Raw genomic sequence first — 57,301 nt, forward strand, 5'->3', positions numbered from 1 at the left:
TGTCGAGGTCCCAAAGTGCACCGCTGGGCCTCGACGCCCGAACTATGATGGAAACCCCGACCGCCTAACCGCCTAACCGACGACGCCACGGTCACTTCCCACCCATCGATCAGACGGAGGCAACGGAAGGAGTCAGTTCACGCAGGAAGACCCGTTAGGACTCGCGGGCGGGATGAATACGTACGGCTTTGCCAGCGGCGATCCTGTCAACTTTAGCGACCCGTTTGGACTCAGTTGTCTGGTCCGGGGCAACTGTACGCAGTCAAATGGGGGGGTCGAGGAAGCCGATGCGCATGAAAGGTGGGTCAGGAGCGCTCAGGGAGTAGTCGACGATGCTGGATTCGGCGATCCTATCGCTCTGTTATCTGGAGGCGAAGAGGTAGAAGAGGGTAAGGCTGCGGTCACTGCAGTAGAAGAGGGCACCGTAGTAATCGGTGAGAACATGAAAGACCGCGTTATACCATATGCCGAAAAGATCGGAGCCAAGTATTATAACGCGGTGGGGAAGCGTGCCGAAAACTGGATGGCGAACAACAGGCGCTGGATTGAGAGAGCGATGAAGGCGGGGAAGAAGGTCGTGGACATCGGCGAGGATGCGTCGCGCACAAAGCGCAGCGACGCCTACCAGATGGAAACGCGCACCCTGCAACGCAACAACTATCCGGTGACCAAGGATCCTCAACCGCCTTCTGAACCGTAGCGGTATGTGTACTCGGACCAAATATCCCACAATGAGCATCGACTTTCGATCTACCGTTGAAAAATCGTTTGCACCTGTCACTGCAGCTCATGCGCTTCGGCTCTTGAGAGAGGACTCTGATCGCTTTGGATCGGAAGTCGTTATGGGGAACATGACCACAGCGTTGAGGTTTCGCTTGGAGCCGCGCGAAGGGCTTTTTGTTTCCCTTCTCCGCCTTCACGACTCAGGGATTCCCAGTCGCGACCTTGACGACAGGATGCGCGATCCCATCAACGGCTTTGACGTAGATGACCTAATTCAGCTGCGGGCGCCGCGGTGCGCTGTTTCTTCCAAAGCGCCTTTAGGTGACGAAGCGCTCCAGGCAGCACTACGTGGCTATGCATTTTTCCTCAGCGAGAACGGGCAGGACGTCCTTTCCGGTGACTTCTCGGTCTTTTCTGACCTGGCACGGTGCGTCGCAATGAGAATCAGACACTCTCGGCGCGAGGGTTACAGTCTAGGTCCGGACTCCCTGCGTTTCCTCGAAGCCGCTGATCTTCTTGAGGGATCAGACTAACTGCAGTCGCCGCGTTGCAGCATGCGTCAATGCTTAGCGCAGATCCGATCGAGTGAATTTTGGTGCGAGCTGTTTCTCGAAGGCCTACGCGGGAAACTGCGATCGAGAAGCTTCGGAACCATTTCAACGATATGCCGAGCGAAGCATCAAGTGTGCGCGGGACTATCTCACGGCCTACCGACGTCCGGCGAGATTCACGTAGGTGATGTCCACGTGCCACTGCTCGTGCGTGCGGAGTGGCTGCACGAAGCCCGTGCCCTTGCGCGAGGGTCGGTGGTTCCAGCGATCGAGCACGCCCGCCGCGCGCAGCACGCGATACACGGTCGCCGGGCTCACTGCCACCACATCGGCATCGAGCATCATGAACGTCAGGCGGCGATAGCCTTCCGGCGCGTGCGTGTCGTGGTAGACGAGAATCGCCTGGCGCTCCGCCGGCGTGAGCCAGTGATTGCGCGGCGTCTGCCCGTTGTGCGTGTGTTCACGCGGCCGTAGCGCTCCGCCCAGCGATAGAACTGCGTGGGCCGAATGCCTAACTGCCCGAGGACCACCGCGTGAGAGACTCGGTTCGGGCGCTGAACTGGCGCAGGAAGTCGACGGGCGTATCGCGGAGATCGGGAGGCACCCATCGCTGTCTCAGCTCTCCCCAAGTTTTTTTTTCAACGCGAGATACTCTTCCGACACCTCGGCGATGACGGCGTCCTTCTTCGCGAGCTTGGCCTCGAGCGCGGCGATCCGCGCGCGCTCCCCGGCCGCCGTCTGCGCCTCGCCCCGCCGCGTCCGGCCATCCTGGAGCGCCGCGCTCAGGTGCTCGAGCGCCTGGCGCTGCCAGAGATAGAACAGCGTGGGCTGGATGCGGTACTCGTCGCAGAGGTCCGACACCGGGATCTTGTCCACCAGATCGCGGCGCAGGATCGTCGCCTTCTCCTCCGGCGTGAACGACCGGCGACGCGCTCCATTCTCTCCAGGCTCTCGACTCACCGACTCCTCCGTGGTCGCAGTGCATGGTGTGGGGCCGGTCGGAGTCACATTTCAGCTGAGGCCGGACGTGACAATGGAACAGATAACTCGCCTAACTACTGCGGTTAGGCGAGTTCCGAGGCGTCTGCGCAGCGCGGCCTGGCCCTACCTGGCAACCTCAACTATACAATAGTAGTTCGGTGTATGTTTGGCTCTACGGCGACGGACGTTTCCAATCGGCGAATGCCGCTACCGATCGCCCCGCCGCTCGGCCGCCTCGGGATTCGCGTCGCGCTTGGCTAAAGACGCAGGCGGTTTCCCCGCCCGACAGTCCACGCACATCGCGGCCGCTCCCAAATCCACCGCCATCCGCCGCAACCACGATCCATGAAGATGTTCGGGGCACAGGATGCGCTGACACCGCGCGCACACGCCGCCCGCGCCGGGCTCGAAACGAGCGCGGCATGCGTCGCAGTCGATCGTCCACATCGACTTATGAAAGATGCGAAGCCCAAGCATTGGCTGAACGATTGATCCGTCGCCCACACGGAGACAGGGGCCCCGCCGCCGTCAGTCGACGATACATGGCGAAAGATAACCCCGCAGCGCCCGCCGCAGAGTGAACCGGGCTGCCCCGCGTACCGATGCCTAACTCTGGGCCGACGACTGCACCGCCCCGCACTCCCGGCATTGGTCCGCCCCCACGTGCCGCAGCGCCTTTCCGCACTTCACACACGGCGCACCGTATTGCGACACCACGTGATGCCACACGAGGTTCGGGTCGGACTCCGCCACGCCCGTGAACATCTCGTAGCCCACCGCGAGATGCCGGAGCTTCCGTTGGGCAGGCGTCGCATCGGCGCGCAACGGCAGCGGCGCCGGCAGCCCGCGCCGCACGCGCTCACGCTCGATTACGGCCATCCGGTTCGCCTCACCGCCGCCCGACCGATGCGACTCGACCAGCACGGCCCACTCATCATCGTCCAGCATCGGGAGGTCGCGCCGACACCGCCAACACCAGAGCGTTTTCACGAGACGTGCACTCGGAAGAGGAAACCTGCGCTGCATCGGTCCGTCATCGCATCCGCCCGCTCCCTCCTAACGCCTCACGCGCGAGTCCGCAACCGCCGGCCGCCGGCCGTCGCCTCGCCGCCGACCTCGCTGCGCCGGAAGCACCCGACCAGATGGTCGTTCACCAACCCAACGGCCTGCATGAACGAGTAGCAGATCGTCGTGCCGACGAAGTTGAAGCCGCGGCGCTTGAGATCGGCGCTCAAGGCGTCGGACATGGCGGTGCGCGGCGGCACCTCGTTCTGCCGGCGCCACTGCCCAACGATCGGCGCACCTTCGACGACGCCCCACACGTACGCGTCGAAACTGCCGGCCTCGTTCTGCACGGCCAACATCGCCCGCGCGTTGCGCACCGCGCTCTCGATCTTGAGTCGATTGCGCACGAGACCGGGATCCTCGAGCAACCGGCGCTGCCTGGCCGGCGTGAACCGCGCCACACGCTCAGCCTCGAAGCCCTCGAACGCCTCGCGATACCGGTCCCGCTTGCGCAGGATGGTCTCCCAGCTCAACCCGGCCTGCGCACCCTCGAGCACCAGGAACTCGAGCAACGTCCGGTCCTCGTGCACCGGCACGCCCCATTCGGCGTCGTGATACGCGATGCCTAACGGCGTGGCGGCCCACGCGCATCGCGTCCGCTCGGTCATGGCGCGTTGCGGGGGCCGGCACGCATGGCGCGCCAGGCCGAGCGCACCAGGAAACCGCCCACGATCACGGCCGCGGCCGCGATGATGGCGGTCATGCGACAGCGCGTACAGGTCCCGCCGCCGATCTGTGCGACCAGGATGCAGATGCCGGCGACGATGAGCACCATGCCTAACGCACCGCCGAACACGCGCAGCGCGTGCGCTGTCGGATGCGGGTCGCCGCGCGGCTCAACAGGCATCGCGCCGCCGCGTCATCGTGTCGCGACCACGCCGATCAGTCCGCCGAGCGCGGCGCCGATCCAGAACACACCCTGCTTGTACCAGGGCACCACCGGCCGCTCGATGAGTGCCACGTGGTCGGTGGTCACGCGCGTCGTCTGCCCGGTGATGAGCGCCGTAGCCTCGCCGCTGTCCACGCGCACCACCTGGAATCGGGCCACCATCGAATCGTGGTCCCGCGGGTCGACGGCAATGCCGCGCGTGCCGCGCTTCACCCAGCCGGCGCTGTCGGTCGGGATCGTGATGGTGCTGTCGGTGGCGGTCACGATCTCGAAGCGATACGCGCCGCGCTGCGCCTGGGCGGGCCGGGCGATGCCTAACGCAGCGGCGAGAAGCGCGATGGTCAGCGCCCGCATCCTAGAGGCCGAGGAGATTTTTCACCAGCCGCGTGATGTCGTTGTACATGACGATCACGAACAGGAGCGCGATCACCGCCAACCCGAACCGCATGAGATATTCGCGCGTCCGCAGACTCAGCGCACTCCCCTTCACCGCTTCGGCTACGTTCACGAGAATCTGGCCCCCGTCCAGGATCGGCACCGGCAAGAGATTGAACACCGCGAGGTTGATGCTGATGATCGCGATCAGCCGGAGCACCATCGCCCAACCGGCCTGTGCAGCGACGTAGCTCGCGTGCCCGATCTCCACCGGTCCGCTGAGCGAGCGCACCGACAACGTCCCGTTGAGCAGCCGCCGCAGCGCCGTGACCACCGAGCCGGCGATGCCCCACGTCTCTTGCCAACCGGAGCCGAGCGCCTGCCCAACGGAAATCGGCAGATGCTCGATGTCCGACCGCTGGTAGGCACCGATGATCCCGGTCGGCGGACCGCCATCCTCCGCGGGCACCGAGTCCGGTCGCACCGTGATCGTCTTCCTCGCGCCCTGCCGGATCACAACGAACTCGACTTTCTTCCCCGGCGACTGCTGCACGTGCGACGTCATCTCGTACCACGTGTGCACCGTATCGCCCGCCACGGTGACCACGCTGTCGCCGGCCGCGAGCCCGCCGCGCGCCGCGGGCATGCCGCCCACGACCTTCCCGATCACCGGCGCCAGATAGGGCACGATGGCTGACGCCACCGAATCGCGTGTCGCGCTGTTCGGCGCGCCGACCGGAATCGAAACCGTGCCGCGATTGGTGGTGAGCGTAACCGTCGGCCCCGTGGCCGAGTCGAAGCGCCGATCGATGTCGTTCCAGGATGACACGGTCCGTCCATCGATCGCACGCACCGTGTCGCCGGCATGCAGCTGGGAGAGCGACGGTGCCGATGCCACCTCGCGCACGTCACCAATCACGTGCGTCCGTAGCAGAGGAATGCCCTCGCTGTACGCCATGGCGCAGTAGATCACAAACGCCAGCAGCATGTTCATCGTCACGCCGGCGAGCATGATGACGAGACGCGCCGGGAGCGTCTTCGACTCGAACAGCCGGTTCTCGGGAATCGGCTTGGGACCGAACGGCGCCATCGCCTCCGGGTCGTACCAGCGCGGCAGCGCCTCGCCCTCCGTCGGACTCTCGGGCGCCGGGTGCTCCGTCCCGCCCTCGAGAATCGCCATCGACGAGTCGTCCCGCGACGCCATCCGCACGTAGCCGCCTAACGGTACCGACGCGAGCACGTATTCCGTCTCGCCCCACTTGCGGCTCCAGATCGCCGGTCCGAACCCGATCGAGAAGCGCGGCGCGTACACGCCGGTCGCCTTGGCGGCCAGGAAATGCCCCAGCTCGTGCACGAAGATCACGACGCCGAAGACGAAGATGATCGCGAGCCAGGGCAGGATGCCGCTCAGCACGGGAACATCTCCCGCACGTGCGTGCGCGCCGCGAGGTCGGCGGCGACGAGGGCGTCGCGCGTGTCGCCGGCCGCTCCGCCCAACGCGTCGAGCGCCGAGGCGATGGCGCGCGGCACGTCGCCGAAGGCGATGCGGCCGTCCAGGAACAACGCCACCGCCTGCTCGTTGGCGGCGTTGAACACGGCCGGCGCGGCGCCGTCGCGGCGGCCCGCCGCCAGGCCTAACTGCAACGCCGGAAAGTCCGCCGCCCGCACGCGCTCGAACGTCAACGGCGACAGCTCCACCGGGTCGAACGGCGGCACGCCCGTGTCCGTTAGGCGCGCGGGATGCGTGAGCGCGTACAGCACCGGCAGCTCCATGCTCGGCACGCCGACCTGCGCCAGCACGCTGCCATCGACGAACTCGACGAACGAATGCACGACGCTCTGTGGATGCACGACCACCTCGATCTGATCGTACTCGAGCCCGAACAGGAAGTGTGCCTCGATCACCTCGAGCGCCTTGTTCGCCAACGTCGCGCTGTCGATCGTGATCTTGCGACCCATCCGCCAGGTTGGATGCTGCAGCGCATCGGCCACCGTCGCCCGCGCCACCCGTTCACCGGGCCACGCGCGGAACGGACCGCCCGATGCCGTAATGATGAGACGGCGAACGTCGCCTGCGTCCCGACCTGCCAAGCACTGCAAGATCGCGCTGTGCTCGCTGTCCACCGGCACCACCTCGCCGCCGCCCCGGCGGCAGGCCTCCTGCACTAACGAGCCGGCCATGACCAGGGTTTCTTTGTTGGCCAGCGCCACGCGCTTGCCTGCGCTCACCGCGGCCAATGTCGCATCCAGGCCGGCCGCGCCGACCACCGCGTTGATCACGATGTCGACGTCGCTCCGCTGCGCGGCCGTCACCAGGCAGTCGGCGCCGCACGCCCACTCGCTCTCGGGATCCACACCGTTGCAGACCAGCCCGACGAACGTCGGCCCGAACAACGCGACCTGCTCACGCAGCAGCGCGGCATTGCGGAAGGCCGTCAGGGCGCGCACGCGAAACCGCTCGGGATGACGCTGCAGCACACGCAGCGCCGTCGTCCCGATGGAACCGGTCGACCCCAAAATGGCGACGCCGAGCGGACCGGCTGCGGCAGTCATTGGATGGCGGGGAGCAGCACGTGCGGAAACGTGAACACAAGGTACGCGACGGGCAGCGCGAAGAGCAGGCCGTCGATCCGATCCAACACGCCGCCGTGGCCGGGGATCAGGTGCGAGCTGTCCTTCATGCCCGCTTCCCGTTTGATGAGCGACTCGGCGAGGTCGCCCAAGTGGACGGCCACGCTGATCACGATGCCGAACAGAACCGCGATCGATGGCCGCATGGCGAGCAGGGCGCCGTTAGGCAGCGCCCATTTCGCGTACGCCCAGCTCGCCACCGCGCACACCACCAAGGCGCCGAGCGCGCCTTCCACGGTTTTGCCCGGGCTCACCGATGCAATCAACTTGTGCCGTCCCATCGACCGCCCGACGACGAACCCCGCCGTGTCCGAGATCCAGGTGAGCACGAGCGGATAGACGAGCAGCACCGCGCCGGCCTCGCGGCCCACCGCGTAGTTGTGATAGCGCAGCCCGTAGGCGAAGCTCAGAAAGCCCGCGCCGTACACGAGGCCGAACATGGTGACGGCCGCCGCCCCGATGGGCCGGCCGCCCGGTCCGCGCGCGAAGATCGCGAGCGCGAACACCGCCAGCGTGATCACCGCGCCTAACGTGAGCACGGGAGGCGTGAACCGCCCGACGTGGTAGCCGAACACGCCGATGGGCAGCATGAACGCGAGCGGAACACCCACCACCTCCATCGGTTCGTACGACCCGGCGCGCGCCACCTGATAGTACTCGGCGGTGGCCAGGGCGCCGGCCACGGCGAGGAGCGATGCGAGCACGAATCCGCCGGCCCAGATGATCGCGAGCACCACGGGGATGGCGACGACCGCGAACACCACGCGGGCCGTCAGATTCGAGACCGCCACGTTCTGTCAGGCCGTGACGCGGCCGAATCGCCGGTCCCGGTTCTGGTACGCCATGATCGCTTCGTACAGGTGGCGCCGCGAGAAGTCAGGCCACAACACCGGCGACATGTACAGCTCCGCGTACGCGCACTGCCACAGGAGAAAGTTCGAAATCCGCTGTTCGCCCGACGTGCGGATGAGCAGGTCGGGATCCGGACAGTCGCTCGTGTACAGGCGGCTGCGCAGCGCCTCTTCGTCCACCGCCTCGAGGTCGAGCCGTCCGTCGCGCACGTCGCGTGCAATGAGCTTGGCGGCGCGCACGAGCTCGGCCCGGCTGCCGTACGAGATGAAGAGATTGAGCGTGAGGCGCGAGTTCTCCGCCGTCAACGCCACGAGTTGTTCGGCGGCGCTGGCCGCGCTCGGCGTTAGGCGGGAGAGGTCGCCCAACACGCGGACGCGCACGCCCTGCTCGTTCAGTTCCCGGGCTTCGCGGGCGATGTATTCCTGGAGCAGCGACATCAGCGCCTTGATCTCGGCCGGCGGGCGCTGCCAGTTCTCCTGCGAGAACGCGAACAGCGACAGCACCTCGACGCCCGCCGCCAGCGAGCCCTCGACCACCGCCCGCACCGATTTCATCCCCGACCTGTGGCCTAACGGACGCGGCAGGTTGCGCTCGCGCGCCCACCGCCCGTTGCCGTCCATGATGATCGCGACGTGCCGCGGCACCTGGCCGTTCACGCGGATCTGCGCCAGCAGATCGTCCGCTTTCATTGCGCCCGCGCGCCCAGCGATGCCACGGCCGTCAGACCTCCATGATCTCGGCTTCTTTCACCTTGAGCAGTTCTTCCAGCTTCGCCATGTGATCGTCGTGCAGCTTCTGGAGATCCTTGTCCGCGTGCTTCTTGTCGTCCTCCGACACGCCGTCGAGCTTCTTCGTCTGCTCGCGTGCGTGCGTGCGCGCGTGCCGGATTGCGATGCGCCCTTCTTCGGCGAGCTTGTGCACGACCTTCACCAGCTCCTTGCGCCGCTCCTCGTTGAGCGCCGGCAACGGCACGCGAATCACGCCGGTCTGCGTCGCCGGATTCAAGCCGAGGTCCGAGTCTCTGATCGCCTTCTCGATGGCCGACGTCAGACCTTTGTCCCACGGTGTCACCGTGAGCAACCGTGGTTCGGGCGCCGACACGTTGGCCACCTGCGTGATCGGCATCTGTTGTCCGTACGCTTCCACGCGCACGGTGTCGAGCAACGACACGGTCGCCTTGCCGCTGCGGATGGACCCGAACTCGCGCTTCGAGTTCTCGAGCACCTTGTCCATGCCCGCGCGCGTGTCTTTCAGAATTTGCGCAATGGAGCTCATTGGACGATGGTCCCGACGCGCGCGCCGCACACTGCATCCGCGACGGCGCCCCGGCGTTGAATGTTGAGCACGATGAGCGGCAGATGGTTCTCCGAGCACAGCGTGATCGCGGTCTGATCCATCACGCCCAGATTCTGGACGATGACATCGCGATAACTCAGCTTCTCGTACAGCGTCGCTGCGCGGTCCTTCTTCGGATCGGCCGTGTAGATGCCATCGACGCTCGTTGCTTTGATGATGACGTCGGCCTTCATCTGAATGGCGCGCAGCGCCGCGGCGGTGTCAGTGGAAAAATACGGGTTGCCCGTGCCGCCCGCAAAGATGACGGTCCTGCCCTTCTCGAAGTGGCGCAGCGCGCGCCGACGGATGTACGGCTCGGCAACTTCTTCCATGCGAATCGCCGTCATCACGCGCGTCACCACGCTTTTCTTCTCGAGCACATCCTGCATCGCGAGCGCGTTGATCACGGTGCCGAGCATACCCATGTAGTCGGCGCCGACCCGATCCATACCCATCTTCGAGAGCTGCGCCCCGCGGACGATGTTGCCGCCGCCGATCACGAGTCCGACGTTCACGCCCATGGCAACGACGGCTTTGACTTCGTCCGCCAACCGGTCGAGCACATCGAAATCGAATCCGATGCCCCGCTCTCCGGCGAGTGCTTCACCGGAGAGCTTGAGCAGGATTTTGGAGTAGCACGGTTTCGCGGTCGTCACCGCGTGCTACTCCTGGCCCATCTGGAAGCGCGCAAAGCGGCGCACGACGATGTTTTCGCCCATCTTCGCCGACACCTCCTTCACGAGATCGCCGATCGTCTTCTTCGGATCGCGGATCCACTCCTGCGACATGAGAACGACCTGCTTGTAGTACGCCTCGACCTTGCCATCCACGATCTTGCCGATCAAGTGCTCGGGCTTGCCGCTCTCGCGCACCTGCTGCTCGTAGATCCGTCGCTCTTTCTCGATCGCTTGGGCCGGAACACCGCTCTTGTCCACAGAGACCGGTGCGGCACTGGCGATGTGCAGCGCGATCTCTTTCACGAGCTCCTTAAACTCAGGATTTCGCGCGACGAAGTCGGTCTCGCAATTCACTTCGACGAGTACGCCGACCTTGCCGTTGTGGTGGATGTAGCTGCCGATCTGTCCTTCCGTCGCGGCGCGTCCGGCGCGCTTTTCGGCTTTTGCGATGCCCTTGGCGCGCAAGAATTCGGCGGCCTTGTCCATGTTGCCGGCGTTTTCCTCGAGGGCTTTCTTGCAATCCATCATGCCCGCACCGGTGCGCTGGCGGAGCTCCTGGACGTCCTTGGCCGTGAATGAAGTCGTGGTCATGAGTCAGTTCCTTCGAGCAAGTGATTCGCTGTCGTAAAAACGCCGCCGGCACCGGGCCGGCGGCGTATGAATTCTATCACGCCGTCTATCGACAGCGTTGGCCGAGTGGCCGGCTCGTCACTCGGGTTGCTCCTCGGCGCTCTCGCCGGCTTCTTCGGGCGCCTCTGCGGCTTCGCCCGGTGCTTCCTCGCCGCCAGTCTTGAGTCGGGCGGCAATTGCCTCAGGCTTGGCCCGGCGACGACGCGTGCGACGGCGGCGGCGGCGCTCGCCTTCATCGGCGGGCTCGGATCCGCGATCGCTGCTGTACGTGGTCATGCCGCCTTCGGTCTCCTCTTCTGCCTCCTGGCGTTTGGGCGCTTCGCGCCGGGCTTCGGCGATGGAATCGGCGACGGCCTGGGTGATGAGCTCGACCGAGCGAATTGCGTCGTCGTTGCCGGCGATGGGCACGGAGATGAGATCGGGATCGGCGTTGGTATCGACGATCGCGATGAGCGGAATGCCGAGTTTGTTCGCTTCGGTGACCGCGATGCGCTCTTTCTTGGAATCGATCACGAAGATGAGACCGGGCAGGCGCTTCATTTTCTTGATGCCCGCCAGGTATTTGTTCAGCTTGTCGCGCTCACGAGACATCATGAGCTGCTCTTTCTTCGTGTAGTCCTGGAACGCGCCGCCTTCTTCGGTGCCGGCTTCGAGGTCTTCGAGGCGCTTGATCTGGCGCTTCACCGTCTGGAAATTGGTGAGCAGTCCGCCTAACCAGCGTTCGGTGACGTACATCGCGCCGCAGCGCTCGGCCTCGCTCTGCACGATGGCCTTGAGCTGGCGCTTGGTGCAGACGAACAGGACGTTCTCGCCGCGCATGATGACATCGCGGGCGAGTTTCTGCGCGAGCTCGAGCTGGCGCAGCGTCTTCTGGAGGTCGATGATGTGGATCCCGTTCCGCTCGGCGAAGATGAAACGGCGCATCTTCGGATTCCAGCGGCGGGTTTGGTGTCCGAAGTGGACACCGGCTTCGAGGAGCTGCTCGAGATTCGGTTGTGTCATTCCCCTGTCCTGTTTGGTTGTGTCCACCGCGTCCGTCGTTGCCAGCGCACCACCGGGAGACCCGGCACCAGTGCCCGACTCGGGGCGCGTGAGAGATACCGGCCGCCCAACGGGGCAGCCGGTTGCCTAACAACTACCGCTTGCTGAACTGGAACCGCTTTCTCGCCTTCGGGCGGCCCGGCTTCTTGCGCTCCACGGCGCGCGCGTCGCGCGTGAGGAGTCCCAGGTCGCGGAGCTTCCGACGGTGCGCTTCATCCACTTTGACGAGGGCGCGGGCGACGGCGAGGCGCAGCGCGCCGGCCTGTCCGCTCTGTCCGCCGCCCTGCAAGCTGGCCTTCACATCGAAGCGGCCGAGCGTGTCGGTGGCGGTGAACGCCTGCTGAATGGACGACACGAGGGTCGCACGCGGGAAGTAGTCGCCCAACGTGCGGCCGTTGACGTCCCACTTGCCCGATCCCGGCTGCACGTAGACGCGGCAGACGCTTTCCTTGCGGCGTCCGATGGTGTGAATGGTGCCCTCGGCCATCACTCGGTCTCGCTCTTGAGGTTGAGCACGACCGGCTGTTGGGCGGCGTGCGGGTGTTGCGCATCGGGGTACACGCGCAGCTTGAGCCGGAGCTTCTGGCGGCCCAACGCATTTTTAGGCAGCATGCCGAACACGGCTTTCTCGACGACGCGCTCGGGGTGTTTGGCGAGCATGGCGGCGAAGGGCGTATAGCGTTCGTGGCCCATGTAGCCGGTGTGCCGGAAGTAGCGTTTCTGCTCGGCTTTGCGGCCGGTGACGCGCACCTTGGATGCGTTGATCACGATGACATTGTCGCCGGTGTCCATGTGCGGCGTGAACATCGGCTTGTGCTTGCCGCGGATGATTTTCGCGACTTCGGACGCCAGGCGTCCGAGCACGAGTCCGTCGGCGTCGACGACGAACCAGCGGTGCTCGATGTCGGACGGAGTTGCGGAGTACGTTTTCATGCGTGTCGGAATTGAGTGCGCCAGTCTGGGAAATACAGACTCGTAAGCTACGCAAGCACTTACGCTTTGTCAACGTAAAGCGGACCGAAGAACCGGGTCTGGCCGAGTGAGAGAAAGACTCGCGCGCGTGGTGGGCTTCCTCGCTTCTTGAAAGACGGATTAGACGGATAACAGCTCGGATTTAACGGATCGCTCGGCTGCGGGGGAGAAATCATCGCTCGACGTCAATAACAACAGAGTTTTTTTGTTTACAAGCAGCGGCTTGACGGCAGGCGAGACGAACCCGCTCCCGCAGCCGAGCGATCCGTTAAATCCGAGCTGTTATCCGTCTAATCCGTCTTTAAGAGCGAGGAAGCCAACCACGCGGGCGGGCGGGGCGGGCCCGTCTCTCAATGATCACGGACGCGATGCGCTCTAACTCAGCGCCCGGGGAAGCAACTCGAAGCGACGGCCACGTGGTGGGCGGTACGCGCGGAATCCGCGGCGGTCGGTGGTGAAGGCCGTGGTGATCAGCAACGCCTCGGCGAGCGCGACGAGGCAGGCGTCGGCGAAATCCATGGGCGTTCGCCGGTATTGCCGCATGAGCGACGACGCGCGCCGGTGGCCGCCGGTCTCGAGGCCGACGATCGGGATGCCGGCGGCCAGGAGGAAGTCCAACGGCGCATGCGGCGGCCCACCGCCCCGTGCGACCAGATGGCAGGCCTCGGTGACCACGGCTTCGACCGTTAGGCAACGCCGGATGACGGCGGGCAGCCCGGCCGCGCACTCGGCGTGCCATTGATCGCGACGGTCCAGCACCGCGACGAGCGGGCCCGTGTCCAACAGCACATCGCGTTCGACCGGACTCACGCGCGGACGGCTACGGGCGCCAATTGTGGCGGCGTACGCGGGCGGCGATCTCGTTGCGTTCGATCGACTGCGGGTCGAGGGCCAGCGAGCCAATGAGTGCCGACACGGCCTGCAATGGAGCCGCCGGGTCCGATTCGGCGGGCGCCGCAAGATAGGCCGCAAGCGCTTCGCGAACGACCTGGGCCTTGGGCACGCCGAGGGCTCGCGCACGACGGTCGATGTCGCGGAGCAGCTCGTGGGGCAGGCGCAGGGTCAACTGTTCGTCTCTCATGCAGTGCAATGTATTGCAAATGAACTGCAAGGGCAATACGCGTCGCCGCCGTCACTCCAGCTCGATGAGGATCGCGCCCTTTTCGACTGCCGCGCCGGGCGTCACCGCCACGCGCGTCACCCGGCCCGCGCCGCTCGAGCGCAGCTCGTTCTCCATCTTCATCGCTTCCATCACGACGAGCCCCTGCCCCTCCTGCACCGCGTCGCCCGGCCCGACCAGCACGCGCACGATGAGCCCCGGCATTGGCGCGACGAGCGGCCGCGGCCCCGTTGGGCCGGTGGCTTCGGCGGTCAGGTCGCGAATGGTGCGCGTGCGCTCATCGAGCGCTTCGACATCGTAGGTGTATCCGTCGATCCAGAGGACGTAGTGCCCCTTGGATTCGCGGCGTCGCACGACGACGCGGTGCACGCGGTCGCCGATCGTGACCATGCGGACCGGCGTCCCCTCGATGTCGGCTAACGATGCCGGAATGCGCCGGCCCGTGACCGTCACGGCATCCGGCTCGACGTCCACGGTGACGCGCGTCTCGCCCATGGCGACGATGTATTTCACTCAGCGCTCCGGGATCAGCTCGCACACGGTCTCGACGTGCGCGGTGTGCGGGAACATGTCGAACGATTCGAGCGACGCGACGCGCCAGCCGGCGAGCCGGCCCACATCGCGGGCGAGCGTCGCCGGGTCGCAGCTCACGTACATGATCGCCCGCGTGGACGCGCGCGCTGCCTCGAGTGCGGCCGTCACCCGCGCGTCGACGCCCGCGCGCGGCGGGTTGAGGATCACGACGTCGGCGGGTAGCGCCGCCGGGAGCGCATCCTCGACGGCCGCGGCCACGGCGCGCGATCCGTTAGGCAGCCGCGCCGCGCACCACGCCGAGGCGTCGGCATCGAGCTCGATGGCGGTGACGCGGCGCGCCGCCGATGCGAGCGCGAGCGCCGTGAGGCCTGTGCCGGCGTACGCATCGATCACGTGCGCCGGGTCGTAGGACGCGACGCGCTCGACCACCCACGCCTGGAGCGCCGTGGCCACCGCCGCGTTCACCTGGGCGAACGACGCGGCCGGGGACGCGCGGTCATCGCGCGACGCCGCGGGCAGCGCGCGCGGCGCGCCGGCGGGCTTCCACCAGATCGATCCCAGTGCCGGCGCCTGCTCGAGCAGACGCTGGGCGCCGGTCCAGCGGTCGCCGCCTTCGATCACCAGCGACGTCGCGTCCGCATCGTCGAACCGGACAGCCCCGCGCAGCTGGGCGGCGTTAGGCAGCGCGTCGGACGCCGCCAGCACCTCGCGCCACGCCGCGAGCACGCGATCTTCCGTAATCGGGCACTCGCGGAGCGGGAACACGCGGGCCGGTTGGTCGTAGGGGTGCAGGCCGGCCGTCCACCGTCGCCCGCGCGAGCGGAGCGCGAGCGTGAGCTTGCGCCGATAGCGCCACGGCGAGGGCGCAGGGCGCACCGCCGGAGGCGCGGTGTCGGCGCGCCGAGCGATGCGAACCATCGCGTCGCGGACGATGTCGGCTTTGGCGCGGCGTTGGGCATCGTAGGTCAGGTGCTGCAACTGGCACCCGCCACAGCGGTCGCCCTCGTAATGCGCGCACGCCGGTGCGACGCGATCGGGCGAGCCGCTCTCGAGCGCGATCAGCGTCCCGCGCGCAAACCGTCCCTTGGGCTCGTACGACACGCGCGCCACGTCGCCGGGCGCGGTGCGCGGCACGAACACCACCATCCCATCGGCGCGCGCAACGCCATCGCCGCCGGCGGCGATCGAGTCGATGCGCAGCGATGCGACCGGCATCAGCCTTCCACCAACCCCTCGCGGCGCGCCGCCAGGCGCCACGCCGCGCGGTCGTCGACTGCCGCTCCGTTAGGCGCACCCGCGTGCACCGATGGCGCGCGGCGCACCCGCTCCTGCTCGGCCAACAGCGCGGCGGCGATGATCGCCGCCATCTCGCCCTCGGCCGGCGGCCGGCCGTTGGTAAGCGACGCCAGCCGCCGCTCCAACCACTGGATGTCGATCGCGCCGCGGCGGAACTCGTCGTCTTCCATCACCCGCAGATGAAAGTCGCGCGACGTCTCCACACCCTGGATCGTGAGCTCGAGCAGCGCGCGGTGCATCCGGGCAATCGCCGCGTCGCGCGTCGGCGCGTGCACGATGAGCTTGGCGAGCATCGGATCGTAGTGGAGGCCGACTTCGCTGCCCGCGCCGATGCCCCCGTCCCAGCGCACGCCCGGTCCGGACGGCAGCCGCAGGAACGAGATCCGGCCCGTCCCCGGCAGGAACCCGTTGGCCGGATCTTCGCTCGTGATCCGGCATTCGATCGCCCATCCGTTAGGCGAAATGTCCTCTTGCCGGAACGGCAGGCGCTCGCCGGCCGCGATGCGGATCTGCCACTGCACGATGTCGATGCCGGTGACGAGCTCGGTGACCGGGTGCTCCACCTGGAGCCGCGTGTTCATCTCCAGGAAATAGAACGCGCCCTGGGCGTCGAGCAGGAATTCGCACGTGCCGGCGTTGACGTAACCCGCCGCCTGCGCGGCGCGCACCGCGGTCTCACCCATGCGCCGCCGGAGCTCGGGGGTCACCGCGACGCTCGGCGCTTCCTCGAGCATCTTCTGATGGCGTCGCTGCACCGAGCACTCGCGCTCGCCTAACGAGAGCATGGTGCCGTGCGCGTCGCCCAGCACCTGGATCTCCACGTGGCGCGGCCCAGCGATGTATTTCTCGACGTACACCGCGTCGTCGCCGAAGGCGTTCTTCGCTTCGCGGCGTGCCGCGTCGAGCGCTGACGCCAGCTCGCCGGCCTCGCGCACCACGCGCATGCCCTTCCCCCCTCCGCCCGCCGCGGCCTTGAGCAGCACCGGGAACCCGAACCGCTCCGCGATCTCGCGTGCTTCGCGGGCATCGCGCAACGACTCGGTCGTGCCCGGCACCACCGGGACATTGGCGGCGATGGCGAGGCGGCGCGCTTCGGTCTTGCTGCCCATCGCCGCGATCGCTTCGGCGGACGGTCCGATGAACACGAGCCCCGCATCGCGTACCGCGCGCGCGAAGTGCTCGCGCTCGGCCAGGAATCCGTATCCGGGGTGGATGGCCTGCGCGCCCGTGCGTTGGGCGGCCGCGACGAGGAGGTCGGCGCGCAGATAGCTCTCCGCCGACGGCGGCGGCCCGAGCCGCACGGCCTCATCGGCCTCGAGCACGTGCGGGGCATGGGCATCGGCGTCCGAGTACACGGCCACCGAGGCGACGCCGAGCTCGCGGCACGCCCGCACGATGCGCAGCGCGATCTCGCCGCGGTTGGCGATCAGAATCGTGTCGAACACAGGCGGCGGATGGTGTCGGTTAGGCAGCTGATCCGGACTGCGCCGCGGCGACCGCCACCAGCGCATCGAGCGGCGCCCGCGCGAACTGCGTGCTGCCCACGAACGCGTACCGGATGCGCCGCTCGGCGGCGTCGATGAGGAACGAGGCCGGGTGCGCGGTATTGAACGACGCGATGCCCACCGGATGCCACACGCCGTACCGCTTGATCACGCGCCGGTCGGGATCGCCCAACAGCGGGAACGGATAGGTGACACCGAAGCGCGCGAGCGCGCCGGCGATCCTGTCGCACGCCTGTGCGAGGACGACCGCCACGGCAAACCGTTGGGCATCGAATCGCGGCATCTGGTCGCGCAGCTCCCCGAGCTGCCCGCGGCAGTTGGGTCACCACATCCCGCGGTGGAACACCAACAGCGCACCGCGACGATGTTCGAGCAGCGCATCGAGCGTGACCGGCGTATTTGCGGCCGCATCGCAGAGCGAAAACTCGGGGGCGCGATCCCCCAGGCGCAGCGTGCTGCTCGGACGCGGCATCAGAGTGGAATGTTGCCGTGTTTCTTCGGCGGATTGCGATCGCGTTTCGTGCGCAGCGTCTCGAGCGCATCGATCAGCCGGGGACGCGTGTCGCGCGGGTCGATGATGTCGTCCACGTAGCCGCGGCCGGCGGCGATGTACGGGTGCGCGAACTTCTCGCGATATTCGTCGATCTTCTTGTCGGTCGCATCGCGCGGATCGCTCGCCGCGGCGATCTCACGGCGAAAGAGAATCTCGACCGCGCCGGTGGGCCCCATGACGGCGATTTCCGCCGTCGGCCAGGCGACGTTGTAGTCGCCGCGGATGTGCTTGGAGCTCATGACGTCGTAGGCGCCGCCGTATGCCTTGCGCGTGATGACGGTGAGCTTGGGCACGGTCGCTTCGCAATAGGCGAACAACAATTTGGCGCCGTGCTTGATGATGCCGCCGTGCTCCTGCGCGGTCCCCGGCAGAAATCCCGGCACATCCTCGAACGTCACGAGCGGAATGTTGAACGCGTCGCAAAAGCGAATGAAGCGCGCGGCCTTGAGCGAGGCGGCGATGTCGAGCACGCCGGCGAGGACTGCGGGCTGATTGGCCACCACGCCGACGCTGAAGCCGCCCAGATGCGCGAAGCCGCAGATGATGTTCTGCGCATAGTCGCGCTGCACTTCGTAGAACTCGCCGTCGTCGACGACGCGCTTCACGACTTCGTGCATGTCGTACGGCTTGTTCGGATTTTCCGGAACGATGCCCAACAACGCATCGTCGCGGCGGTCGCGCCGATCGGTGCCGGCGCCGCGCGGCGGGTCGTCGAGATTGTTGGACGGGACGAAGCGGAACAGATCGCGGATCGCGCCCAGGCATGCGAGCTCGGAGTCGAACGTGAAGTGCGACACCCCCGACGCGGCGGCGTGCGTATCGGCGCCGCCTAACTGTTCCATGGTGACGTCCTCGTGCGTCACCGTCTTCACCACGTTGGGCCCGGTGACGAACATGTACGAGGTCCCGCGCACCATGTAGATGAAGTCGGTGATGGCGGGCGAATACACGGCGCCGCCGGCGCACGGCCCGAGAATCGCGGAAATCTGGGGCACCACGCCCGAGGCCAGCGTGTTGCGCAGAAAGATGTCGGCGTAGCCGCCTAACGAAACGACGCCTTCCTGGATGCGCGCGCCGCCCGAGTCGTTGAGCCCGACCACCGGCGCGCCGTTCCGCACCGCGAGATCCATGATCTTGCAGATCTTCTCGGCGTGCGCTTCGGACAACGAGCCGCCGAACACGGTGAAGTCCTGCGAGAAGACGTACACGAGCCGTCCCGCGATGCGTCCGTAGCCCGTCACCACGCCGTCACCGTAGACGCGCTGGCCGTCCAACCCGAAATCGGACGAGCGGTGGGTGACGAAGCGGTCGAGCTCGACAAAGGTACCTTCGTCGAGCAGCACGTCGAGCCGTTCGCGCGCCGAGAGCTTGCCCTTCTTGTGCTGCGCGGCCAGCCGGTCGGCGCCGCCGCCCTGCTCCGCTTCCGCGCTCCGCCGCTCGAGCAGCTCCAGCTTCTCTTTCATGCTCATAGGAGCCGCAAGTTAGTGCCCACACGAACGCGCATCCAGTCGAGGCACAGAACCGCGGCGGTCAGCGTACGCGTGCCGGGCGCCTGGTGCTGGGTGCCTCCGTCGCGTGGTGGCTCCTCGGTAGAAGTCGCAAGGGATAACGAAAAGGATGCGAGAGATGAGGTGGATCGTCGCGCGGCGAGGGCGAGCACTTTTCGAACGCACTTGGACACGTTGGTGCACGGTTGAGCTAGGATGCGCAACGGCTGCGATCCACTCCGTCTCTCGAATCCCTTCGTTATCTCCTGAGACGAATATGGGGGGAGCGCACCCGGCGACACGTTGCAACAGAAAGACCCGGCCGCGATCAAATGGTGCGCGCCCTCTCACTTGTTCGTGTACTGTGGTGGCATGACCGGCGAGGATTCTCAGTCGGGAATAGCGCTGACGCACTCCGTCATTGGCGCATTCTTCGAAGTCTACAAATCCCTGGGCTACGGGTTTCTCGAGCACGTCTACGCATCTGCTCTGGAGCAAGAACTTGCTGAGCGCGGGCATCGCGTTGGGCGCGAAGTGTCAGTCACGATTTCTTATAAGGGTCGTGAGATCGCACGACAACGACTCGACATGATCGTCGACGACATCCTCGTCGTGGAGCTCAAGGCCGGCGATGCACTCCCTCCTGCTTCGCTTCGCCAGCTCTTCAACTATTTGCGAGCGACACGGCTGCAAGTCGGGCTGCTCTTTCATTTCGGGCCAAAGCCGACCGTCAAGCGTGCCGAGCGCCGAGGCGTCGCGTTGCGCAACGTGTCTGTTTTCTGAGTGCCTCTAACTGAGTTCTTGTCAATTGGCGCTCATCGCGCGATGACCGGGTCTCCTCGACGAAGGGTCCAAGGACTAGGTCTCCTCGACGAAGGGCTCAAAGGATAACGAAAAGGATGCAAGGAATGGGGAAGATCGCATCCGTGCACGTCCAAACATCATCGTTCACGTATCTGGTGTAAGCCACGCGCGCGAACAACGCACCTTATGTCGCCTGGCAGCGATCTTCCCCATTCCTAGCATCCTTTTCGTTATCCTTTGGACCCTTCGTCGTGGGGACCCAGCCACGCGCGCACTTTGAGCGGTCGACAAAACACGACGCCCTCCGGGCAGATCCGGCGGGGCGTTGCGAGAATTGATCGCGCGAGGACCAGGTCTCCTCGACGAAGGGTTCAAAGGATAACAAAAAAGGATGCAGGGTGATGGGGAAGATCGCTGACACGCGATATGAGGTGCGTTGTTCGCGCGCGTGGCCTACACCGGGTACGTGAACGATGATGCTTGGACGTGCACGGTTACGATCTTCCCCATCCCTAGCATCCTTTTCGTTATCCTTTGAACCTTTCGTCGTGGAGACCCGGCCACGCGCTCACTTTGAGCGGTCGACAGAACACAACGCCCCCCCGGGCAGATGCTCCGGCGGGGCGTTGCGACAATCGACCAGCCAGGACGATTTAGACCATTGGATCGGCTGGCACCGAGCCGTGAGACGTGGGTTCCTCGCTCTCCATTGGGATCACCTTGGACGGCGTCTCGGGGCGAGGCGGCTGCTCTTCCGGCACGTTCGTCACCGCGAGCACGATGCGCCGGTGAATCGGGTCGACCTCGAGGATGCGCAGGTCGAGATTCATCCCCTCGTACACGACGTCGGCCGGACTGACCACGGTCTTGCCCATGTTCAGCTGGCTGATCGGCACGAAGCCCTCGATGTCGTTGCCGATGTCGACCACGACGCCCTTGTCCATGAGCCGTGCAACCTTGCCGCGCATCTCCATGCCCACGGGGTACGTCTCGCCGATGCGCAGCCACGGATCTTCGGTGGCCTGCTTGAGTCCGAGCGAAATCCGCTTGTTCTCGGCGTCGATGTTCAAGATCACGACGTCCACCGTGTCGCCCTTTTTCACGACTTCCGACGGATGCTGGACGCGCTTGGTCCAGGACATGTCGGAGATGTGAATGAGGCCATCGATGCCCGGTTCGATCTCGACGAACGCGCCGAACGACGTGAGGTTGCGCACCTTGCCCGAGATCCGGGTGCCCACCGGATACTTGTACGGCAGCACGACCCAGGGATCCTGCTCCGTCTGCTTCATGCCTAACGAGATCTTCTCTTCGTTCGGATCGACCTTGAGCACGACGGCTTCGATCACTTCGCCGATCGACACGAGTTTGGACGGATGCCGCACGTTGCGCGTCCAGCTCATCTCGCTGATGTGCACCAGTCCTTCGATGCCCGGCTCGAGCTCGATGAACGCGCCGTAGTTGGTGATCGACACCACCTTGCCGTGGACGCGCGTGCCGACCGGATACTTCTCGGCGACGTCCTTCCACGGATAGCTCTGGAGCTGCTTGAGGCCGAGCGAGATGCGCTCGCGCTCCCAGTCGATGTCGAGGATTTTGACTTCGAGCTCCTGGCCGATGTGCACGAGCTCGGAGGGATGCGAGATGCGGCCCCACGACATGTCGGTGATGTGGAGGAGACCGTCCACGCCGCCCAGGTCGATGAACGCCCCGAAGTCGGTGATGTTCTTGACGACACCTTTGCGAATCTGGTCCTTCTGCAGCTCCTTCATCAGCTTCTCGCGCTTGCCGGCCCGCTCGACTTCGAGGATCACCCGACGCGAGACGACGATGTTGCGGCGGCGCTTGTTGAGCTTAATGATCTTGAACTCGTACTTCTGGCCTAACAACTCGTCAATGTTAGGCACGCGGCGCAAGGCGATCTGCGAGCCGGGGAGGAACGCGTCGACGCCCATGAGGTCGACCACCACGCCGCCCTTGATCTTCTTGACGAGGGTGCCTTCCACGGGCTGGTCGTTCTCGTATGCCTGACGGATGCGCTCCCAGACGCGCATGAAGTCGGCTTTCTTCTTGGAGAGAACGACGGAGCCTTCCTGGTCCTCGAGGTGCTCGAGCAGGACTTCGACTTCGTCGCCCGGTTTCAATTCCGGATGGTCCTTGAACTCCTCGAGCGGCACGGCGCCTTCGGATTTGAATCCGATGTCGAGGATGACCATGTTGTCCCGGATCTCCAGGACCTTGCTCTTGACAATCTCGCCCTCGTCGATGGACGCAAGCGTCCCGGCGTAGAGCTCGATCATGCGCGCTTCTTCTTCCGGCGAGTACTCGTCCTCGTCCCAGCGGTTGTCGCCGTGGGCTAAGAGGCGGAGGGCTCCGCGGTCGTGATCGCGCCGGATGGTAGCGGTGTCGTGCGTGTCGTCGGTTTCGAGTTCAGGCATACCGGACTGATTCTCCTGATCGCGGATCGGTTCGCTCGCCGCGCCGAGGTTTGAGTGGACGATAAGTGGCCCGGTGCCTAGCGCGCCGGGCAGGAACCCTCAAACCTAGTGGTCAAGAGTTGGACAGGCAAGTCGCGGCAGCACGCACACTTGGACAGGCGGACAAAACGGACAGGGCCGGACAAAGCCGGACGTCCGCCCGGTCGACTAGCGCTCGACTCTTGCCAGGTGTTCAGCCGTATCCGCCTGTCCGGTCGTGCCCGGCCTTGTCCGCCTTTAAGGCGTTCCGGCACACGACGCGCTTGAAGATTGGTTTCGCGCCGAAGCTGAAAAGAAGGCCTACTTCGAATCGCGTCGCCCGCAGATAACTGAACAACTGCTTGCTGCCGTAGTCTAACGCAGACTCCGCAGCTTTGACTTCGACGACTACCTGCTGGTCGACAACCATGTCGAGGCGTTGAAGCCCGATCCGCTCCCCTCGGAAGAACACTGGCACACTGGTCTCCCGCGCCACGTCGTGGCCGCGCCGGCACAACTCGCACTGGAGCGCCGCAACGTAAATGTGCTCGAGAAACCCTGACCCCAATTCATCATACACTGCGTAGAACGCGCCAATCGCCGATCCGGTCAACGTTTCGCTGATGAGGCCGATGTGTTTCATGACTGACGTGTACAACGAAAACCACGGGACAACATCAGCACTCTATGTTTGCGTTGGGCTCTTTCGTTGCGCGCCTCCCTCGAAACCCGAGAGGAAGGCGCTGGCCCTCGAGCTGCCGACTTTGTCCGGCCTTGTCCGCCTGTAGTCCGCCCTTCGCTGTTAATCCGGCTTTGTCTGGCACTGTCCGGCCTTGTCCGCCTGTAGTCCGCCCTTCGCTGTTAATCCGGCTTTGTCCGGCACTGTCCGGCCTTGTCCGCCTGTAGTCCGCCCTTCGCTGTTAATCCGGCTTTGTCCGGCACTGTCCGGCCTTGTCCGCCTGTTGTCCGCCCTTCGCTGTTAATCCGGCTTTGTCCGGCACTGTCCGGCCTTGTCCGCCTGTTGTCCGCCCTACCGGAGCACCTTCACGAGCGCCACGATGCGCTCGACCTGTTCTTCCTGCGTCAGGTAGGTGGTGTCGATGAGCACGGCGTCTTTGGATTGGACCGTCTGCGTGGAATCGCGCGCGTCGCGTTGCACGAGGCGCTCGGTTTCTTCCGCGATTTCCTGATCGGCCGGCGAGCGGCCTAACCGTTGGATGAGTCGCCGGCGGGCGCGCTCCCACGGATCGGCAATGAGAAAAATTTTGAGATGCGCCTCGGGGAAGACCACCGTGCCGATATCGCGCCCGTCGACGACGACGCTCCGGCCGTTGGCGAGCGTGCGCACCTGCCCGTTCACCCAGTCGCGCACGCCGCGCATCTGTGCGACTCGCGACACGTGCTGCGTCACCGCGCCGCCTCGCATGTCCTGCTCGAGCTCGACGCCATCCACGAGCAGGACGAATGCGCGGCCTTCGTCGCGAGCCGACACGCGTCGGGCGGCACGGAGCACATCGGACTCGTCCCACTGATAGCCATCGGGCGACGCGCGCAGCACGGCGGCGGTCGCGGCACGGTAGAGTGCGCCGGAGTCGATGTGGTAGAAGCCTAACCGCTCCGACACCCAGCGCGCCGTGGACGACTTGCCCGCCGCGGCCGGACCATCGATGGCGACGATGATCGGCGTGTGAGGATCGCGGATCCGCGGAACGTACGGCGGCGTCGGATGGCTCATCGATCGACTCGGGGCGTGTCGTGTGCGGTCACGAGACGATCGCGCGGGCGATGTCGTCCCAGAATTGCGGATACGACACGGCGACGCACGCGGTGTCATCGATGTCGATGGCGCTGTTGGGCAGCGCGCGCAGGACGCCGAACGCCATCGCAATGCGGTGATCGCCGTGCGTGACGACGCGCCCGCGCAGCGCCCGGTCGGAGCCCTCGATGCACATACCATCCGGCAGCTCGTCGGCGTTCACGCCGAGCGCGCGAAGATTGGCGACGACGGTGGCGATCCGGTCGCTCTCTTTGACGCGCAACTCTTCCGCGCCGCGGATGGTCGTGACGCCGCGCGCGCGCGACGCGAGACATGCGACGAGCGGAAGCTCATCGATCATCGCCGGCACATCGTCGCGGCCGAGCTCGATCGCCGCGAGCTCCGACGGACGGGCGACGATCGTGCCGACCGGCTCCCCGCCCTGCGCCTCGCCCGGATCGAGCGTGACGTTCGCGTCCATGCGCGAGAGCGCGCCGTAGAAACCGGTGCGAGTCGGGTTGAGACACACATCCGGCAGCTTGATCTCGCCCTCTGATGCGAGCACGGCCAACGCCGTGAGAAACGCGGCCGAGCTGGGATCGGCCGGAATGCGCATGTGGAGCGGTGCGAGACGGCCGGCGGGCGCGAGGCGGACACTCGTCCCCCGCACGTCGACGGTCGCGCCTAACGCAGCCAGCATGCGCTCGGTATGATCGCGGGACCGCGCGGGCTCGTGCACCGTGACCGCGACGCCGGCGGCCACGCCGGCGAGCAGAATGGCGCTCTTTACTTGCGCGCTCGCTGTTTCCGAGCGCCACTCGATGCTCCGGAGATTCCCTCCGCGCACCGTCATGGGCAGCCCATCGGCGGGTGCGACATCGACCGTCGCGCCCATTTCGCGCAAGGGCTGGGCGATGCGGCGCATCGGTCGCCGGCTCAGGCTCGCGTCGCCGACGAAGCGGCTCGTGAACGGCAGCGCGGCCGCGACACCGGCGACGAGCCGCGTGGTCGTGCCGCTGTTTCCACACTCGAGATCGGCGACCGGCGCGGTGAGACGGCGCGGGCCGCGCCCAACGATTGTCACGTCGGCCGACAGCGGCGGGATGGGCACGCCGAGCGCGCCTAACACGCTGGCCGTGCTGTGGACGTCGGCGGAGGGCAGAATGTCCCGGATCCTCGATGCGCCCTCGCCGAGCGCGGCGAAAATCAACGCGCGGTGGGACAGCGATTTATCTCCGGGAACACGGATAACGCCGCCGACTTTCATGCGCGGCGCTCTCCGCCGTTGCCTCCAGCGGCCTCGCGCCGCCAGTTCATCGCGCGCTCCCAGATTGCGGCCAGCTCCTTCTCGTCGCCGGCGTCGAGCGTCCGCCGGAGCGTCGCGATGGCCGCTTCGAGCTGGGTCAACGCCGCACGCAGCTCATCCGGCGCGCCGCGGAGCAGCAGCGGCCAGGCGCCTAACGGAGTCGCGGCCAGGCGCGTCGTGTCGCGCGCGCCCGAGCCCGTGGACGCCGGGGCGACATCGGCGGCGGCCATCGTGTGCGCGAGCGCGGTCGCGGTAAGCTGCGGCAGGTGGCTCACCCACGCCATCAACCGGTCGTGGTCGGGCGCGGGGCGATAGTCGATCCGATGCGCCCCCGCCGTGCGCCACAGCCACTCGGCCGCCCGGCGCCCGCGCAGGTCGAGCCGATCTTCGATGCAGACGGTGGCGCCCACGAACATGTTGGCGCGCGACGCCGCAAACCCGTGGTCGTGCGACCCGGAGAGCGGATGCGTGCCCACGACGCCGTGCCAAGTCGCCTCGTCCGTGCCTAACGCTTCGCGGCGCTGGAGGCCGCCGACGTGAAAGATGCGCGTCGGAGGCAGCGCCACCTCGAGCACGGCGCTCGCCACCTCGGCGATCCGCCCGAACGGTACCGCGAGCACCACCGACGTCGTGCCCTCGCACAGCTCCGCGAGCGGCGACGCGCCGCCCGCAACGCGAATGCCCGCCTCCGCGGCCAGCTCGCGATCGCTGGTCGACGTGCTCCACCCCCGCACATCCACGCCTTGCGCCGTGAGCGCCCGTGCGAGCGAGCCGCCTATGCAGCCGAGTCCGACGATCGCAACCGGCCGTCGCGCACGCGTCGCCGATGTCATCGCAGCAACTGCTCGAGCGCGGTGGAGGCGTCGGTTCCCGCGTCGCGATATTTCACGATCACCGGCGCCTGCACCGACAGGCCGAGGGCCTTGGCCCATTCGCCGGCCATGGGGCGGGTGCCCGGCACGACGACGGCGCCGGCGGGAATCTCGAGCGGCGCGTCTCCGTTAGACCGATAGGTCGTTTTGCGCACGGCGTCGAACACCGGCACGCCGCGCGTGAGCACGACGCCGGCGGCGAGCACGGCGCCCTCCCGGACCACGGTGCCTTCGTACACACCCGTGTTGCCGCCCACGAACACGTCGTCTTCGATGACCACCGGCGCGGCGTTCACCGGTTCGAGCACGCCGCCGATCTGGGCCGCGGCGCTCAAATGGACGCGCGCGCCGATCTGCGCGCAGGAACCAACCAACGCGTGCGAGTCGATCATCGTGTTGGTCCCGACCCAGGCGCCGACATTGACGTACATCGGCGGCATGCAGACGACTCCCTTGGCGAGAAACGCGCCGCGCCTCACGGTCGAGCCGCCGGGCACGATGCGGACGCCCTGCGACTGCTGGATCGCCTGCGCCGGATAGAGGTGCTTGTCGAAAAAGCGAAACGACGACTTGCCGCCTAACGACATGTCCACGACGTGGCCGACGCGAAAGCCGAGGAGGATGCCCTGCTTCACCCAGGCGACGGCGCGCCACACGCCATCCTCGCCGCGCTCCGCCGCGCGCACTTCGCCCCGCTCGAGCGCGCCGAGCAGCGCGGTGACGGTTCGTTCCACGTCATCGACCGGCATGTCGGCGGCGGGCGTCTCGGCGAATTCGCCGATGCGCTGGCGCACGACTGCCAGGTCGGGGAACGGCATCGCATAGCTCATGCGAGCGCCCCCGCGGTCACGAGCGCCGCGCGCACATCGGGCGCGAGCTCCTCGCGGAGCGGGACTAACGGAAGCCGCAGCACGTTGCGCGCGCGGCCGAGCATCGCCAGGGCCGCCTTGACCGGAATCGGGTTCGACTCGATGAAGGCCGCCCGCATCCATGGCGTGAGCTGCTCGTGGAGGGCGCGCGCCGCGGCGAAGTCGCCGGAGCGGCAGCATTCGACGAGTCTCGCCATCGGCTTCGGCGTCGCGTTCGACACCACGGAGATGATGCCGTCTCCGCCGGCGGCCATCACCGCCAGGGTGAGCGAGTCGTCGCCCGACAACACCGAGAAACGCTCCGGCCGATCGCGGATGATGTCCATGATCTGCCCGAGATTCCCCGAGGCTTCTTTCACCGCGATGATCGAAGGAATCTCGGCCAGCGCGAGAGTCGTCCGCGCGTCGATGTTGCTCCCCGTGCGGCCGGGCACGTTGTACACGATCAGCGGCAGGTCGGTGGAGTCGGCGATCGCGCGGAAATGGGCGATGATGCCGCGCTGCGGCGGCTTGTTGTACATCGGGCTCACGTGCAGCAGGTGCGTCGCACCCGCCTTGCGCATCTCGGCGGAGAGCGCGATGGCCTTGTGCGTGTCGTTCGACCCCGCGCCCGCGACGACCGGAACGCGACCGCGCGCTTGGTCGACCACGATCTCGACCACGCGACGGTGCTCGGCCACGCTCATCGTGGCGGCCTCGCCGGTCGATCCGCACGGCACGAGGAAGTGTACGCCTTCGTCGATTTGCCAATCGACGATCGCCCGTAAGGCGCCTTCATCGATCGCGCCATCGGCGGCGAACGGCGTGGCGAGCGCAGTGCCGCAGCCGAAGAATCGCGTCGCAGGCGTCATGCTGATGGTCCCTCGGACAGAAGAAAGTCGCGCATCGTGTACACGCCGCGGCGGCCGACGAGCCAGCGCGCGGCCAGGAGCGCGCCTTGCGCGAACACCCGGCGATCGCGCGCCTCGTGGACCACGCGAATCTGTTCGAAGGCGGCGTCGAGCAGCAGCTCGTGCGTGCCGGGGACGGCGCCGACGCGCACGCTGCTCACCGGAATGTCGCTTCCGAAGGCCGTCGACGCGAGGCGCTGGAGGGCGAGTGCGGTGCCGGACGGCGCATCGCGTTTCGCCGCGTGGTGCATCTCGACGATGTGGGCGTCGAACGATTTCGCGCGGCCGGCGAGCCGCGCGGCCAGCTCGGCCACCTGCCAGAAGAGGTTGACGCCGATGGCAAAGTTAGGCGACCACAGCATCGCGCCGTTGCCGGCGAGCACGTCTTCCTCGACCCGGGGCCGCTCCGCATCCCAGCCCGTGGTGCCGGAGACCACCGGGCACCCGGCGCGCACACACGCGCGCACGTTGGCGGGCGCGGCGCCGCCGGTGGTGAACTCGATGGCGGCGTCGGCGTTGCCCAACGAGCGCGCGGTGATGCCGGCACCGTCGTGGTTCGCGCCCGCATCGATCACGGCGGTGACCGTCCAGCCGTGCGCCGCCGCCAGGTCCTCGATGGCGCGCCCCATCCGGCCGTGGCCGATGACCGCCAGCCGCGCGGTGCTCACGCGGCCTCCGGGCGGCGGTCGAAAAACTCGGCGTGGAGGGCGCGCATGGCGTCGCCTAACCGCTCGGCGTCGATGATGATGGTGAGGTTGATCTCGGTGGCGCTGAGCGAGATCATGTGCACGCGCATGCCGTGGAGAGCGGCCAGCGCGCGCGCCATGGTGGTGCTGTCGCCGCCCAGGCCGGCGCCGACGATCGCCACCACCGCGCGCTGGCGCTCGATCGACACGTCGCCTAACGCGCGCAGGTCGACGAGCAGCGCGTCCAGCCGCGCGGGATCATCCACGGTGACCGACACCGACACCTCCGACGTGGCCACGACATCCACCGACGTATGGTGGCGCTCGAACACCTCGAACAGGGTGCGCAGAAATCCGGGCGCAAGCAACATCCGCGAGGAGTTGACTCTGATCACCGTGACGTTGCCCTTGCCGGCGATCGCGCTCACGGCGCGGCGGGGCGCGTCGGCGGTGATGCGCGTGCCCCGCCCTTCCGGCCGTCGCGAATTGAAGATGAACACCGGGATGCCGCGTTGCACGGCCGGGGCGATCGTGCTCGGGTGCAGCACTTTCGCGCCGAACGTGGCGAGCTCCGCCGCTTCGTCGAACCGGATCTCCTGGATCAGGCGCGCACCCGGCACGATCCGCGGATCGGCGGTGAGCATGCCGTCGACATCGGTCCAGATCTCGATGGCGTCCGCGCCTAACGCCGCGCCGAGGAGCGCGGCGCTGAAATCGCCGCCGCCGCGGCCGATCGTGGTCGTGACGCCGGCCGGCGACCGGCCGATGAACCCGCCCACCACCGGCACGCGGCCGTGCGACAACATAGGTGCCAGTACCCGACGGGCGCTCTCGGTGATCGCGTCGAAATCGGGCACGGCGCGCGTATGCAATTCGTCGGTCACCATCACGTCGCGCGCGTCGACGAGCTCGACGGGCAGATCGTAGCGCCGGAACGCGGCGTGGACGAGCGCCGCCGACAGCAGCTCCCCGTAGGCGGCGATGGCGTCGAGGCTGCGCGGCGTGAGGTGGCCGAGCACCGACAGCGCCTCCGAAAGGCTGGCGAGCTCGTCGCACATCGCGCTCAGCTCGCCCCGCACATCGTCGGCGTCGCCGCCGTCGCCTAACAGCGCCTCCGCTTCGGCGAGGTGCCGCTCCCGCAAGCCCTCGATGCCGCGCAGCGCGACGATCAACTGCCCCTGCGCCGCCTGCTCGGCGGCGGCGAGCAGCTCGTTGGTCGCACGCGCGAGCGCGGACACGACGACCACCGGCTGGCGCGGCGCGCGGCTGCGCGTGATGGCCGCGGCGCGGGCGATCGCCGCCGCGTCGGCCACCGACGTGCCGCCGAACTTGACGACGATCACGCGCCGAGGAGTCCGCGCGCCACGAGCAACTCGGCGTTGAGCACCGACGCGCCGGCGGCGCCGCGGATCGTGTTGTGGCCTAACGCAACCAGCCGCAGATCGAGAATCGGGTCGCGGCGGACCCGGCCGATCGTGATCCGCATGCCGGCGCCGGCATCGGCGTCGCGCCGCGGCTGCGGACGGTCGACGTCGCGCGTCACCACGATCGGCGGCACCGGCGCCGACGGCAGGCCCAGCGAGACGACGGCGCCGCGCCATCCCTCGTAGACCGCAACCGCCGCGTCGGGATCAGCCGATCGTGCGAGCCCGACGGCGAGGCAGACCGTGTGTCCGTGCTCCACCGGCACGCGCGTCACCTGCGCACTGACCACCATCGGCGCCGGCACGACGCCGTCCCCGCCTAACGAACCCAGCAGCTTGAGCGTCTCCGTCTCGATCTTCTCTTCCTCACCCCCGCCGATGTACGGAATCACGTTGCCGAGGATGTCGAGCGACGGCACGCCGGGATACCCGGCGCCGGATACCGCCTGGAGCGTCGTCACGAACACCCTGGAGACGCCGAATGCCTGATGGAGCGGCGCCAGCGCCATCGCCGCGACCATCGTCGAACAATTCGAGTTCGTGATGATCGCGCCGGACCAACCGCGGCGAGCGCGCTGGCGGTCGATGAGCGCGAGGTGATCGGGATTCACCTCGGGGATGAGCAGCGGAACATCGGGCTCGAGGCGATAGGTGCGCGCGTTGCTCAGCACGAACCGTCCGGCGCGGGCAAACGCGGCTTCCACATCGGCCGCCGCCGCGGCGTCGAGCGCGGAGAAGACGAGGGGCGCGTCGACGCACGCGGGATCGCACGGCGCCATGGGGAGCGATGCGACGCGCGCCGGCATCTCGCCGCCTAACCAGTGGGCCGCCTCGGCGTACGGTTTACCGGCCGAGCGCTCGGACGCGGCAAGCGAGCGCACCTCGAACCAGGGATGGTTCTGCAGCAGCCGCACGAACGTCTGCCCGACGGCACCGGTCGCGCCTAACACGGCAACCGGAATGCGCCGGTCTCGGGGCAGCGCGCCCTGCGCGGCGCTCGTCACGCGAGGAGCGCGCGCACGATGCGCACATAGGCATCGACGGCCGCGCGCAACTCGCGCACGTCGATGAATTCGCGCGGCGTATGCGCGACGTGGATGGAGCCGGGCCCGAACAACAGCGGCGTGCCCCAGCGCGGCAACAACGGAATGTCGGTCGTGAACGCGACCGGCGCGGAGCGAAACCCGGGAAGGGTGTGAAAGCGCATCGCCGGAATGTGCGAGCCGTATTGGATCTCGGCACGGCCGTCCGCCCATCGTTCGATCATGCGCTTGATGGGCTCGACGTCTCCCACCAGGCGAAACATGAGCTCGCAGTCCGCGCGATCCGGAATGATGTTCGCCTCGGTGCCGCCGCGGAGCGTTCCGATGTTGACCGTCGTCTCGCCCAACACTGGATCGCGCGGCAGGTCGAGCGTACGCAACGTTGGAAGCAGATCGAGCATCGGCTCGATGGCCGACCGGCCGAGCTCCGGATACGCGGAGTGTGCGGGAATTCCAGAGGTCCTGAGATAAATGCGCAACGATCCCTTCGCCCCGGACGCGAGCGTGCTCTCGGTAGGCTCGCCATTGATCAGAAAGCGGCTCGTCGCGGGGAGCTGGTTGGCGGCGCGAGCCCCGTCGGAGCCCCGCTCTTCGCCGACTACGAACAGCAGATCGACCCGATGCTCATCATCGGCGGCGAGTTGATCGGCAGCCACAAGCATGGCGGCGGCGATGCCCTTCGCATCGCAGGCGCCGCGACCCTGGAGATGGTCTCCCTCGAGCGTCGGGCGGATGAAGGGCGGAACGGTGTCGAGGTGGGTCGAGAGGGTGACGCCACCGCCGGCGCGCGAGGCCCAAACGTTTCCGCGGCCCTTGGTCACCTCCTGAACGGTGACGTTCCATCCCCGCGCGACGAGCCATCGGGCGACGAAATCGACGGCGCGTCCCTCGTCGCCGGACGGCGACTCGATTGCCATGAGCTCGGCGGCGAGCGCGACGACGTCGGTCATGGCGCAACAAACTAGTCCGACGTGCAATGCTATGCTACGGCGCTCTCGTGCACGTGGCGTTACCCTGTGCACGCCATCGATTCACGCTCGGCGATGACGGAGTTCTGACAAGTGCACGAGGCGGCTGCGTTGACAGCCGGAGGAAAAGTTCGTATGGTTGCAAGAGCCGAAGAGATGCCGAAGCTAACCAGTAATCAACATTCAGGTTGCACTTGATCTCTATATATACAACACATTGGCACTACAGCACTTCCTAATGAATATCAACATACTTCACCTGGAAGATGGTTACGTCGCTTTACGATACCATTTCGTCGTCGTTAGTCCACGTCTGCTGCGGGGCCCGTAAGGCATTGCGTGAGGCACCGCCCTCGCATGCCGGCGTATCGCCGCACGCTCGTGTGAGTGCTGCACTGCCCTCGAGGGCGAGCGATTCTCCCTCTGACGGTGCCTCGTGTACGAGGCTCATGCGCATGTGGACGCCGGACGAGTGCGCGTCCAACGGGCGCGTCACGAATCTGTTGCGGTTGTATCTCGTCGAGCGGTTTGAGGCGCACGGCGAGTGCACACATGTCGTGTCGCTCGACGCGAGCGGGTGGCGATGTACGCGATCCGACCAGTGCGGCGCGGTACAATTCGCGAGAGCGGAGCACGAGCGGATGGAGACTCTGCACGGAGAATCACCATGATCGTGACGAAACGGATCTACGAGCCGGTGGGCGAGCGTGACGGTTATCGGGTGCTGATCGATCGCCTATGGCCGCGCGGTGTGAGTAAGACCGCGGCACATCTGGACGAGTGGGCGAAGGCTATCGCGCCGTCGAACGAGCTTCGGCACTGGTACGACCACGATCCTGCGAAGTGGGAGGAATTTCAGCGTCGCTATCGGCAGGAGCTCGACAACGCAGAGGCGCAGGCTGTGCTCGATGCGCTGGCGAAGCGGGCGCGGCGAGGTCGCGTCACGCTGCTCTACGGTGCGAAAAGCGGCGAGATCAGCAACGCGGAGGCGCTCGCCCACATCCTCGAGCATGTCGGCAGCCACACCAACGCGGCGGTCCAGCGTTAGGCTGCGCCGCCACACATCCCTCCATCCCGCGGCGAGCACACCAAGCGCCAAGCGTATTGCGATTCCTGGTTGTTGTAGCACGGCATGTGCCATCGGAGCGGACAACCGTCGAAATCAGTGGGTCGGCCTCCAAGTCTCAACCACGGCGTCGGCGACTCGCGACGTTCGGTAACGTGCCTGACTGAGATCAGCAGCGAGGCGCGAACTTTACTGATGACGGTCAGGTCAGGTTCCGGCTGCTGAAGCTCCATGACGACTCGCGCCACCGGCTCGCTCGCTCGGCTCATACTCGATGCCGCGCATCCGCTCACGGGCGCGGAAGTCGACTTCGAGCCAATCCTGTCCCTCGTCGGCGGCGCTCGCGTGGTCCTCATTGGCGAAGCGTCGCACGGGACGCACAAGTTCTACCGCACTCGCGCCGAGATCACGAAGCGCCTCATTCGCGACCGTGGCTTTGCCGCCGTCGCGGCCGAGGCCGACTGGCCCGACGCCTATCGCGTGAATCGCTACGTGCGCGGCACCGGCGGCGATGTCGACGCGACCGAGGCCCTGAGGGGCTTCGAGCGTTTCCCGCAGTGGATGTGGCGGAACGCCGATGTGCTCGACTTCATCGGCTGGCTTCGCGGTTCAACGACGAGCAACCGGATGAGGCGAGACGCGTCGGCTTTTACGGACTCGACCTGTACAGTCTGCATGCATCGATGGCCGCGGTGCTGGACTACCTGCGCGTCGTCGATCCCGAGGCGGCCCGGCGCGCGCGGTACCGCTACGCGTGCTTCGACCAGTTCGGCGAGGACCCGCAAGCCTACGGCTACGCGGCGACCTACGGCCTAACGCAATCGTGCGAGAACGCGGTGGTGGCCCAGCTCGTCGACCTCCGCCGCTCGGCGGCCGACTACGCGCGCCACGACGGAGGTGTGTCGCCGGATAGTCTCTTTTTCACGGAGCAGAACGCCCGTGTAGTGCGGAACGCCGAGCGGTATTATCGCGCGATGTTCGGCAGCCGGGTCTCATCGTGGAATCTGCGCGACCAACACATGAGTGACACGCTGAACGAGCTGGCGTCGTTCCTGGGCCGGTCGGGCGGTCGGTCGAAGGTGGTGGTTTGGGCGCACAACTCACATGTCGGCGATGCGCGCGCGACGGAGCTCGGTTCGGGCGGCGAGCTCAACGTGGGCCAGTTAGTCGGCCAACACTTTGGGGCCGAGGCCGTCGTTCTCGGATTCACGACACACCATGCCCGAGACCTTCCCGACGTCGCTCTGAGCCGCCGCGAACGGGTCGCGATACGCTCGACACGCCTCGTGTCGCGTGAAGGAAATCACGGGGAATTTGCGCAACGTGGGGAGAGCGCGGTGCCGCGGCGTGCCGCTCCCGGGGCAATGGGGCCTCGAGACCGGCTGTCGCGCTGCACACGCGACCCGAGGAGACCTTCCATGCACCGCACAACCGGCAGCACCCACGCAGCACGCCTCGGTCGGTTCGCGTCGTTGTCCGTTCTGCTGTTGGCAGCAACGACGGCGTCGACGGGGCAGCACGAACACATGCTCAAAATCATGAACAGCGGCGAGCACACGATCATCGAGGCGCACATCAGCGGCGTCGACCGCGACACGTGGGGGCCGGATCTGCTCGGCGACGACGCGACGATTACGCCGGGGGAGACGGAACAATTCACGATCCGGGAAGGCTGCGCCGAGGACATCAAGCTGATTTTCAAGCACTCGATCGTGCGGGTCTCGCGCAACTTCGACACCTGCACGTACGATCTCCGGTCGTCGTACTGATGCGCGGGCTGCCTAACGGCGCGGCGAACGGCAGACCGACCGGCGCGCGTGGCGCGGCGTTGCATGCCCGGGGCGGGAATCGAACCCGCACTCCCCGCTAGGGGAAAGGGATTTTAAGTCCCTTTGTCTATCTCTAGCTATTTTAGCCATCCCGCAGCCAGTTTCACCGGGATCGTTCGCGTAAAGTAACTAAAAGTGTTACCTTAGGAGAATGAAACCGGCAGCAGCCAAGCCCAACGCTCGTGATTTTCTAGACCGCCTGTCAGCCAGCAGCCGGTACAGCTTTAGCACGTCAGAAGCTCTTCAAGCACTCGGTATCTCTCCGCCTGCTTTGAAGGTAGCGCTGGGCCGCCTCGCCCGTCAAAAACGCGTCGTTTCGCCAGCGCGGGGCTTCTACCTCATCCTTCCGCCTGAGTATCGATCCCTGGGGTGCCTGCCCGCGGATCAATTCATTCCTGACCTGATGAGGCGTCTCAAGCTCCCTTACTACGCGGGGCTTCTGACGGCGGCGCAATTCCACGGCGCCGCGCACCAGCGTCCGATGGAGTTTCAGGTGTTCGTCAAAAAACCGAGGCGGCGGATCGCCTGCGGCAGCGTGCGGGTCAAGTTCATTGTTAGGAAAGAAATCGCCGGTGTGCCCGTGCAGAAACTCAACACGCCGCGCGGTTCCGTCGCGGTTTCGACGCCCGAAGCGACGGCGATCGATCTCATTGGCTATCAGCGCCAGGCCGGCGGCCTCAGTCAGGTAGCGACGGTGCTGGCAGAACTCGCAGAACGGATCGACTCAAAGAAGCTCCCGCTGGCCGCAGCGACGGCTCCCGTCCCCTGGCTTCAACGTCTTGGCTATGTGCTCGATCAGGTCGGTGCTGCGGACAAGACGGAGAACTTAAAGAAACTCGTGCGCGCGCGCGCGCATGAGCCGGTTCCTCTCTTGCCTGGCGCACCGTACAGCAAAGCATCGAGAAACGTCGACTGGAAGGTCTACGTCAACGCACGGGCGGAGGTCGATCTGTGATCCCGCGCGACTTCATCCTTGAATGGCGCGAACACGCGCCATGGCCGCAGGATTTTCAGGTCGAGCAGGACCTCATCATCAGTCGAGCCCTGGTCGAGATTTTCTCGAATCCTCTGTTGCACGATGCTCTCGCGTTCCGTGGCGGAACCGCCCTGTACAAGCTTCACCTGAAACCGGCAGCGCGATATTCAGAGGACATCGATCTCGTTCAGACCCGGCGCGAGGCGGCTGGACCGATGATGGATGCCCTGCGCGATGTGCTCAATCCGTGGCTGGGTAAACCGCAATGGAAGCAGACGGACGGACGCATCACGTTCGTCTACAGAATAAACTCCGAGGATGCCCCGCCAATTCCGCTGCGACTGAAAGTCGAAACGAACACGCGTGAGCATTTTTCCGTATTCGGTCTGGAGGAAATTCCCTTCGCGGTGAATTCACGCTGGTATGAAGGCGCCTGCAGCATTCACACGTACGAACTCGACGAATTGCTCGGCACGAAGATGCGGGCGCACTATCAACGGAAACAGGGGCGCGATCTTTTCGACTTGGCAGTCGCGCTAAAACATTCTGCGGTGGATCCACGCCGCATCGTCGCCGCCTTCTCTGAATACCTGCGGCAGCAAGACAAGAGTGTTACCCGCGCGCAATTTCAAGAGAATCTCTTCCTGAAGCTTCGTGATCCCGAGTTTCACGCGGATATCGGACCATTGCTCGCTCTTCAAGAAAGTCCTTGGGACACCGCCGGAGAGGCCGCTATCGTTTCTTCGCGTCTCATCGAGCTGTTGCCCGGCGAGCCGTGGAAAGGCGAGGCCGTCAACCAGTAAGAATGGCAACCCAGATCCCGACCAATCGCCTTGCTGTCAGCAGAAATTCGATCGCAAGCAAGGGGCTTGGATCCGCACGGGACAGACCAACAGCAGCCGCTTGTTGGCCCTGCTGAGTGCAACGTAAAGGAGGCACGTTGCATCTCGCTTGTCGGGAAACGTCATGGCGTCGCAGGGCATGACAATAACGCTGTCGTACTCCAACCACTTCGCCTCGTGAATATTGCGTATCGCCTTCGCTGGTGGCCTGGGCCTCGCATGGGCGCGGCGTGTGTGATTTGTGCTAGACTCTCGTCGGCAGTAACAAAGTCGTCGAGCCGGATCGCATGTTGAAACTCCTTTCTCGCGATCAGCCTCTTTGGAGCGGCTCAGATCCTAAGGCCCCCGGCCTTGCCGGCGATAATTACTTCGCCTAACGTGGAAGCATGCCCGGGGCGGGAATCGAACCCGCACTCCCCGCTAGGGGAAAGGGATTTTAAGTCCCTCGCGTCTGCCGTTTCGCCACCCGGGCCAAGGGCTCGCTCGAGCACCCTGGAACAACACAGGGACACCGGCTGGGCGCCGCATGTCCCTGTGATCAAGTCGCACGAATCGTGGAGAGCGGGAAACGGGACTCGAACCCGCGACCCCAACCTTGGCAAGGTTGTGCTCTACCAACTGAGCTATTCCCGCAGTCGCCACAAAGCTAGCCCAAGCCTCGCGGTCGAACAAGAGGACGCGGCGGCGCGCCGCCTGTGCGCGAGAGCGCCGTCCGTCACGGCGATGGCAGTGTCGGAATCGTCGTGCTGTACTGCGTGTTGATCGCTTGAATCATCAGGTTGGCCAACACGACGTGCGCGGCCGCGGCCGGGTGGATGCCATCGAGCGAGATGAAATCGCCGAACGCTTTCGTGGGTTGCGTGACATCGGGCAGCACGGGAATCTGTCCGCTCTCGCGCAGCTGCTCGAGCGTGGGATTCGGATCGAAGTATGCCCAACCCTTGTTCGCGGCGGTCTGCTGAATGAATGCGTTGTATCCGGCGACGGCCTGCGTCACGGCGGCGATTTCGGTCGCGTCTAACACAAACACCTCGCCGAGGCCGTTCGCGTGATTGGCGAGCGCGTGGCAGGCGATGGTGTCGGGCGCCGTGCCCGCTCGCATCGACTCGAGCAGCTCGAAGTTGATCACCGACTGGGTGGTCGGCGTGCAGCTCGTATCGACGGTGATCGAATGGCCGACCGCCGCCTCGAGCTCCGGCAGCACGCCGGGCGCGAACAGCGCCGGCGCCGGGAAGAAGATCGGTGCGTTAGACACGTTCACCACGCCGATCAGGATGCCGCCCTTGATCGTCGTCCCGGCGGCGAGGCCGGTCATCATCGCGTTGTAGTTCTGCTCGAACGCCGCCTCGGTCGTCACGCCCGGCGACACACCAGGCACCGAGTCGAGGATGCCGCTCAGCGCGGCGGGGAGGACATCGTTGTTGCCGATCCAGATGCTCACGAACGTCGGCTTTGCGTCTAACGCGCGCTGCACCTGCGTCTTGCCGCCGAGGATGAACGTCGTCAGCGGACCGCCGCCGCCGGTGCCGATCGGACTCGCCGGATCGAACGAGGCGGCGCCGGGCACGGCCACGTTGTTCAGCACGGCGACTCCGGCAACCTGCGATCGGAACGAACACGTGGTCGACGTGCCGCCGCCGACGCGCGTGCCTTCCGGAAAACTGTCGATCGGCGGCGGGCAGCCGGGGTTGGCAAGGCTGGCCACCGTGAAGGGCGTGTTCATCTGCCGCGCGAGCAACACCGGGTAGGCTTGCCGCTGCGTGGAGTCGTTGATGCCGCCCGACTGAAATCCGGCGGTGAGGCTGTTGCCGAGCGAGACGTAGCTCGCGAACAACGGATCGACCGGGGGCTTGGGTACGACGAGGTCTTTGGTGGTGTTGCAGGCGGCGCCTGCGGCGACCAGGAGTGCGACCGCGCCGGCGACGAGATTCCGCTCTCGAGACATGGATGATTCTCCCGTGTGCGTGGTCGGCGTCAGAAGTTGGCGCGGATGCTGAGCGACAGCACGTTCGCCTCGAGCGTGTAGAAACCCGAGTTCAGGTCTAACGTAGGCACGGCGATGCCGGCGGGATCCACGATGCGGCCGCGGCGCCCGCTCGTGTCGACGTGGAGGTACGCGGCGTCGAGCGTGTATCGCGGCGACAGCGGGACGCCGAGGCCGAGCGAGTAGTTCCGGCGATTCATGTCGGGCAGCAACGGCGTCACCGTGACATCGGGCGCCGGCGTCTTCACGTATGAGAAGCCTAACCGGCCTTTGATGCCGACCGGGAACGCGTGCTCGGCGCCGAGACGGATCGACCAGGAGTTCTCGTAGTTCTCGATCAGCGTGCGGTCTTCTCCGCTCGCCGGCCCGCTGAACGTGATCGGCAGCCGGTCGAAATCCGAGAACTGCGTCCACTCGACGTCGCCCTCGAGGCGCGTCGTCACCAAGCCTGAATAGGCGATGCCGGCCTGGAACTGCGCGGGATGCTTGATGCGCGTCGACACTTTCTGCGCACTGAGCGGCTGGCCGGGAGCGAACTCCGTGGCGAGGATGGCGTCGACCGGCGTACCCGGCGGCGCATTGAGCGGGTTGCCCGCGGCGAGCACGAGGTGGGTCGGCACCTGCGAGAACGTCGCGTCGGCGTTGTCATAGTGGAAGTCGAGCCGCGAGAGGTAGCGGGCGCCGACGTCCCAATCGGCGCCAATGGAGCCGTGCACGCCGACGTTGAAGCCGACTGCCGTGCCGCTGCCCGACAGCTTGGCGCGCGCGAATTCCGTCTGCGCCGCGACGCCCAGCTGCCCGAACGTGAGGCCGGGCGCGGCGAATTGTTGGGCGAGGTCGAGCGACTGCCGCAGCTCGACGTGCGAGTAGCCGAACACGGGGCCGCCGCCCACCTCCCAACCGGGCGCAAAGTGGTAGGCAACGTTAGGCTGAAAATAAACGGACATGAGCGACGCCTTGAGCGCCTCGAAGCGGCCCGAGAAGTCCCCAGGCCACTGCGACGTGAGTCCGTAGGGCACGTACACACCGATGCCGGCTGCCCAACGATCGTCTTTCGAGCCGTAGTTCACGAACAGGTGCGGCGCCAGGGCAATCGGGGCATCGCTCTTCGACACGCGCCGCGACGTGTCGGCTGTGAACTCGCCGCCAAGCTGCACCGCCGCGGCGCCGGCGTAGATCGTCCATCCTTCCAGCGATGCCGTCGCCGCCGGGTTCCAGTAAATGCTCGATGGATCCTTGCACGGCGACGCGGCCACGGCGAATCCGCGCGCGACCGAGCAACTGCCGATTTCATTGAGTTGAAAGCCCTGGGCGTGCGCGGCGGATGCGATGCCGCATGCAAGCAGCGCGACGAACGTTGGAGCACGGAGCACTTTCATGGGGCGTCCTCCATCGTGGGAGTGGCGGCGCCCGCGGTGGGTCGCGCGCGCCTCAAGAGTACGAAGACGAGCGGCGTCGGGAAAGGTGCCTGGGTTGGGCGGCGCGAGGCGCGCCGGCGATCAGGGCCGCACGCCGAGCGCGTGCACGGCGTACCAGGTCGACCAGGCGAGCAGTCCGGCGAGCGCCGCATCGCCGCCGTTACCGGTGGCGCGGCCCTCGGCATCCACGAGCTCGGCCGCGATCCCGTTGTCCAACGGCGCGCGCCGCAGCCACTGCAGCACCGCGGCGGCATCCGGGCCTAACAAACGCGCGCATTGCTCGGCCAGCGCGTGCGGCTCGGCGCCTAACCCGCGCACGGTGCGCCGGTACACCGAATCGAAGCGCTCCACCGCATCGTAGAGCGGCAGCCAGTACGGTGAGGCGTTCGGATCGCCATCCATGCCGGAGTTGCCCGACAGATCGATCGAGGTCGCGAACAGCACTTTGCCCTCGCGCTCGATCGAAAAATGGCGGCGCAGCGCGGCACGCACGGCCTCGGGATCTTCCACCGAGCGCGCGCTCTCTTCGTCCAACGTGCGCTTGAGGACGTCGAGCGCCTGGGCCACCACGGCGTTGCCGTGCAGCGTAAAGGGATGCCCGGCCGGTGCGCCCGAGAGCGTGACCTCCGTACTGTAGAGCGGGACGTGCTCGTCGCGGCGACCCGACAGGTCGTCCCACGACGCATAGAGCGCGTCGGCAACGGCGGGCTCATCGACGATCTGATCGTCGCCGGTCTCGCGGATGTACCGGTCGGTGGCGATCGCGAACGACGCGACGCCCTCGAGCGAAAAGCCCGGCTCGAACATCGTCCCGTCGAGATAATGCACGCCGCTGCCCGGCGCGTAGCCGTGCAGCTCGCAGGCGCGCAGCAGCAGCTCGCGCGCCAGCGACGCATCGGCCAACTGAATCGCGGGAAGCGTCCAGCCTAACGCATCCCAATCGCGCGTCGTGATGCCGCGGCCGTTCCACGGCGCTCTCGAGCGCACGAAGTAGAAGTGCGCGTCGTCCAACGCGCGTCCGGCGCCGTAGAAATATGCGAACAGGAGATTGCGATTGATGATCCGGTCGATCCCGTCATGCCCAACGGTCTGCTCCAGCTCCTGCAGCGCGTCGCGGGTCATGGTGAGCAGCTCGCTCCAGCCGCGGCGGCGCATCACGGCCACCGTGGCTTCCGCGCCATCGCGCTCGGGACCGGCGGCGATGTAAAACGCGGCGCCGGTGCGTCCGCCGGCCTCGAGGCGAAGCGCGCGGCGAACGGCAAAGCGCGGCACGTCGCCGCCCTGCACTTCGGTCACGCTCTCGCCATCCGCCGCGACGGCGAGCGCCGCCAGCCCCGGTTGGGCACTGCCCTCGAGCACCACCACGCCTTCGTCGCCGAGCGCGATGCGATGGGCATCGTCCGTTGGGCGCGCGGTGCGCACACGCAGCTGCCGGTGTCCGAGCACCCCGTCGAGCGCCAGATCGATGGTGAGCTCGCGCGCCGTCCGGTTTTCCAGCGCAAATGCGTACACCGCGCCCGCGATGTCGGCATCGCGGCCGTAGGGCGCGAACAACGTCCCGCGAATGACGAGCCCGTCGATCGAGCACGTGAACGTGGGCAGCCAATTCATGGCGCGCTCCCACGCCAGCCCCTGTTCGCCGAGCTCCCGCGCCACACCGTCGATGCGCAACGATGGCTTGAGCAGCGGCGGCCCGCCGCCCGACAGAAAATCAGCGCCGCCGGCAAACTCCACCGCCGCGCGTGCCCCGCGATGCAGCACGCCGAGCGCGTGCAGCGCGCCGTCGGCCGGATGGATGCACGGCAGCGTGAGCCAGTGATTGCCGGTCAACTGCCACGGAACGACGGACTTGGGAGTCGAATTCACGCGCCACGCATTGCAAGTGATCAGCGCCCGTGCGGCGTGCACAGGCGTTGCGATGCGTGCAATATACGAGACGGCGGCAGGTCGCGACGAACGCGCCGAACGTTGACAATGCTGGAGTGTAATGACAGACTTGCGCGCGCACGCCGCCTGTCCACCCAATCGCCCCTCCGTCACTGACTGACGCACCACTTCGCCACCGCATTTCGTCTCGCTCGCGTCGTCGCGCGTGTCCGCGTCGGCACGTTGCGCTGGTCCTGGCGGCGACGGCGATGGTCGCAGCGGCGCCGCTAGGCGCGCAATCGGTGTTGGGCTACGGCGACGATGCGACGACCGTTCCCGGCGGCACGCTGCGTCTCGGGCTCTTGAATACGTGGTCGCGGTGGTATCAGGAGTACGATGCCGCGCCGGGCGTGCTCATTCAGACTCGGTCGCAAGCGCGGATCACGCCGTTGTCGATTGACCTCGGCATCACGGGCCGGTTGATGTTCACTGCGTCGGTCCCATCGGTGGGCACCACAGAGTCCGCGTTGTATTTCTCCGATCCGGAGCACGGCGATGTCGCGGATTCGATGCGCTCGTTTGACCGGAGCGGCATTGGCGAGACGATGGCAACGCTCAAGTTCGTGTGGCTGGGACAACAGAGCGAACGCGACCGCATCGCCGAGCACGGGCTGCACGTGCGCAGCGCACTCACGGCGAGCGCGGTGATCGGCACCGGCGCCCCGCAACGGCCCAACCAGCAATTCGGCGTCGGGACCGGCGAGGGCGCATCAGGCGTCCAGGCCGGATCGTTCTGGGATTTCATGCTCGGCCACACGTTCTGGACCAGCGTTGGGCTCCGCTTCGAGCACCATCTGCAGGACACGCGCGCGCTGCGCGTGGGTGCGGGCGCGCCGGGCGATCCGTTCGACGCGACGGCGACGCCGATCCAGGTCACGCGCCAGTTAGGCGACGCGTATTCGATCGACGTGACGCCGCGCTTTTCGTTCGGCGAATACCTGTCCATCGGCGCGCGCTATCAGTACGAGCACGAGCAGGCCGGCACGTTTGCCGGCACGCTCGACGTCGTCGATTCAGCGGGCAACGTGACGCACCTCGATGCGGCGGCGCTCGGGCCGGCATCCGAGTTCACGAACCAATGGGTCGGCATCGGTGCGGTCTACTCGACCGTGGCCGCGAGCGAGAACGGGCACGGCAACTATCCATTCGAGATCACGCTCCAGTACCGCCGGTCCGTGTCCCTCTCCAACAACCGGCCAGAGCGCGGCGAGTGGGCTGCGGGACTGCGCTTCTATCAGCGGCTGTGGGCGCTCGGGCTGGTGAACCGCAACGTGCCCGACTCGACTCAGCGGCGGCGAGAACCCTGACGCCGGGCGGCAGCCCGCGCCGGCGCCGGCGCGGCGGCAACCGGCACCGTGGCCGCATCGGCGAGCAGCTCGCGCGCGTGGGCGAGCGCGGTATCGCTGTCTTCGTTTCCGCCTAACATGCGCGCGATCTCGTGCACGCGCTCCTCGTTGGCGACGATGCGCGTGTCGGCCGTGGTGATGCCGCCGCGCGCCCCCTTGCTCACCACCACGTGATGGTGCGCCCGCGCGGCGATCTGGGCGAGGTGTGTAATGGCGAGCACCTGGTGGTGCGCGGCCACGCGGCGCATGGTGTCGCCCACCTGCAGTCCGACGCGGCCTCCGATGCCGGCGTCGACCTCGTCGAAGATGAGCGTCGCAACGCGATCGACGCGCGCGAGAATCGTTTTGAGTGCGAGCATGATGCGCGAGAGCTCGCCGCCGGACGCGACGCGCGCCAGCGGGCGCGCATCGTGGCCCACATTGAGCGCGACGAGAAACTCGACGTCCTCGGCGCCGCTCGCCGCGGGCGCAGCGCGGGGCACGAGGCGCGCACCGAACGTCCCGTCCGCGATGCCTAACTCGGGCAGCAGCGCGTCGACCTCGGCGCCGAGTCGCCGCGTGCCGTCGCGGCGCCGCGCGGTGAGCTCGCGGGCGGCGGCGGTGAACGCCTCGCGCGCCGCGGCGTGCCGCTGTTCGAGCTGGCGGATGTCGAGCGACGCGGTGTCCACGAGATCGAGCTCGGCGCGCGCCGCCCGTCCGGCCTCGAGGACATCGGCCGCCGTGGGCCCGTACTTTTTCGTTAGGCGAAAGATCACGTCCCGGCGGCGCTCGACGTCCGCCAGCCGCGCGGGATCCAGATCGACGGCGCCGGCGTAGTCGTCCAGCGCGCGCGCGAGCTCCTCGAGCGCGTAATACCCGTTGTCGAACAGCTCCTGAAGACGCGACAGCGCGGGATCGATGCGCTGGATGGCGGCCAGCGACCGCTGCAACTGGGCGAGGCCCGGCAGCACGCCGCCCTCCGACTGTTGAAGGAGATCGGCCATGCGCTGTGCGAGCGAGCGCAGCTCATCTGCGTGCTCGAGTCGGCGCGCCTCTTCTTCGAGCGACTCGGCTTCGCCGGACGAGAGCTTCGCTCCTTCGATTTCGTGCGCCACGTGGCGCAGGTAGTCGGCGCGGCGCTCGGCGTCGGCCGCGCGGCGGCGCAGCGCCTCGATCTCCGATGCCAGCCCGTGCATGGCGTCGAAACGCTCGCGCACCGCCGCGGCGGCGGCAGTCGCGCCGGCAAACGCATCGAGGAGATCGCGCTGCGAGTCGGAATCGAGCAGCGACTGCGCCTCGTGCTGTCCGTGCAGATTGATGAGCGCGCGGCCGACATCGGCCAGCACACCGGCCGTCGTGGCCGCATCGTTGATCCAGGCCCGCGTGCGGCCGGACGCCGCGATCTCCCGGCGCAGCACGACCATTCCATCGTCGGTGTCGATGCCGTGCGCGTCGAGCAGCGCGCGCACGCCGCCCTGCGTGCCCGCGTCGAAGACGCCCTCGACCGTCGCCTTGTCGGCGCCGGTGCGGATCACGTCGGCACTGGCGCGCTCGCCTAACAAAAGCGCCAGCGCGCCGACGACGATGGACTTCCCCGCCCCCGTCTCGCCGGTGAGCACGTTGAACCCCGGTTCGAGCGGCAGCGTGAGACTCTCGATGATCGCGAAATTGCGAATACGCAGCTCGGTCAGCACCTGTCGTTCTCGTCGCGCTCCCGTAATCCGCCCCACGTCAGCTTGCGCCGCATGCGGCTGAAGAACGTTGCGCCACGGAAAGTCACCAAGAGCACCGGCCGATCCGCTCGCCGCACGGTGAGCGTGTCGCCGGTGCCGAATGTCGTACCGGTCTGGCCGTCGATCGTCACCAAAAGCTCTTCGGGCCCATCTTCTACTTGCACGACCACCTCGGCCGACGGAGGCAGCACGACGGGTCGGACCGCGAGCGTGTGCGGCGAGATCGGCGTGAGCACGATGGACTCGACGGTCGGCACGACGACGGGACCGCCGGCAGACAGGCTGTACGCCGTTGATCCGGTTGGCGTGGAAACGATGAGGCCATCGGCGACGAACGCGCCTATCGTTTCCCCGTTCACGGAGACGCGCAGGTGCACGACGCGTGCGAATCCGCCCTTGTGCAGCACCACATCGTTGAGCGCGCGCCGCCGGTCGTTCTGCGCGCGCGACGTGCGCGCTTCGAGCGCCATGCGGTGCTGCACGGTATAGTCGCCCTGGGAGAACCGCTCGAGCGCGCTCTCGAGCTCTCCACCTGCGCAGGCCGTGAGAAACCCAAGCCGCCCGAGGTTGACGCCAAGGATGGGGATTTGTCGGCCCGCAACGAGACGGGCGCCGCGGAGCATCGTGCCGTCGCCGCCCAGGGTGAGCAAGGCGTCGATGCGTGTGGGGTCGTCGAGCAGCTCGCCGTCCGCGCCGGCGTCGAGGAGCTCGTTCTCGTAGAACAGCGTCATGCCGAGGTCGGGGCCGCGCCGCTTGAGCGTGAGCAGCACGTCGTGCAGCCGTTCGTAGCGGCGATTGCCTACCACGCCGAGGCGCGTCACCCGGTGACCGCCTCGGTCTCGTGGAGCGCGCGAATGCGGCGAGCGATCCCGGCCGCATCGAGTCCCGTCATCTCGAGCTGGCGCTGGCGCGGCGCCTGGTCGATGAGACGGTCCGGCACACCGTGGACGGCAACACGCACGGCCGGGTCGAGCCGTTCGATGACGGTCGACATGAACGCGCCGAAGCCATTGATCACCGTGCCTTCCTCGACCACGAGCACGCGCTTGTGGTGCGCGAGGATCGCGTTGAGCGTGACTTCGTCGTACGGCTTGAGGTAGCGGCAGTTGACCACGGTGCACTCGATTCCGTCGGCGGCCACCTGTTCGGCGGCGGCGAGTGCCGGGAGCACCATGGTGCCGACGGCGAAGACGGCGTAGTCGCCGCCCTGGCGCAGCACATCCCAGGTGCCTAACGGAGCGGCCGGGATGCCGGACGCGGCGGGCACGGCGTCGGGCGCCGCGTCGCGCGGGTAGCGGATCGAGAACGGCCCGGCCGTGTGGTCGAGCGCCGCCTTGAGCAGCGCGATCATCTCGGCGCCGTTCTTGGGCGCGGTGACCACCATGCCGGGCACGGCGAGCAGGTACGCGATGTCGTAAAGTCCCATGTGGGTGGGGCCGTCCTCGCCGACGAGGCCCGCCCGATCCATGCAGAAAATCACCGGCAGATGCTGGAGCGCGACATCGTGGATGAGATTGTCGTACGCACGTTGGAGAAACGTCGAGTAGATGGCGCACACGGGCCGGGTGCCGCGCGTCGCCATGCCTGCCGCGAACGTGACCGCGTGTCCCTCGGCGATGCCGACATCGAAATGCCGGGCGGGAAAGCTCTTGGCGAAGACGCCGGTGCCGGTGCCGGCCGGCATGGCGGCGGTGATGGCCACGATGTCGCGGCGCTCTCCGCCCAACTCAGTTAGTCCCTTGCCGAACACGGCGGTGTAGGCGGGATTGGCCGTCGATGCGCGCCGCGGCTTGCCCGTGGCCGGGTCATGGCCCGGGGGCAGCGCGTGCCACTTTTCCGAGTGGTCGCCGGCCGGAAACCCCTTCCCTTTCTGCGTGATCACGTGCACGAGGCGCGGCGTGCGCATGCCCTTCACCGCCTCGAGCGTGTCGCAGAGCACGTTGATGTCGTGGCCGTCCACCGGGCCGAAATAGCGAAAGCCCAGCTCCTCGAACAACACGCCGGGCGTGAGAAGGCTCTTCATGCTCTCCTCCCAGCGCCGCACGAGCGTGCCAATGGCGGAGAGCGGGCCGGGCAGCTCGTCGACGACGAAGCCGATGGCGCCGCGCACCCGATTGTAGATCGGATTGCGCTGGATCGAGCCCAGATATTTCGAGATGGCGCCGACGTTGGGCGCGATCGACATCTCGTTGTCATTCAGGATGACCAGGATGTCGCGGTCCGATGCGCCCGCGTTGTTGAGGCCCTCGTAGGCCAGCCCGCTCGTGAGCGCACCGTCCCCGACGACGGCGGCGACGCGGAAGTCCTCGCCGCGGAGGTCGCGCGCCGTCGCGATGCCTAACGCGGCCGAAATCGCGGTGGCGGCGTGTCCGGCGCCGAAGGCGTCGTAGGGGCTCTCGTCGCGCTTGAGGAATCCCGAGATGCCCGCTTCCTGGCGCAGCGTCTCGAAGCGGTCCTTGCGGCCCGTGAGCATCTTGTGCGGGTAGCCCTGGTGCCCGACGTCCCAGACGATCTGGTCGTGCGGCGTGTCGAGCACGTAATGGAGCGCCACCGTCAACTCCACCACGCCCAGGCCGGCGCCGATGTGTCCGCCGGTGCGCGAACAGCTGTCGATCAGCGCGGCGCGGATTTCCGCCGCCAGGGTGCGCAGCTGGTCGCGCGTCAGCGTCTTGAGATCCGCGGGTGTATCGATGCGATCGAGAATGGACATGCCTGAATTGTCAGAGATTGCGAGAGACTACGAGGTACGCAACACGACGAATCGCGCCAGGCGCTCGAGCGACGGCGTCAGCAGGTCCCGCTCGCGCAGCGCATCGCACGCCTGGCGCGTGAGCGCGTCCGCCCGCGCGACCGCGCCCGGGATGCCGAGCAGCGCCGGATACGTGCTCTTGCCCAACGCTGCGTCGCGGCCGGCCGTCTTGCCTAACTGGGCGGTGGTGGCGGTCACGTCCAACACGTCGTCGGCGATCTGGAACGCCAGACCCACTGCGCGCCCGTAGCGGTCCAGCGCCTCGGCCCGCTCACGCGTCGCGCGCGCCGCGATCCCGCCGATGCGTACCGACGCCGCAATGAGCGCTCCCGTCTTCGCGCCGTGCACCCGCTCGAGGTCGGCGAGCGACAACGTGTGTCCCTCGCCTGCCAGATCGAGGAGTTGTCCACCCACCATGCCGCCCGCACCGGATGCACGCATCAGTTCTCGAACAATGGCGCCGCGGGCGCCCAGCGGCAACCCGAGCGCGGCCGCAGCATCGCACGCGGCGCGCGCGGCGAGTGGCACCATCGCGATGCCGGCCGTGGCGGCGACCACCGCGCCGTGCACCTTGTGCGTGGTCGGGCGCCCGCGCCGCACGTCGTCGTCGTCCATGCACGGGAGGTCGTCGTGGACCAGCGAGTACGCGTGGACGATCTCGACGGCCGCCGCGAGCGCGCTCGCGTCGTCGGCGCCGCCGGATGCGCGATACGCCGCGAGCAGCAGCAGCGCGCGCAGCCGCTTCCCCTCGCCCAGCATGCTGTAGCGGATGGCCGCCGCCACAGCGTTAGGCACACCGTCGAGCTGGCGCTCGCACAGCTCGTGGAGCGCCGCGTCCACCGCGGCCCGGTCGGTCGCGAACTGCCCGGCGACCGCGTCAGCCGTCGAACTCGCCAAGCTCGAACGTGCCATCGGCGCGCTCGATGAGCACGCGGACCTGGGCCTCGGCGCGCTCGAGCGCCTTGGACGCCGAGCGCAATCGCTCGACGCCTTCCTCGAACAGGGCGAGCGCACGATCGAGCGCCACATCCTCGCGGCCAAGCTCGGCGACGATCGCCTCGATGCGGGCGAGATCTTCCTCGTACGACACGGTCAGCGCTCCGGCGGCGGCGGCGCGGCGTCGACCGTCGTTCGCTCGGTACGCGCATCGACCCGCCCGTCGCGCAGGCGAAGTCGAAACGCGCGCCCGCGCTCGAAGTGCGCCGCGTTGGTCAGCGCATGACCGCTCTCGTCGGTCGCCAGCGCGTAGCCCCTGCCTAACGTAGCCAGAGGGCTCAACGCATCGAGGCGGCCGGCCGCGACCTCGAGCCGGGCACGACGCCGCACAGTCAGGCGGTCAAGCGCGCCGCGCATGTCGCGCGCCGTCTCGGCGAAGTGCCGGCGCGCGCGCACGGCACGCCGCTCGAGCGACACGCGCAGCTCCGCGGTTCGCCTGGCGACGAGCGCCCGGACGTCGGCCAGTACCGGCACCGCCGCTTCAGCGGCCGCCGACGGCGTCGCCGCGCGCAGGTCGGCGACGAGGTCGCAGAGCGAGGTGTCGATCTCGTGACCGACGGCCGAAATGGTCGGTATCGGGCAGGCCGCGAGGGTGCGCGCCACGCGTTCGTCGTTGAACGCCCACAGATCCTCGCGCGAGCCCCCGCCGCGGCCGACGATCACCGTGTCGACGTCGCGCCATCGTCCCACACGGCGGATGGCGGCCACCAGCTCGCGCGCCGCGCCGTCGCCCTGCACGCTGGCCGGCACGACCACGATCTCCACGATGGGACAGCGCCGCCTAACGACGGAGATGATGTCGTGCAGCGCGGCCCCATCCGGACTCGTCACCACCGCGATGCGCCGGGGATGCGGCGTGACGCGTCGCTTGCGCCGCGGGTCGAGGAGCCCTTCCGCCGTCAGTCGTTTGATCGATTGCTCGAGCGCCTTGCGCCACAAGCCGTCGCCCGATGCCTCGAGTGACGCCACCATGAGCTGCATTTCGCCCTGCGGCGCGTACACCGACAGGCGGCCGTACGCGCTGACCTGCATCCCGTCATCCGGCGGCGCCGGCACCCGGCGCGTGTCGGTTGCCCACATCACGCACCGTATGCGCGCGGTGGCGTCGCGGAGCGAAAAGTACCAGTGCCCGCTGCGATTCTGCGTGAAGTTGGCCACCTCGCCGCGCACCCAGAGCGGCGGAAACGCGCCCTCGACGATGTCCTTGGCCGCACGCGTGAGCTCCGTCACCGAAAACGCGCTCTCGATCGACGCGCCGCGATACGCGTTAGGCGCCGGCTCGCGCCCGCGAGCCGGGGGGCGCGGACGGGGCGGCGCGTCCGGCGCGTCGAACAGGTCGGGCGCGTCCGCCGCCCCGGAGCGCCGCGGACCGGGCCTGGTCACGCCGACCGCTCCGCGGCGCGCACCGTATTGCGCAGCAGCAGCGCGATGGTCATGGGCCCGACCCCGCCCGGCACCGGTGTGATGAGCGAGGCGACCTCGCGCGCACTCTCGAAATCCACATCGCCGACCAGCCGGTATCCGCTCTTGGTCGACGCGTCGGCAATGCGATTGATACCCACATCGATCACCACGGCGCCCGGCCGGATCATGTCCCCAGTGACCATGCGCGGCCGACCCGCGGCGACGATGAGGATGTCGGCGCGCCGCGTGTGCGCCGCAAGATCGCGCGTCGCGCTGTGGCACACGGTGACGGTCGCATTCGCGCCGGCCGCGTTCTGCACCATGAGCGCCATCATCGGCTTGCCGACGATGTTGCTGCGCCCAACGATCACACACTCGGCGCCGCGCGTCTCGACGCCGCTCCGCACCAGCAGCTCCTGCACGCCCGCCGGCGTGCAGGGCACGAATCCATCGCGCTCGCCGATCAGGTTCTTCCCCACGTTCACGGGATGAAATCCATCCACGTCCTTGTCGGGCCGGATTCGCCTAACGATTGCGTCGGCGTCGATCTGCCGGGGCAGAGGCATCTGCACCAGGATGCCGTGCACCGAGGGGTCGGCGTTGAGCGCGTCGACCCGCACGAGCAGGTCGGCCTGCGTGGTGTCGGCGGGCAGACGAATCGTGACGCTCTTCATGCCGGCCTCTTCCGTCGCCTTCCCCTTGCTGCGCACGTAGACCGCGCTCGCCGGGTCGTCACCCACCAGCACTACCGTTAGGCCGGGGACGATGCCCCGTTGGGCGAGCCGTTGGACGTCGCAGGCGACCTCGTCGCGGATCGCACGCGCCACCCCGACACCATCGATCAGCTCAGCGGGCAAAGTCCACCGCCCGCTGCTCGCGAATGACCACTACCTTGATCTGCCCCGGATACTGCAGCTCGCCCTCGATGCGCCGCGCAATTTCCTCGCTCAACGACGTCATGCGTGTATCATCCACGTCGTCAGGATTGACGATCACGCGGATCTCCCGGCCCGCCTGAATCGCGAACACCTTGTCCACGCCGGTGTAACTCGCGGCAATCCGCTCCAGCCCCTCGAGACGCTTCACGTACGTCTCGAACGCCTCGCGCCGCGCACCCGGACGCGATCCCGATATCGCGTCCGCTGCCTGCACCAGCACGGACACCTCGCTCTCGTGCGGCACATCGTCGTGGTGGGCCGCGATGCAATTCACGACGAGCGGATTCTCGCCGTACTTGGTCGCCACCTCGACGCCGAGCTGGACATGCGTCCCTTCGTGCTCATGTGTGAGGACCTTGCCCACGTCGTGCAGCAGCGCGCCTCGCTTCGCCATCGTCACATCGAGACCGAGCTCGGCGGCCATGATGCCGGCCAGGTGCGCCACTTCCTTGGAATGCTGCAGGATGTTCTGCCCGTAGCTCGTCCGATAGTGCATCCGCCCGACGAGCTTCACGAGCTCGGCGTGCAGGCCGTGCGCGCCCACTTCGTACGCGGCCTGCTCGCCCATCTCCTGGATGGCGGCCTCGACCTCCTTGCGCGACTTGGCCACGACTTCTTCGATGCGCCCCGGATGAATGCGTCCGTCGGCTACCAGCTTCTGGAGCGCCAACCGCGCGACCTCGCGGCGCACCGGATCGAAGCAGGAGACGACCACGGTGTCGGGCGTGTCATCGATGATGACGTCCACACCCGTGGCCAGCTCGAACGCGCGAATGTTGCGACCTTCGCGGCCAATGATGCGGCCCTTCATCTCGTCGTTGGGTAGCGACACCGATGACACGCTGATCTCCGACGTGTGCTCGGCGGCTATGCGCTGAACGGCCAACGCCACAATCTTTTTTGCTTCGCGCTCAGCATTTCGTCGCGCGCTCTCGCGAATCTCCCGGACAGTATTCGCCGCCTCGGCCTGTGCTTCCTCGGCGAGGCGGCTCATGAGCTCCGCTTTCGCATCGCGCGCGGACATGCCCGCCAACTGCTCTAGACGTCGTCGCTCCTCGGCGACCAACTTGTCCAGCTCGCTCTCGCGCTCGCCTACGATTTTCTCACGGCGGCCCAGATCGCTGCCGCGACGCCCCAGCTCTTTGTCCCGCTGATCGAGAATGTCGTATTTGCGATCGAGGCCCGTCTCACGCTCCTGCATGCGACGCTCGGCGCGCTCGAGCTCCTCACGGCGCTTTCCGGCGTCGACTTCCCACGCCTCGCGGAGCTTGATCGTCTCCTCTTTGCCGGAGACTATCGCGGATTTTCTGAGGGTCTCAGCTTCGCGGCGCGCTTCTTCGGTGATGCGCGTTGCAGTCTCTTCCGCCGTCGACTTGGCCGCAATTTGCGCGCGATGTTCAGCTGCGCGTCCGGCCGCACGTCCGAGTACAAAAAAAACCGCGACGGCGAGGATGAGTACTACGCCAAACGCGGCATACAGCGCGGTTACGCTCATTGGATCTATGCTCCAACGCGACGCACGCGTCACGCGATCGTGGAAACGCCCCAGGGCGCCGCGGCCAATCACGTAGCTGCTGTCGGCCCAGCACCGACGTAGGGTGCGAGGCGGACAACGCTAACTGCAACCGGCACATGCGACTAGGAGAAAACCCTTGAGGACTTACACAAACTACGCGTCCAAGGTGTCCTCAAGCAAGAGGTAAGACGGACTACAGCTGGTGAGCCCCCTGGAAAACGGCTAAAGGCGGACAGACGGACAGGGCCGGACACCACCGGACGGTGAAAGCGCACAAGCGAGCGGATCGTTAGGCAGCTCCCCGGAATCGCTAGAAAAGACAGTGGTTAATGGGTGACAACAGCAGAAGTTGTCTCAACCTGTTTGCGCTCATGCCGCCTTCGTATCCGGCTGTGTCCGGCCCTGTCCGTGTTGTCCGCCTTTGAGGCTGTCTCCGGCCCTGTCCGCTGTAACCGCCTTACCGTTTTTGCGGCGGCAGCATGCGACGGACTTCAGACGAGATGTTTCGCATCCGCTCGGCGAGCTCCTCGGGGCCCTGTCTCGTCTTGAACAGCTCGGACGTGATCTGCATCGCCGCAAGGATGGCCGCTTTCTGCGATTCGACGACGACCCCGGCGTTCATCAGCGCGCGAATCGTCGCGTCGACGTGCTCCGCGACCGCGCGAGTATGCTCCGGCGTTTCGTCGCTGCGAATCGCGTACTCCTCGCCCAGGATCGTGACTTTCACGGTCGACTTATGGGCGACGCTCATCGATCTGCTCCGAGTTCGTGTTGCTGCCGAAGGAACCGCAGACGGTCCAGGAGTTGTTTGGTGCGTTGTTGTGCGCTGTCGAGACGCCGGCGAAGGTCTTCGTTCTCGCGTTCCAGGTCGGATCGCGCGCCGGATTTACTCGAGCCGCCCGATCCGTTGGACAGCGTACGCAAACGCGATTCCGCTTCGTGCGCCCGGCGTCGCCACGACGCCATTTCCTCTGCCAGCGCGTGGATGAGCTGTTCCAGCTCCTGAAACGCGGCGAGATCAGGTCGTTCGTTGTCGGACACCGAGTTCTCCTTCGAGAGTGCGCAGGAGCTTGTCGCGACGACCCGCTACCTCCTTGTCCCGTAGAGTGCGTTCCGGATGGCGGAACGTCAATCGCCACGCGAGACTTCGATATCCGTTGGGCACGCCGTCGCCCCGGTATTCATCAAAGATCGTGACCTGCTCGAGCAGTTCGCCGCTCGCGCCACGGATCACTTCCTCCACACGCGACGCCGGCATGTCGTTCGGCACGAGGAGCGCCAGGTCGAACTCCGCCGCCGGTGTGTCCGGCAGCGGCCGGTACCGCACGTGCCGCGGTTTCGACGCGGCCGGGGTCGAGTCGTACCGAGACGCTCCGGGCTGCGCGACGAAGTCGGACGGAACGGTGAGCAGCGTCAGTTCGACGCCGAACGCGGGCGCGGCCCAGACGGGCGCGTCGAGCGCCACGCGGCGAACGCCGCCTCGGGTCGCCCCATCGACGGTGATGGTCCAGAGCCAGTCCGTATCGCGATCGGACTCGAGGCCGATCTCTGCCGACGGGTAGGCCGAACGTGCCATTTCGACGGCGAGTCCTTTGGCGTCCCACTCATCGAAATCGGGTGGCCGCGTCTCGGTCCAGTGCGGCGGCCGGCGGTGTCCCATGATAATGAGTGCGGCGTGAAGCTCTTCCAGGGGCAGCGCCTCGGACGACGGCATGAACACCGACCCGATCTCGAACAGCCGCACGTCGCGCTGCATGCGGGCCAGGTTGTACTCGGTGCGCCGCGCGAGTGTATCGAGCAAGTCGCGCCGGAGATACGCTTCGTTCTCGGCAATTGGATTGGCCACGCGGACAAAGCCGATGTCCGCGCCTGTGACGAACGGGAGCGGACGGGCCTCGAGCAGGCCGCGCGCGACGAGCGCGTCGCGCACGCGGCGCGAGACGATCTCGAGCGGCGACTCGGGCACGGTGCCGGGGCGGAACGGCCGCAGCTCGCTCGAGAAGGTGTCGTAGCCGCGGCGGCGCGCCACTTCCTCGACGAGATCCACCTCGCGCACGACGTCGGGGCGCCACGAGGGCACGGTCACGTCGAGCGCGCCGGCGCGCGGATCGACCTCGAAGCCTAACGGCGTGAGCAGCGGCACGATCTCGTCCTGCGGCACGGCCTCGCCTAACAGAGCGGTCACGCGCGCCGCACGAAGCGCGATGCGGCGGGGCGTATACGGCTCCGGGCGAAGATCGCCGGGCGCGCCATCCACGCGGCCGCCGGCCACCGCCGCCACGATCTCGACCACGCGCGCCAGCGCCCGCGGCGGCAGCTCGATGTCGACGTGCCGCTCGAACCGGTAGCTCGCATCGGTGGAGAGGCCGAGTGACCGGCGCGCGCGACGGACGCGCACCGCATCGAAGTGCGCCACTTCGATGAAGATCGCCGTGGTGGCCGCGGTGACCTCGCTGTCGGCGCCGCCCATCACGCCGGCCACCGCCTGGGCCCGGTCGCGGTCGGCGATCACGGTCGTGGTCGCGTCGAGCGTTCGGGCGACGCCATCGAGCGTCGTGATCCGCTCTCCCGCGCGCGCGCGCCGCACGACGATTTCGCCGCCGCCTAACTTCGCCAGGTCGAACGCGTGCACCGGCTGGCCCAGCTCGTGGAGGACGTAGTTGGTCGCATCGACCACGTTGTTGATCGACCGGCCGCCGATCGCCACGATACGCTCGGCGAGCCACGACGGGCTCGGCCCGACGGCGATGTCGCGCATGACGACGCCCATGTAGCGCGGGCATCCCTCGGGATCGTCGAGGCGCACGCGCACGCCGCCCACGGTCGCCGCGTCGGCGGCGCGGGCGGCCGGCGGGATGTCGAGCGGCGCCGCGCCCGGCACCGGCGGCAGGCGCATCTGCGCGCCGACCGCCGCCGCCAGCTCGCGCGCCAGGCCGGCGTGTGAGAGGAGATCGGGGCGGTTGGGCGTGACGTCGATCACGAGGCGCGTGTCGCCTAACGGAATTGCGTCGAGCAGCGGCGTGCCCGGCGCGGCCTCGGTGTCGAGCTCGAGGATGCCCTCGTGGTCGTCGCTCAGGCCCAGCTCGCGGCCGGAACACAGCATGCCGTTGGAGTACGCGCCGCGGATCTTGCGGCGTTCGAGCAACAGCCCGCCCGGCAGCGTCGTCCCCACGGGCGCGAACGGATAGACGCCGCCCGCTTTCACGTTAGGCGCGCCGCACACGACGTCGAGCAGCGTCCCGCGCCCCGCATCCACCCGGGTCACCCAGAGGTGGTCCGAGTCGGGATGGCGCGCCGCCTCGACCACGCGGCCGATCACGACGCCGCGCAGATCCTCGCGCAGCCGCACCATCTCGTCGACCGTGCAGCAGTGCGCCGTGATGAGGTCGCGCATCCGCTCGGCCGACAGGGGAACATCGAGGAGCGATTCGAGCCAGGCGTGTGACGCGTTCATGGCGCGAACTGTTCGAGGAATCGCACGTCCGAGTCGTACAGCAACCGGATGTCGGGAATGCCGTACCGCAAATCGGCAATGCGTCCCGGACCCATGCCGAACGCCCACCCCGTGAACTTCTCCGAATCGACGCCCGCCGACTCGAGCACCGCCGGATGGATCATGCCCGATCCCAGAATCTCCATCCATCCCGTGCCCTTGCACGACGCGCATCCGGATCCGCCGCAGATGGTGCAGCGCACATCCATTTCCGCCGACGGCTCGGTGAATGGGAAGTAGCTGGGCCGGAAACGCGTTGCCGTTGCGCCGAAGAAGCGCGTGGCGAAGTTGGTGAGCGTTGCCTTGAGATCGACGAAGCTCACGCCTTCGTCCACCGCCATGCCTTCGATCTGCATGAACACCGGCGCATGCGAGGCATCGAAGAAGTCGCGTCGAAACGCGTTGCCGGGCGCGAGAATGCGAATGGGCGGCGGATACGACTGGAGCGTCCGCACCTGCACGGGCGACGTGTGCGTGCGGAGCAGCGCGCTCTTGCTCAGATAGAGGGTGTCGTGCAAGTCCATGGCCGGATGCTCGGGCGGAAAATTGAGCGCGCCGAAATTGTACCAGTCGTGTTCGGCTTCCGGACCGGTGGCCACGGTGAAGGACAGCTCGCGGAAGATCTCGATGATTTCTTCGACGACGAGCGTGACCGGATGCTTGGCGCCGCGCCACTGGTGGCGTGCCGGCATGCTGTGGTCGAGCGCGGGCGCGGCCGGTGCGGTCGCGGCGAGTGCGGCGCGGCGCTCCTCGAGCGCCGATTCGAGCGCGGTCTTGAGCCGGTTGACGGCGGCGCCGGCGTCGCGGCGCGCCTC

General features: G+C 67.1%; 54 protein-coding genes, 2 tRNA genes and 3 pseudogenes. 7 read left to right on the forward strand and 52 right to left on the reverse strand.

Annotated features, from left to right (window positions below; translation table 11 throughout):
- The first annotated feature begins 145 nt into the window (after window positions 1-145).
- Window positions 146-700, forward strand: a pseudogene (locus VFW04_11265) (hypothetical protein).
- A gap of 730 nt (window positions 701-1,430) precedes the next feature.
- Here VFW04_11265 and VFW04_11270 read toward each other — a convergent pair.
- The 24 genes and pseudogenes from VFW04_11270 to VFW04_11385 all read right to left on the reverse strand — a co-directional run bounded on the left by VFW04_11270 (window position 1,431) and on the right by VFW04_11385 (window position 19,193).
- Window positions 1,431-1,619 (reverse strand): hypothetical protein, encoded by a 189-nt coding sequence (locus VFW04_11270; GenBank protein HEX5179904.1) that lies wholly within the window; start codon window positions 1,617-1,619, stop codon window positions 1,431-1,433.
- 270 nt (window positions 1,620-1,889) lie between these two features.
- On the reverse strand, window positions 1,890-2,234 hold the full coding sequence (locus VFW04_11275) for a transposase (protein HEX5179905.1): 345 nt from the start codon (window positions 2,232-2,234) through the stop codon (window positions 1,890-1,892).
- 627 nt (window positions 2,235-2,861) lie between these two features.
- Window positions 2,862-3,203 (reverse strand): hypothetical protein, encoded by a 342-nt coding sequence (locus VFW04_11280; GenBank protein ID HEX5179906.1) that lies wholly within the window; start codon window positions 3,201-3,203, stop codon window positions 2,862-2,864.
- A gap of 116 nt (window positions 3,204-3,319) precedes the next feature.
- Complete coding sequence (locus tag VFW04_11285; GenBank protein ID HEX5179907.1) at window positions 3,320-3,928, reverse strand: DNA-3-methyladenine glycosylase I; 609 nt, start codon at window positions 3,926-3,928, stop codon at window positions 3,320-3,322.
- Window positions 3,925-4,167, reverse strand: coding sequence for a hypothetical protein (locus VFW04_11290; protein HEX5179908.1), 243 nt, complete (start codon window positions 4,165-4,167; stop codon window positions 3,925-3,927). Before VFW04_11290 ends, VFW04_11285 begins: the two co-directional genes overlap by 4 nt.
- Window positions 4,168-4,179: 12 nt before the next feature.
- Window positions 4,180-4,563 carry a hypothetical protein gene (locus tag VFW04_11295; GenBank protein HEX5179909.1) on the reverse strand — a complete coding sequence of 128 codons (384 nt, stop codon included), beginning with the start codon at window positions 4,561-4,563 and terminating at the stop codon, window positions 4,180-4,182.
- Window position 4,564: 1 nt separating this feature from the next.
- A complete protein-coding gene (gene rseP / locus VFW04_11300; GenBank protein ID HEX5179910.1) occupies window positions 4,565-5,998 on the reverse strand; it encodes an RIP metalloprotease RseP in 1,434 nt (477 codons plus the stop codon).
- Complete coding sequence (gene dxr, locus VFW04_11305) at window positions 5,992-7,137, reverse strand: 1-deoxy-D-xylulose-5-phosphate reductoisomerase (protein ID HEX5179911.1); 1,146 nt, start codon at window positions 7,135-7,137, stop codon at window positions 5,992-5,994. The genes rseP and dxr overlap by 7 nt, the downstream gene beginning before the upstream one ends.
- A complete protein-coding gene (locus VFW04_11310; protein HEX5179912.1) occupies window positions 7,134-8,006 on the reverse strand; it encodes a phosphatidate cytidylyltransferase in 873 nt (290 codons plus the stop codon). The genes dxr and VFW04_11310 overlap by 4 nt, the downstream gene beginning before the upstream one ends.
- Window positions 8,007-8,012: 6 nt before the next feature.
- A complete protein-coding gene (locus VFW04_11315) occupies window positions 8,013-8,756 on the reverse strand; it encodes an isoprenyl transferase (protein ID HEX5179913.1) in 744 nt (247 codons plus the stop codon).
- Between the two features lie 31 nt (window positions 8,757-8,787).
- Window positions 8,788-9,342 carry a ribosome recycling factor gene (frr, locus tag VFW04_11320; GenBank protein ID HEX5179914.1) on the reverse strand — a complete coding sequence of 185 codons (555 nt, stop codon included), beginning with the start codon at window positions 9,340-9,342 and terminating at the stop codon, window positions 8,788-8,790.
- Entirely contained in the window at window positions 9,339-10,058 is a 720-nt protein-coding gene (gene pyrH, locus VFW04_11325) for a UMP kinase (GenBank protein HEX5179915.1), read from the reverse strand. The genes frr and pyrH overlap by 4 nt, the downstream gene beginning before the upstream one ends.
- A 6-nt stretch (window positions 10,059-10,064) precedes the next feature.
- Window positions 10,065-10,670, reverse strand: coding sequence for a translation elongation factor Ts (gene tsf / locus VFW04_11330; protein HEX5179916.1), 606 nt, complete (start codon window positions 10,668-10,670; stop codon window positions 10,065-10,067).
- A 117-nt stretch (window positions 10,671-10,787) separates the two neighbouring features.
- A complete protein-coding gene (rpsB, locus tag VFW04_11335; GenBank protein HEX5179917.1) occupies window positions 10,788-11,711 on the reverse strand; it encodes a 30S ribosomal protein S2 in 924 nt (307 codons plus the stop codon).
- A gap of 133 nt (window positions 11,712-11,844) precedes the next feature.
- A complete protein-coding gene (gene rpsI / locus VFW04_11340) occupies window positions 11,845-12,237 on the reverse strand; it encodes a 30S ribosomal protein S9 (GenBank protein HEX5179918.1) in 393 nt (130 codons plus the stop codon).
- Window positions 12,237-12,683, reverse strand: coding sequence for a 50S ribosomal protein L13 (rplM, locus tag VFW04_11345; GenBank protein HEX5179919.1), 447 nt, complete (start codon window positions 12,681-12,683; stop codon window positions 12,237-12,239). The genes rpsI and rplM overlap by 1 nt, the downstream gene beginning before the upstream one ends.
- Window positions 12,684-13,097: 414 nt before the next feature.
- The gene (locus VFW04_11350) at window positions 13,098-13,532 is read right to left on the reverse strand and encodes a PIN domain-containing protein (GenBank protein HEX5179920.1); all 435 of its coding nucleotides are present in this window, start codon (window positions 13,530-13,532) and stop codon (window positions 13,098-13,100) included.
- A 10-nt stretch (window positions 13,533-13,542) separates the two neighbouring features.
- Window positions 13,543-13,803 (reverse strand): ribbon-helix-helix protein, CopG family, encoded by a 261-nt coding sequence (locus VFW04_11355; protein HEX5179921.1) that lies wholly within the window; start codon window positions 13,801-13,803, stop codon window positions 13,543-13,545.
- 51 nt (window positions 13,804-13,854) lie between these two features.
- The gene (locus tag VFW04_11360; GenBank protein HEX5179922.1) at window positions 13,855-14,355 is read right to left on the reverse strand and encodes a biotin/lipoyl-containing protein; all 501 of its coding nucleotides are present in this window, start codon (window positions 14,353-14,355) and stop codon (window positions 13,855-13,857) included.
- A complete protein-coding gene (locus tag VFW04_11365; protein HEX5179923.1) occupies window positions 14,356-15,591 on the reverse strand; it encodes a hypothetical protein in 1,236 nt (411 codons plus the stop codon).
- Complete coding sequence (locus VFW04_11370) at window positions 15,591-17,183, reverse strand: acetyl-CoA carboxylase biotin carboxylase subunit (GenBank protein HEX5179924.1); 1,593 nt, start codon at window positions 17,181-17,183, stop codon at window positions 15,591-15,593. Before VFW04_11370 ends, VFW04_11365 begins: the two co-directional genes overlap by 1 nt.
- Window positions 17,137-17,487 (reverse strand): annotated as a pseudogene (locus VFW04_11375) (redoxin domain-containing protein). Before VFW04_11375 ends, VFW04_11370 begins: the two are co-directional and overlap by 47 nt.
- A gap of 12 nt (window positions 17,488-17,499) precedes the next feature.
- On the reverse strand, window positions 17,500-17,649 hold the full coding sequence (locus VFW04_11380) for a hypothetical protein (protein HEX5179925.1): 150 nt from the start codon (window positions 17,647-17,649) through the stop codon (window positions 17,500-17,502).
- Entirely contained in the window at window positions 17,649-19,193 is a 1,545-nt protein-coding gene (locus VFW04_11385) for an acyl-CoA carboxylase subunit beta (protein HEX5179926.1), read from the reverse strand. Before VFW04_11385 ends, VFW04_11380 begins: the two co-directional genes overlap by 1 nt.
- Before the next feature lie 396 nt (window positions 19,194-19,589).
- On the opposite strand from VFW04_11385, the gene VFW04_11390 reads away from it, so the two are divergent.
- Window positions 19,590-20,000 carry a GxxExxY protein gene (locus VFW04_11390; GenBank protein HEX5179927.1) on the forward strand — a complete coding sequence of 137 codons (411 nt, stop codon included), beginning with the start codon at window positions 19,590-19,592 and terminating at the stop codon, window positions 19,998-20,000.
- 674 nt (window positions 20,001-20,674) lie between these two features.
- Here the strand turns inward: VFW04_11390 and VFW04_11395 are convergent.
- The 11 genes from VFW04_11395 to VFW04_11445 all read right to left on the reverse strand — a co-directional run bounded on the left by VFW04_11395 (window position 20,675) and on the right by VFW04_11445 (window position 32,273).
- Window positions 20,675-22,459 (reverse strand): 30S ribosomal protein S1, encoded by a 1,785-nt coding sequence (locus VFW04_11395; GenBank protein HEX5179928.1) that lies wholly within the window; start codon window positions 22,457-22,459, stop codon window positions 20,675-20,677.
- A gap of 232 nt (window positions 22,460-22,691) precedes the next feature.
- Window positions 22,692-23,120, reverse strand: a complete 429-nt coding sequence (locus tag VFW04_11400; GenBank protein HEX5179929.1) for a GxxExxY protein — start codon at window positions 23,118-23,120, stop codon at window positions 22,692-22,694.
- Between the two features lie 387 nt (window positions 23,121-23,507).
- Window positions 23,508-24,212, reverse strand: a complete 705-nt coding sequence (gene cmk, locus VFW04_11405) for a (d)CMP kinase (GenBank protein HEX5179930.1) — start codon at window positions 24,210-24,212, stop codon at window positions 23,508-23,510.
- Window positions 24,213-24,240: 28 nt separating this feature from the next.
- Complete coding sequence (aroA, locus tag VFW04_11410; GenBank protein ID HEX5179931.1) at window positions 24,241-25,500, reverse strand: 3-phosphoshikimate 1-carboxyvinyltransferase; 1,260 nt, start codon at window positions 25,498-25,500, stop codon at window positions 24,241-24,243.
- On the reverse strand, window positions 25,497-26,372 hold the full coding sequence (locus VFW04_11415; protein HEX5179932.1) for a prephenate dehydrogenase/arogenate dehydrogenase family protein: 876 nt from the start codon (window positions 26,370-26,372) through the stop codon (window positions 25,497-25,499). Before VFW04_11415 ends, aroA begins: the two co-directional genes overlap by 4 nt.
- Window positions 26,369-27,241 carry a 2,3,4,5-tetrahydropyridine-2,6-dicarboxylate N-succinyltransferase gene (locus VFW04_11420; protein HEX5179933.1) on the reverse strand — a complete coding sequence of 291 codons (873 nt, stop codon included), beginning with the start codon at window positions 27,239-27,241 and terminating at the stop codon, window positions 26,369-26,371. Before VFW04_11420 ends, VFW04_11415 begins: the two co-directional genes overlap by 4 nt.
- Window positions 27,238-28,131, reverse strand: a complete 894-nt coding sequence (gene dapA, locus VFW04_11425; GenBank protein HEX5179934.1) for a 4-hydroxy-tetrahydrodipicolinate synthase — start codon at window positions 28,129-28,131, stop codon at window positions 27,238-27,240. The genes VFW04_11420 and dapA overlap by 4 nt, the downstream gene beginning before the upstream one ends.
- Window positions 28,128-28,838 (reverse strand): dihydrodipicolinate reductase C-terminal domain-containing protein, encoded by a 711-nt coding sequence (locus tag VFW04_11430; GenBank protein ID HEX5179935.1) that lies wholly within the window; start codon window positions 28,836-28,838, stop codon window positions 28,128-28,130. The genes dapA and VFW04_11430 overlap by 4 nt, the downstream gene beginning before the upstream one ends.
- Complete coding sequence (gene lysC, locus VFW04_11435) at window positions 28,835-30,199, reverse strand: lysine-sensitive aspartokinase 3 (protein HEX5179936.1); 1,365 nt, start codon at window positions 30,197-30,199, stop codon at window positions 28,835-28,837. The genes VFW04_11430 and lysC overlap by 4 nt, the downstream gene beginning before the upstream one ends.
- A complete protein-coding gene (gene asd, locus VFW04_11440; protein HEX5179937.1) occupies window positions 30,196-31,284 on the reverse strand; it encodes an aspartate-semialdehyde dehydrogenase in 1,089 nt (362 codons plus the stop codon). Before asd ends, lysC begins: the two co-directional genes overlap by 4 nt.
- On the reverse strand, window positions 31,281-32,273 hold the full coding sequence (locus VFW04_11445) for a M20/M25/M40 family metallo-hydrolase (GenBank protein HEX5179938.1): 993 nt from the start codon (window positions 32,271-32,273) through the stop codon (window positions 31,281-31,283). Before VFW04_11445 ends, asd begins: the two co-directional genes overlap by 4 nt.
- A gap of 685 nt (window positions 32,274-32,958) precedes the next feature.
- Here VFW04_11445 and VFW04_11450 point away from each other — a divergent pair.
- From VFW04_11450 to VFW04_11465, 4 genes and pseudogenes are all read left to right on the forward strand, one after another.
- The gene (locus tag VFW04_11450; GenBank protein HEX5179939.1) at window positions 32,959-33,339 is read left to right on the forward strand and encodes a DUF488 family protein; all 381 of its coding nucleotides are present in this window, start codon (window positions 32,959-32,961) and stop codon (window positions 33,337-33,339) included.
- Between the two features lie 249 nt (window positions 33,340-33,588).
- Window positions 33,589-35,126 (forward strand): annotated as a pseudogene (locus tag VFW04_11455) (erythromycin esterase family protein).
- Window positions 35,127-35,337: 211 nt separating this feature from the next.
- Complete coding sequence (locus tag VFW04_11460) at window positions 35,338-36,141, forward strand: type IV toxin-antitoxin system AbiEi family antitoxin (protein ID HEX5179940.1); 804 nt, start codon at window positions 35,338-35,340, stop codon at window positions 36,139-36,141.
- A complete protein-coding gene (locus VFW04_11465) occupies window positions 36,138-36,965 on the forward strand; it encodes a nucleotidyl transferase AbiEii/AbiGii toxin family protein (GenBank protein HEX5179941.1) in 828 nt (275 codons plus the stop codon). The genes VFW04_11460 and VFW04_11465 overlap by 4 nt, the downstream gene beginning before the upstream one ends.
- A gap of 426 nt (window positions 36,966-37,391) precedes the next feature.
- Here VFW04_11465 and VFW04_11470 read toward each other — a convergent pair.
- The 5 genes from VFW04_11470 to VFW04_11490 form a co-directional block, all read right to left on the reverse strand.
- A tRNA-Leu gene (locus VFW04_11470) sits at window positions 37,392-37,476 on the reverse strand.
- An 88-nt stretch (window positions 37,477-37,564) separates the two neighbouring features.
- Window positions 37,565-37,637, reverse strand: a tRNA-Gly gene (locus VFW04_11475).
- 82 nt (window positions 37,638-37,719) lie between these two features.
- Window positions 37,720-38,949 (reverse strand): SGNH/GDSL hydrolase family protein, encoded by a 1,230-nt coding sequence (locus VFW04_11480; GenBank protein HEX5179942.1) that lies wholly within the window; start codon window positions 38,947-38,949, stop codon window positions 37,720-37,722.
- 29 nt (window positions 38,950-38,978) lie between these two features.
- Window positions 38,979-40,367, reverse strand: coding sequence for an outer membrane protein transport protein (locus VFW04_11485; protein ID HEX5179943.1), 1,389 nt, complete (start codon window positions 40,365-40,367; stop codon window positions 38,979-38,981).
- 120 nt (window positions 40,368-40,487) lie between these two features.
- Window positions 40,488-42,272, reverse strand: coding sequence for a hypothetical protein (locus tag VFW04_11490; protein ID HEX5179944.1), 1,785 nt, complete (start codon window positions 42,270-42,272; stop codon window positions 40,488-40,490).
- A gap of 269 nt (window positions 42,273-42,541) precedes the next feature.
- Between VFW04_11490 and VFW04_11495 the strand changes: the two genes are divergently transcribed.
- Window positions 42,542-43,639, forward strand: coding sequence for a hypothetical protein (locus tag VFW04_11495; protein HEX5179945.1), 1,098 nt, complete (start codon window positions 42,542-42,544; stop codon window positions 43,637-43,639).
- On the opposite strand, the gene recN is transcribed toward VFW04_11495, so the two are convergent.
- The 12 genes from recN to pheS all read right to left on the reverse strand — a co-directional run.
- Window positions 43,618-45,351 carry a DNA repair protein RecN gene (gene recN, locus VFW04_11500; GenBank protein ID HEX5179946.1) on the reverse strand — a complete coding sequence of 578 codons (1,734 nt, stop codon included), beginning with the start codon at window positions 45,349-45,351 and terminating at the stop codon, window positions 43,618-43,620. The two genes, VFW04_11495 and recN, sit on opposite strands and share 22 nt — an antisense overlap.
- Window positions 45,345-46,211, reverse strand: a complete 867-nt coding sequence (locus VFW04_11505) for an NAD(+)/NADH kinase (protein ID HEX5179947.1) — start codon at window positions 46,209-46,211, stop codon at window positions 45,345-45,347. The genes recN and VFW04_11505 overlap by 7 nt, the downstream gene beginning before the upstream one ends.
- Window positions 46,208-48,100 (reverse strand): 1-deoxy-D-xylulose-5-phosphate synthase, encoded by a 1,893-nt coding sequence (gene dxs / locus VFW04_11510; protein HEX5179948.1) that lies wholly within the window; start codon window positions 48,098-48,100, stop codon window positions 46,208-46,210. Before dxs ends, VFW04_11505 begins: the two co-directional genes overlap by 4 nt.
- A gap of 27 nt (window positions 48,101-48,127) precedes the next feature.
- Window positions 48,128-49,051, reverse strand: coding sequence for a farnesyl diphosphate synthase (locus VFW04_11515; GenBank protein ID HEX5179949.1), 924 nt, complete (start codon window positions 49,049-49,051; stop codon window positions 48,128-48,130).
- Window positions 49,017-49,229 (reverse strand): exodeoxyribonuclease VII small subunit, encoded by a 213-nt coding sequence (xseB, locus tag VFW04_11520; protein HEX5179950.1) that lies wholly within the window; start codon window positions 49,227-49,229, stop codon window positions 49,017-49,019. The genes VFW04_11515 and xseB overlap by 35 nt, the downstream gene beginning before the upstream one ends.
- 2 nt (window positions 49,230-49,231) lie before the next feature.
- Window positions 49,232-50,518 (reverse strand): exodeoxyribonuclease VII large subunit, encoded by a 1,287-nt coding sequence (xseA, locus tag VFW04_11525; protein ID HEX5179951.1) that lies wholly within the window; start codon window positions 50,516-50,518, stop codon window positions 49,232-49,234.
- Complete coding sequence (locus VFW04_11530; protein HEX5179952.1) at window positions 50,515-51,396, reverse strand: tetrahydrofolate dehydrogenase/cyclohydrolase catalytic domain-containing protein; 882 nt, start codon at window positions 51,394-51,396, stop codon at window positions 50,515-50,517. The genes xseA and VFW04_11530 overlap by 4 nt, the downstream gene beginning before the upstream one ends.
- A complete protein-coding gene (rny, locus tag VFW04_11535) occupies window positions 51,386-52,972 on the reverse strand; it encodes a ribonuclease Y (GenBank protein ID HEX5179953.1) in 1,587 nt (528 codons plus the stop codon). Before rny ends, VFW04_11530 begins: the two co-directional genes overlap by 11 nt.
- Before the next feature lie 478 nt (window positions 52,973-53,450).
- Window positions 53,451-53,744: a cell division protein ZapA gene (locus VFW04_11540; protein ID HEX5179954.1), complete on the reverse strand. Its 294-nt coding sequence runs from the start codon at window positions 53,742-53,744 to the stop codon at window positions 53,451-53,453.
- Window positions 53,741-54,034, reverse strand: a complete 294-nt coding sequence (locus VFW04_11545; GenBank protein ID HEX5179955.1) for a hypothetical protein — start codon at window positions 54,032-54,034, stop codon at window positions 53,741-53,743. The genes VFW04_11540 and VFW04_11545 overlap by 4 nt, the downstream gene beginning before the upstream one ends.
- The gene (pheT, locus tag VFW04_11550; GenBank protein ID HEX5179956.1) at window positions 54,012-56,447 is read right to left on the reverse strand and encodes a phenylalanine--tRNA ligase subunit beta; all 2,436 of its coding nucleotides are present in this window, start codon (window positions 56,445-56,447) and stop codon (window positions 54,012-54,014) included. The genes VFW04_11545 and pheT overlap by 23 nt, the downstream gene beginning before the upstream one ends.
- The coding region (gene pheS, locus VFW04_11555; GenBank protein ID HEX5179957.1) for a phenylalanine--tRNA ligase subunit alpha at window positions 56,444-57,301 on the reverse strand (858 nt) is incomplete at its 5' end. The genes pheS and pheT, both read right to left, overlap by 4 nt.

It is taken from the genome of Gemmatimonadaceae bacterium, from assembly GCA_036273715.1.
In the GTDB taxonomy this organism is placed as follows: Bacteria; Gemmatimonadota; Gemmatimonadetes; order Gemmatimonadales; family Gemmatimonadaceae; genus JADGGM01.

Bases quoted from the DNA above. Each gene is read 5' to 3' on its own strand.
- VFW04_11285 (HEX5179907.1), bottom strand. From the start codon at position 3,928: ATGACCGAGCGGACGCGATGCGCGTGGGCCGCCACGCCGTTAGGCATC.
- rny (HEX5179953.1), bottom strand. From the start codon at position 52,972: ATGAGCGTAACCGCGCTGTATGCCGCGTTTGGCGTAGTACTCATCCTC.
- VFW04_11495 (HEX5179945.1), top strand. From the start codon at position 42,542: ATGGTCGCAGCGGCGCCGCTAGGCGCGCAATCGGTGTTGGGCTACGGC.
- VFW04_11385 (HEX5179926.1), bottom strand. From the start codon at position 19,193: ATGAAAGAGAAGCTGGAGCTGCTCGAGCGGCGGAGCGCGGAAGCGGAG.
- VFW04_11295 (HEX5179909.1), bottom strand. From the start codon at position 4,563: ATGCGGGCGCTGACCATCGCGCTTCTCGCCGCTGCGTTAGGCATCGCC.
- dxr (HEX5179911.1), bottom strand. From the start codon at position 7,137: ATGACTGCCGCAGCCGGTCCGCTCGGCGTCGCCATTTTGGGGTCGACC.
- VFW04_11290 (HEX5179908.1), bottom strand. From the start codon at position 4,167: ATGCCTGTTGAGCCGCGCGGCGACCCGCATCCGACAGCGCACGCGCTG.
- VFW04_11450 (HEX5179939.1), top strand. From the start codon at position 32,959: ATGATCGTGACGAAACGGATCTACGAGCCGGTGGGCGAGCGTGACGGT.
- rpsI (HEX5179918.1), bottom strand. From the start codon at position 12,237: ATGGCCGAGGGCACCATTCACACCATCGGACGCCGCAAGGAAAGCGTC.
- VFW04_11395 (HEX5179928.1), bottom strand. From the start codon at position 22,459: ATGCCTGAACTCGAAACCGACGACACGCACGACACCGCTACCATCCGG.
- VFW04_11445 (HEX5179938.1), bottom strand. From the start codon at position 32,273: ATGACCGACGTCGTCGCGCTCGCCGCCGAGCTCATGGCAATCGAGTCG.
- aroA (HEX5179931.1), bottom strand. From the start codon at position 25,500: ATGAAAGTCGGCGGCGTTATCCGTGTTCCCGGAGATAAATCGCTGTCC.
- cmk (HEX5179930.1), bottom strand. From the start codon at position 24,212: ATGAGCCATCCGACGCCGCCGTACGTTCCGCGGATCCGCGATCCTCAC.
- VFW04_11365 (HEX5179923.1), bottom strand. From the start codon at position 15,591: ATGCCGGTCGCATCGCTGCGCATCGACTCGATCGCCGCCGGCGGCGAT.
- rplM (HEX5179919.1), bottom strand. From the start codon at position 12,683: ATGAAAACGTACTCCGCAACTCCGTCCGACATCGAGCACCGCTGGTTC.
- VFW04_11280 (HEX5179906.1), bottom strand. From the start codon at position 3,203: ATGCTGGACGATGATGAGTGGGCCGTGCTGGTCGAGTCGCATCGGTCG.
- VFW04_11540 (HEX5179954.1), bottom strand. From the start codon at position 53,744: ATGAGCGTCGCCCATAAGTCGACCGTGAAAGTCACGATCCTGGGCGAG.
- tsf (HEX5179916.1), bottom strand. From the start codon at position 10,670: ATGACCACGACTTCATTCACGGCCAAGGACGTCCAGGAGCTCCGCCAG.
- VFW04_11485 (HEX5179943.1), bottom strand. From the start codon at position 40,367: ATGAAAGTGCTCCGTGCTCCAACGTTCGTCGCGCTGCTTGCATGCGGC.
- VFW04_11270 (HEX5179904.1), bottom strand. From the start codon at position 1,619: ATGATGCTCGATGCCGATGTGGTGGCAGTGAGCCCGGCGACCGTGTAT.
- VFW04_11355 (HEX5179921.1), bottom strand. From the start codon at position 13,803: ATGAGAGACGAACAGTTGACCCTGCGCCTGCCCCACGAGCTGCTCCGC.
- VFW04_11390 (HEX5179927.1), top strand. From the start codon at position 19,590: ATGACCGGCGAGGATTCTCAGTCGGGAATAGCGCTGACGCACTCCGTC.
- VFW04_11415 (HEX5179932.1), bottom strand. From the start codon at position 26,372: ATGACATCGGCGACGCGTGCGCGACGGCCGGTTGCGATCGTCGGACTC.
- VFW04_11515 (HEX5179949.1), bottom strand. From the start codon at position 49,051: ATGGCACGTTCGAGCTTGGCGAGTTCGACGGCTGACGCGGTCGCCGGG.
- rpsB (HEX5179917.1), bottom strand. From the start codon at position 11,711: ATGACACAACCGAATCTCGAGCAGCTCCTCGAAGCCGGTGTCCACTTC.
- VFW04_11315 (HEX5179913.1), bottom strand. From the start codon at position 8,756: ATGAAAGCGGACGATCTGCTGGCGCAGATCCGCGTGAACGGCCAGGTG.
- VFW04_11460 (HEX5179940.1), top strand. From the start codon at position 35,338: ATGAAACCGGCAGCAGCCAAGCCCAACGCTCGTGATTTTCTAGACCGC.
- pheT (HEX5179956.1), bottom strand. From the start codon at position 56,447: ATGAACGCGTCACACGCCTGGCTCGAATCGCTCCTCGATGTTCCCCTG.
- VFW04_11370 (HEX5179924.1), bottom strand. From the start codon at position 17,183: ATGCGCTGGTGGCGGTCGCCGCGGCGCAGTCCGGATCAGCTGCCTAAC.
- VFW04_11480 (HEX5179942.1), bottom strand. From the start codon at position 38,949: ATGTCTCGAGAGCGGAATCTCGTCGCCGGCGCGGTCGCACTCCTGGTC.
- dxs (HEX5179948.1), bottom strand. From the start codon at position 48,100: ATGTCCATTCTCGATCGCATCGATACACCCGCGGATCTCAAGACGCTG.
- VFW04_11380 (HEX5179925.1), bottom strand. From the start codon at position 17,649: ATGCCGCGTCCGAGCAGCACGCTGCGCCTGGGGGATCGCGCCCCCGAG.
- VFW04_11420 (HEX5179933.1), bottom strand. From the start codon at position 27,241: ATGAGCTATGCGATGCCGTTCCCCGACCTGGCAGTCGTGCGCCAGCGC.
- frr (HEX5179914.1), bottom strand. From the start codon at position 9,342: ATGAGCTCCATTGCGCAAATTCTGAAAGACACGCGCGCGGGCATGGAC.
- dapA (HEX5179934.1), bottom strand. From the start codon at position 28,131: ATGACGCCTGCGACGCGATTCTTCGGCTGCGGCACTGCGCTCGCCACG.
- VFW04_11400 (HEX5179929.1), bottom strand. From the start codon at position 23,120: ATGAAACACATCGGCCTCATCAGCGAAACGTTGACCGGATCGGCGATT.